The 56,190-nt window shown below is 56.1% G+C and carries 52 protein-coding genes and 1 pseudogene (2 of these 53 cut by a window edge); 42 read left to right on the forward strand and 11 right to left on the reverse strand.

The features are described 5' to 3' along the window. The 9 genes from OKX01_RS07600 to guaB all read left to right on the forward strand — a co-directional run. A protein-coding gene (locus tag OKX01_RS07600) for a lipoprotein-releasing ABC transporter permease subunit (protein WP_094196439.1) crosses the window boundary here: on the forward strand, positions 1-494 show its end. Its footprint begins 781 nt before the window's first position; the window shows 494 of its 1,275 coding nt (coding positions 782-1,275); its start codon lies beyond the left edge, outside the window; its stop codon occupies positions 492-494. Further along, positions 487-1,200, forward strand: a complete 714-nt coding sequence (locus tag OKX01_RS07605) for an ABC transporter ATP-binding protein (protein ID WP_108727337.1) — start codon at positions 487-489, stop codon at positions 1,198-1,200. Before OKX01_RS07600 ends, OKX01_RS07605 begins: the two co-directional genes overlap by 8 nt. Before the next feature lie 78 nt (positions 1,201-1,278). Continuing rightward, complete coding sequence (locus OKX01_RS07610) at positions 1,279-2,112, forward strand: TatD family hydrolase (protein WP_264672725.1); 834 nt, start codon at positions 1,279-1,281, stop codon at positions 2,110-2,112. A 406-nt stretch (positions 2,113-2,518) separates the two neighbouring features. Beyond that, a complete protein-coding gene (locus OKX01_RS07615; RefSeq protein WP_264672726.1) occupies positions 2,519-4,987 on the forward strand; it encodes a DNA internalization-related competence protein ComEC/Rec2 in 2,469 nt (822 codons plus the stop codon). Between the two features lie 121 nt (positions 4,988-5,108). Continuing rightward, a complete protein-coding gene (locus OKX01_RS07620) occupies positions 5,109-6,005 on the forward strand; it encodes an alpha/beta fold hydrolase (RefSeq protein ID WP_125278098.1) in 897 nt (298 codons plus the stop codon). 6 nt (positions 6,006-6,011) lie between these two features. After that, positions 6,012-6,860 carry a PHP domain-containing protein gene (locus OKX01_RS07625; protein ID WP_094196444.1) on the forward strand — a complete coding sequence of 283 codons (849 nt, stop codon included), beginning with the start codon at positions 6,012-6,014 and terminating at the stop codon, positions 6,858-6,860. Between the two features lie 17 nt (positions 6,861-6,877). Continuing rightward, entirely contained in the window at positions 6,878-7,471 is a 594-nt protein-coding gene (greB, locus tag OKX01_RS07630) for a transcription elongation factor GreB (protein WP_094196445.1), read from the forward strand. A gap of 232 nt (positions 7,472-7,703) precedes the next feature. Further along, entirely contained in the window at positions 7,704-11,765 is a 4,062-nt protein-coding gene (gene purL / locus OKX01_RS07635; protein WP_264672727.1) for a phosphoribosylformylglycinamidine synthase, read from the forward strand. Positions 11,766-11,808: 43 nt separating this feature from the next. Then, positions 11,809-13,269: an IMP dehydrogenase gene (gene guaB / locus OKX01_RS07640; protein ID WP_094196447.1), complete on the forward strand. Its 1,461-nt coding sequence runs from the start codon at positions 11,809-11,811 to the stop codon at positions 13,267-13,269. Positions 13,270-14,019: 750 nt separating this feature from the next. On the opposite strand, the gene OKX01_RS07645 is transcribed toward guaB, so the two are convergent. Then, positions 14,020-14,910: an alpha/beta fold hydrolase gene (locus OKX01_RS07645; protein ID WP_094196448.1), complete on the reverse strand. Its 891-nt coding sequence runs from the start codon at positions 14,908-14,910 to the stop codon at positions 14,020-14,022. A gap of 161 nt (positions 14,911-15,071) precedes the next feature. Here OKX01_RS07645 and guaA point away from each other — a divergent pair, with 161 nt between their 5' ends. The 11 genes from guaA (at position 15,072) to OKX01_RS07700 (ending at position 24,603) form a co-directional block, all read left to right on the forward strand. Next, positions 15,072-16,658 carry a glutamine-hydrolyzing GMP synthase gene (gene guaA, locus OKX01_RS07650; RefSeq protein WP_094198327.1) on the forward strand — a complete coding sequence of 529 codons (1,587 nt, stop codon included), beginning with the start codon at positions 15,072-15,074 and terminating at the stop codon, positions 16,656-16,658. A 304-nt stretch (positions 16,659-16,962) separates the two neighbouring features. Beyond that, on the forward strand, positions 16,963-18,165 hold the full coding sequence (locus OKX01_RS07655; protein ID WP_000954590.1) for a tyrosine-type recombinase/integrase: 1,203 nt from the start codon (positions 16,963-16,965) through the stop codon (positions 18,163-18,165). 147 nt (positions 18,166-18,312) lie between these two features. Next, the gene (locus OKX01_RS07660; protein ID WP_001179606.1) at positions 18,313-18,534 is read left to right on the forward strand and encodes a helix-turn-helix transcriptional regulator; all 222 of its coding nucleotides are present in this window, start codon (positions 18,313-18,315) and stop codon (positions 18,532-18,534) included. A 4-nt stretch (positions 18,535-18,538) separates the two neighbouring features. Continuing rightward, positions 18,539-19,366, forward strand: a complete 828-nt coding sequence (locus OKX01_RS07665) for a helicase RepA family protein (RefSeq protein WP_001162384.1) — start codon at positions 18,539-18,541, stop codon at positions 19,364-19,366. Then, positions 19,353-20,234 carry a replication protein C, IncQ-type gene (gene repC, locus OKX01_RS07670; protein WP_000743064.1) on the forward strand — a complete coding sequence of 294 codons (882 nt, stop codon included), beginning with the start codon at positions 19,353-19,355 and terminating at the stop codon, positions 20,232-20,234. The genes OKX01_RS07665 and repC overlap by 14 nt, the downstream gene beginning before the upstream one ends. 1,032 nt (positions 20,235-21,266) lie before the next feature. Then, a complete protein-coding gene (locus OKX01_RS07675; protein WP_000024442.1) occupies positions 21,267-21,455 on the forward strand; it encodes a FitA-like ribbon-helix-helix domain-containing protein in 189 nt (62 codons plus the stop codon). A gap of 140 nt (positions 21,456-21,595) precedes the next feature. Further along, entirely contained in the window at positions 21,596-22,375 is a 780-nt protein-coding gene (gene trbJ / locus OKX01_RS07680; RefSeq protein ID WP_000836966.1) for a P-type conjugative transfer protein TrbJ, read from the forward strand. Between the two features lie 12 nt (positions 22,376-22,387). Beyond that, positions 22,388-22,624 (forward strand): entry exclusion lipoprotein TrbK, encoded by a 237-nt coding sequence (gene trbK / locus OKX01_RS07685; protein ID WP_000718002.1) that lies wholly within the window; start codon positions 22,388-22,390, stop codon positions 22,622-22,624. 10 nt (positions 22,625-22,634) lie between these two features. After that, a complete protein-coding gene (gene trbL, locus OKX01_RS07690; protein WP_001405816.1) occupies positions 22,635-24,062 on the forward strand; it encodes a P-type conjugative transfer protein TrbL in 1,428 nt (475 codons plus the stop codon). Positions 24,063-24,066: 4 nt separating this feature from the next. Next, the gene (locus OKX01_RS07695; protein WP_000213809.1) at positions 24,067-24,315 is read left to right on the forward strand and encodes a hypothetical protein; all 249 of its coding nucleotides are present in this window, start codon (positions 24,067-24,069) and stop codon (positions 24,313-24,315) included. A gap of 63 nt (positions 24,316-24,378) precedes the next feature. Next, positions 24,379-24,603, forward strand: a complete 225-nt coding sequence (locus OKX01_RS07700; protein ID WP_000211355.1) for a type I toxin-antitoxin system ptaRNA1 family toxin — start codon at positions 24,379-24,381, stop codon at positions 24,601-24,603. A 36-nt stretch (positions 24,604-24,639) separates the two neighbouring features. On the opposite strand, the gene OKX01_RS18875 is transcribed toward OKX01_RS07700, so the two are convergent. The 5 genes from OKX01_RS18875 to OKX01_RS07720 form a co-directional block, all read right to left on the reverse strand. Then, positions 24,640-24,843: a hypothetical protein gene (locus OKX01_RS18875; RefSeq protein WP_000131871.1), complete on the reverse strand. Its 204-nt coding sequence runs from the start codon at positions 24,841-24,843 to the stop codon at positions 24,640-24,642. A 114-nt stretch (positions 24,844-24,957) separates the two neighbouring features. Then, complete coding sequence (gene arsB / locus OKX01_RS07705; protein WP_001272375.1) at positions 24,958-26,025, reverse strand: ACR3 family arsenite efflux transporter; 1,068 nt, start codon at positions 26,023-26,025, stop codon at positions 24,958-24,960. Then, positions 26,022-26,528, reverse strand: coding sequence for an arsenate reductase ArsC (locus OKX01_RS07710; protein WP_000140066.1), 507 nt, complete (start codon positions 26,526-26,528; stop codon positions 26,022-26,024). The genes arsB and OKX01_RS07710 overlap by 4 nt, the downstream gene beginning before the upstream one ends. Further along, positions 26,525-27,292: an arsenical resistance protein ArsH gene (gene arsH, locus OKX01_RS07715; protein WP_001239389.1), complete on the reverse strand. Its 768-nt coding sequence runs from the start codon at positions 27,290-27,292 to the stop codon at positions 26,525-26,527. Before arsH ends, OKX01_RS07710 begins: the two co-directional genes overlap by 4 nt. Beyond that, on the reverse strand, positions 27,289-27,621 hold the full coding sequence (locus OKX01_RS07720) for an ArsR/SmtB family transcription factor (protein ID WP_000447876.1): 333 nt from the start codon (positions 27,619-27,621) through the stop codon (positions 27,289-27,291). Before OKX01_RS07720 ends, arsH begins: the two co-directional genes overlap by 4 nt. A gap of 147 nt (positions 27,622-27,768) precedes the next feature. Here OKX01_RS07720 and OKX01_RS07725 point away from each other — a divergent pair, with 147 nt between their 5' ends. The 3 genes from OKX01_RS07725 to OKX01_RS07735 all read left to right on the forward strand — a co-directional run bounded on the left by OKX01_RS07725 (position 27,769) and on the right by OKX01_RS07735 (position 30,431). After that, entirely contained in the window at positions 27,769-28,506 is a 738-nt protein-coding gene (locus tag OKX01_RS07725; protein WP_001366550.1) for a recombinase family protein, read from the forward strand. Continuing rightward, positions 28,503-28,727, forward strand: a complete 225-nt coding sequence (locus OKX01_RS07730) for a hypothetical protein (protein ID WP_000743213.1) — start codon at positions 28,503-28,505, stop codon at positions 28,725-28,727. The genes OKX01_RS07725 and OKX01_RS07730 overlap by 4 nt, the downstream gene beginning before the upstream one ends. Before the next feature lie 210 nt (positions 28,728-28,937). Then, positions 28,938-30,431: an IS91-like element ISVsa3 family transposase gene (locus OKX01_RS07735; protein ID WP_001120888.1), complete on the forward strand. Its 1,494-nt coding sequence runs from the start codon at positions 28,938-28,940 to the stop codon at positions 30,429-30,431. Positions 30,432-30,666: 235 nt separating this feature from the next. On the opposite strand, the pseudogene glmM reads toward OKX01_RS07735, so the two are convergent. Further along, a pseudogene (glmM, locus tag OKX01_RS07740) lies at positions 30,667-30,909 on the reverse strand (phosphoglucosamine mutase); the annotation flags it as partial. Positions 30,910-30,995: 86 nt separating this feature from the next. Further along, positions 30,996-31,811 carry a sulfonamide-resistant dihydropteroate synthase Sul2 gene (sul2, locus tag OKX01_RS07745; protein ID WP_001043260.1) on the reverse strand — a complete coding sequence of 272 codons (816 nt, stop codon included), beginning with the start codon at positions 31,809-31,811 and terminating at the stop codon, positions 30,996-30,998. A 471-nt stretch (positions 31,812-32,282) separates the two neighbouring features. Here sul2 and OKX01_RS07750 point away from each other — a divergent pair, with 471 nt between their 5' ends. Next, positions 32,283-32,417, forward strand: coding sequence for a type I toxin-antitoxin system ptaRNA1 family toxin (locus OKX01_RS07750; protein WP_413544465.1), 135 nt, complete (start codon positions 32,283-32,285; stop codon positions 32,415-32,417). A gap of 52 nt (positions 32,418-32,469) precedes the next feature. Here the strand turns inward: OKX01_RS07750 and OKX01_RS07755 are convergent, their stop codons facing one another. Further along, a complete protein-coding gene (locus OKX01_RS07755) occupies positions 32,470-32,658 on the reverse strand; it encodes a hypothetical protein (RefSeq protein ID WP_264672728.1) in 189 nt (62 codons plus the stop codon). A gap of 184 nt (positions 32,659-32,842) precedes the next feature. Between OKX01_RS07755 and OKX01_RS07760 the strand changes: the two genes are divergently transcribed. The 6 genes from OKX01_RS07760 (at position 32,843) to OKX01_RS07785 (ending at position 41,341) form a co-directional block, all read left to right on the forward strand. Continuing rightward, positions 32,843-33,415, forward strand: coding sequence for a recombinase family protein (locus OKX01_RS07760; RefSeq protein ID WP_264672729.1), 573 nt, complete (start codon positions 32,843-32,845; stop codon positions 33,413-33,415). Further along, positions 33,354-35,564 (forward strand): site-specific DNA-methyltransferase, encoded by a 2,211-nt coding sequence (locus OKX01_RS07765; RefSeq protein WP_264672730.1) that lies wholly within the window; start codon positions 33,354-33,356, stop codon positions 35,562-35,564. The genes OKX01_RS07760 and OKX01_RS07765 overlap by 62 nt, the downstream gene beginning before the upstream one ends. Positions 35,565-35,567: 3 nt before the next feature. Next, positions 35,568-38,165, forward strand: a complete 2,598-nt coding sequence (locus OKX01_RS07770) for a DEAD/DEAH box helicase (RefSeq protein ID WP_264672731.1) — start codon at positions 35,568-35,570, stop codon at positions 38,163-38,165. Between the two features lie 51 nt (positions 38,166-38,216). Continuing rightward, positions 38,217-38,450, forward strand: a complete 234-nt coding sequence (locus OKX01_RS07775; RefSeq protein WP_264672732.1) for a hypothetical protein — start codon at positions 38,217-38,219, stop codon at positions 38,448-38,450. A 244-nt stretch (positions 38,451-38,694) separates the two neighbouring features. Next, positions 38,695-39,696 carry a DUF3644 domain-containing protein gene (locus OKX01_RS07780; protein ID WP_264672733.1) on the forward strand — a complete coding sequence of 334 codons (1,002 nt, stop codon included), beginning with the start codon at positions 38,695-38,697 and terminating at the stop codon, positions 39,694-39,696. 679 nt (positions 39,697-40,375) lie between these two features. Next, positions 40,376-41,341 (forward strand): alpha/beta hydrolase family protein, encoded by a 966-nt coding sequence (locus OKX01_RS07785; protein ID WP_264672734.1) that lies wholly within the window; start codon positions 40,376-40,378, stop codon positions 41,339-41,341. Between the two features lie 252 nt (positions 41,342-41,593). Here the strand turns inward: OKX01_RS07785 and OKX01_RS07790 are convergent, their stop codons facing one another. Further along, on the reverse strand, positions 41,594-42,508 hold the full coding sequence (locus tag OKX01_RS07790) for a LysR family transcriptional regulator (protein WP_108727343.1): 915 nt from the start codon (positions 42,506-42,508) through the stop codon (positions 41,594-41,596). A 111-nt stretch (positions 42,509-42,619) separates the two neighbouring features. On the opposite strand from OKX01_RS07790, the gene metE reads away from it, so the two are divergent. From metE to OKX01_RS07815, 5 genes are all read left to right on the forward strand, one after another. Beyond that, entirely contained in the window at positions 42,620-44,911 is a 2,292-nt protein-coding gene (metE, locus tag OKX01_RS07795) for a 5-methyltetrahydropteroyltriglutamate--homocysteine S-methyltransferase (protein WP_264672735.1), read from the forward strand. A 238-nt stretch (positions 44,912-45,149) separates the two neighbouring features. Continuing rightward, positions 45,150-46,127, forward strand: coding sequence for a DUF1852 domain-containing protein (locus OKX01_RS07800; RefSeq protein WP_264672736.1), 978 nt, complete (start codon positions 45,150-45,152; stop codon positions 46,125-46,127). Positions 46,128-46,156: 29 nt separating this feature from the next. Further along, on the forward strand, positions 46,157-47,185 hold the full coding sequence (locus OKX01_RS07805; protein WP_108728699.1) for a methionine synthase: 1,029 nt from the start codon (positions 46,157-46,159) through the stop codon (positions 47,183-47,185). Positions 47,186-47,630: 445 nt separating this feature from the next. Continuing rightward, the gene (locus OKX01_RS07810) at positions 47,631-48,278 is read left to right on the forward strand and encodes a TetR/AcrR family transcriptional regulator (protein ID WP_094196455.1); all 648 of its coding nucleotides are present in this window, start codon (positions 47,631-47,633) and stop codon (positions 48,276-48,278) included. A 21-nt stretch (positions 48,279-48,299) separates the two neighbouring features. Next, positions 48,300-50,012: an acyl-CoA dehydrogenase family protein gene (locus OKX01_RS07815; RefSeq protein ID WP_264672737.1), complete on the forward strand. Its 1,713-nt coding sequence runs from the start codon at positions 48,300-48,302 to the stop codon at positions 50,010-50,012. Positions 50,013-50,120: 108 nt separating this feature from the next. Here OKX01_RS07815 and OKX01_RS07820 read toward each other — a convergent pair whose 3' ends face one another. Then, positions 50,121-50,486, reverse strand: coding sequence for a VOC family protein (locus OKX01_RS07820; RefSeq protein ID WP_094196457.1), 366 nt, complete (start codon positions 50,484-50,486; stop codon positions 50,121-50,123). A 71-nt stretch (positions 50,487-50,557) separates the two neighbouring features. Between OKX01_RS07820 and OKX01_RS07825 the strand changes: the two genes are divergently transcribed. The 7 genes from OKX01_RS07825 to fur form a co-directional block, all read left to right on the forward strand. Next, positions 50,558-51,259 carry a helix-turn-helix transcriptional regulator gene (locus tag OKX01_RS07825; RefSeq protein WP_264672738.1) on the forward strand — a complete coding sequence of 234 codons (702 nt, stop codon included), beginning with the start codon at positions 50,558-50,560 and terminating at the stop codon, positions 51,257-51,259. 220 nt (positions 51,260-51,479) lie between these two features. After that, a complete protein-coding gene (zigA, locus tag OKX01_RS07830) occupies positions 51,480-52,697 on the forward strand; it encodes a zinc metallochaperone GTPase ZigA (RefSeq protein ID WP_264672739.1) in 1,218 nt (405 codons plus the stop codon). Between the two features lie 62 nt (positions 52,698-52,759). After that, positions 52,760-53,701: a GTP cyclohydrolase FolE2 gene (folE2, locus tag OKX01_RS07835; protein WP_230018508.1), complete on the forward strand. Its 942-nt coding sequence runs from the start codon at positions 52,760-52,762 to the stop codon at positions 53,699-53,701. A 130-nt stretch (positions 53,702-53,831) separates the two neighbouring features. Beyond that, positions 53,832-54,107 (forward strand): membrane protein insertion efficiency factor YidD, encoded by a 276-nt coding sequence (gene yidD, locus OKX01_RS07840; protein WP_108727350.1) that lies wholly within the window; start codon positions 53,832-53,834, stop codon positions 54,105-54,107. Beyond that, positions 54,094-54,561: a SufE family protein gene (locus tag OKX01_RS07845; protein ID WP_264672740.1), complete on the forward strand. Its 468-nt coding sequence runs from the start codon at positions 54,094-54,096 to the stop codon at positions 54,559-54,561. The genes yidD and OKX01_RS07845 overlap by 14 nt, the downstream gene beginning before the upstream one ends. Beyond that, a complete protein-coding gene (locus tag OKX01_RS07850) occupies positions 54,558-55,952 on the forward strand; it encodes a dihydroorotase (protein WP_264672741.1) in 1,395 nt (464 codons plus the stop codon). Before OKX01_RS07845 ends, OKX01_RS07850 begins: the two co-directional genes overlap by 4 nt. A 25-nt stretch (positions 55,953-55,977) precedes the next feature. Next, positions 55,978-56,190 carry the start of a ferric iron uptake transcriptional regulator gene (fur, locus tag OKX01_RS07855; protein WP_094196464.1) on the forward strand. 246 nt of this gene lie beyond the right edge of the window, so the window shows 213 of its 459 coding nt (coding positions 1-213); the start codon lies at positions 55,978-55,980; the stop codon falls past the right edge of the window.

The following is a 56,190-nucleotide window of genomic DNA, read 5'->3' on the forward strand; positions in this document are numbered from 1 at the left end:
TGTCCGACTGGACAGCCAATAATCGCACGTGGTTTGCCGCCGTTCAAACTGAAAAACGCATGATGTTTCTGATCCTGGCGCTGATTGTGGCCGTGGCCGCGTTCAACCTGCTGTCCTCGCTGGTGATGGCGGTAAAAGACAAACAGTCGGATATTGCGATTTTGCGCACGATTGGTGCTACCCCCAGTGAGATTGCCCGTATTTTCCTGGTGCAAGGGGCCTTGATTGGCGTGGTGGGCACCTTGCTGGGCGTCGGTTTGGGCACCTTGATTGCCTACAATATTGACGTCATCGTGCCCTTTATTGAAAACCTGATGGGCCGTAAATTCCTGCCTCAGCAGATCTACTTCATCAGCGAGCTGCCGTCCAATCCGCAGGTCTACGACATTGTGCTGATTGCCATCGTTTCTTTGGTTCTGTCCTTTCTGGCCACGCTGTACCCAAGCTGGCGTGCGTCCAAGCTTCAACCTGCACAGGTACTGCGCCATGACTGATCTTATCGCTCCAACCGTCTTGCGCGCCCGTGATGTCAGCGTCCAGTACGAGGAAGGCGGCAATACCATCCACGTGCTTTCCGGGGTAAATCTGGAAGTGTGCCGTGGCGAGATGGTGGCCATTATTGGTGCTTCCGGCTCGGGTAAAAGTACCTTGCTGCATGCGTTGGGTCTGCTGGACAAACCCAATACAGGCAGCATCGAGGTCAACGGCACCCAGACGGAAAGCTTGAATGAAAGCGAGCGCAGTCACTTGCGCAACAAAGTGTTGGGCTTTGTGTACCAGTTCCACCACCTGTTGCCTGAGTTTGATGCGCTCGATAATGTGGCCATGCCTTTGATCGTGCGCCGCATGAAGCGCGCAGACGCACGCGAACAGGCCCAGCAATTTTTGGAACAAGTGGGTTTGTCGCAGCGTGTGCATCACTATCCGGGCCAATTGTCTGGGGGCGAACGCCAGCGGGTTGCCTTGGCGCGTGCTTTGGTGACACGACCTGCCTGCGTGCTGGCCGATGAGCCTACCGGTAATCTGGATCGTTACACCGCTGAGGGCATGTTTGAGCTGTTAAGCCGGGTTAATGAAGAGTTCGGCACGGCGTTTGTCATCGTGACCCATGACCAGGCCTTGGCTTCTTTGGCCCATCGTCAATTGGTCATGGACAAGGGTTACCTGACTCAGGAAATCAAGGCCGATCGTCGGTCTTGATCGCTAGCAAGGACGTGGCCCGTCGCGCCGCGTCCCGTTCCTTGTCGGCTCGGCCTGGTTTTGGGGGAGAGTCTCGCTATGCTTATCGATACGCACTGCCATCTGGATGCTCCCGAGTTTGCTCAAGACCGAGAGCAGGTCATTGAGCGTGCCCGTGCGGCGGGCGTCTGTTCGATTGTGGTGCCTTCCGTAGGGGTATTCGATTTTCAGGCCGCCCGCGAGACAGCCATGGCGGCGCCCGGTGGTGTGTATGCCTTGGGTATTCATCCCCTGTTTACACCTAAAGCGGGGGCAGCGGATCTGGAAGCCCTGGAGCAGGAAATCCAGCGGCGTCTGGATGATCCGCGTTTTGTTGCTCTGGGTGAAATCGGTCTGGATTACTTTGTGCCAGAGCTGAAAACCGATCAGGCCAGCCGTCATCAGGAATGGTTGTATGAAGCCCAATTGGCCATGGCGCAACGCTATGGCCTGCCTGTACTTCTGCATGTACGCCGCTCCCAGGATAGGGTATTGAAATATCTGCGGCAGTTTCCGGGAGTAGGCGGAATCGCTCATGCGTTTAACGGGAGCGAGCAGCAGGCGCAGATGTTTGTACGTCAGGGCTGTGCCTTGGGTTTTGGCGGGGCCATGACCTTTGGCCGGGCCAAGCAGATTCGCCGTCTGGCGCAGGACATGAGCCTGGCTGATATGGTGCTGGAGACCGATGCGCCGGATCTGGCGCCGTCCTGGCTGGTGGAGCCGGGAACGCCGCTGGCTTCGGTTCGTAATGAGCCGGCTGAAGTGAAGGGCATCGCGGCAAGTCTGGCGCAACTGAGAGGGATGGACGTGGCCGACGTTATTGCCCAGACCGGGGCGACAGCACGACGAGTCTTGCCACGACTGGATGCGTTTTTAGCTAGCCAAGGGCTTTAAGTTGAATTCAGTTTTTTTAGCTTGTCGGGACTGTTTTTCTGCAGTCTGAGGTGTTTGAGGCTGACTTTGTGCTTGCTTGTCCAATCGCTTCATCTCAAGCCATCTAGCTTTCTCGCTTCTTATCTTTTCCTCAGCCCCATCATTCCCCCCGGCTCTATCGCTGCCTCTATTTAGGGCAGGCCGCTGCCATTAACTCTGCCCACTAAGGTTGCGGTGAAACTCCCTGCTCTTCTTCTTGCTACTTTTGCCTGTGTCTTTGCACATAGTCCATCTTTTAGCTAAGAGGGTCTTCTTGCCTATGGGTATAAGCCGATGTGAGCAAAGAGTCCTTTTTCCAGATGTCTGAAGCAGCCTTGAACTCTACGCTATAGATTTGCATGGAGTTCGCGATGACAAGGCAGTGCCCATGATAGGGCGTGCGTGTTTAGCCGCTTTTGTGCTTGCAGCAACATTCACCCATTTCCTGAAGCCTTCTTATCTTGCTTTTCCTGTTTGGCTGTGGCTAGGTGGCGCTGTTTTGAGCCTTTTTCTGGCCCAGCGTTTTTCTTTTTTCTACGTGTTGGTCTTCGCCTGTGTGGGGGCAGGCTATAGCGTTTGGCATATACAAGATCGACTTGCTCAATTTGTCCCGGCAGCGGATATCAATAAAGTCAGCCGGGTAGAGCTGGAAATTCAGTCCTTGATACAGGCCGGATCGAACTACCGACAGTTTCAGGCCAAGGTCTTGCGCTCTCAGCCCCCCGGTCTGCCCGAGCAGATTCTGGTTCGCTGGACTGCGGCTCAAGGTCATCGGTCCTTATACCGCGAACCGTCTGTGCAGCACTTTCCGGAGTTGATGCCCGGTCAACGCTGGCGTATGTCTTTATTAGTACGCCCGCCTCAAGGGGCGCGCAATCCCCATGGATTTGATGCGGAACGTCATGCCATGATTCAGGGCTGGCGGGCGGTGGGCAGTGTGCGAGGTCAGCCCGAACGCTTGGCCTTTGATCCGGCGCAGTCCTGGTCCACCTGGACGCAGCGCCTGCGTCACCATTTGCGCGGCACGTTGGGGCCCTATGTGCAAGAAAGGCGCTGGGGCGGGGTGATGCTGGCCTTGTCTTTGGGTGATCAGGCCAGTATTGCCCCGTCGGATTGGCTGATCTTCAATCGCACTGGGCTGACGCATTTGGTGTCCATCAGCGGCACGCACGTAACGTTCCTGGCCGTGTTGCTGGCTGCGGTCGTGTCCTGGTGCTGGCGACGGCTTCGTTGGGGGCGCTGGGTATTGGCCCAACAGATACCCGCTCCAGTTGCCGCCACTTACATAGGTATTGCTGCAGCGGGCGCGTATTGCGTGATAGCGGGCTGGGGCGTCCCCGCGCAGCGTACGTTTTTGATGTTGCTGGTGCTGGGCGTCTGCCGTATTCGGGGATTGCATTTGGGAGCCAGCCGTACCTTGCTGATTGCCGCCCTTTGTGTGGTTTTGCACGATCCGTGGTCGGGGTTGACCACGGGTTTTTATCTTTCTTTCGCCGCTGTTTCCGTGCTGTTTGCTTTTGGCTATTTGATGGGGCAAGTGCCGCAGCCGGGATCGTGGTGGCAGCGCTGGGGGCGGCGAATCTGGGTTGCGACGCAACTGCAAGTGCTGATCACTCTAGCTTTATTGCCAGCACTGGCGCCCTTGTTTCATGAGATTTCGTTAGCCTCCTTGCCTGCGAACGCCTACGCCATCACCTTGATTGGTTCGATTGTGACGCCTTTGGTGCTGCTCTTGTTGCTTCTGGCGGCGCTGCAGGCCCCGCCGACCTGGTGCGAATCTGTCGCCTATTTTGCTCATGCGGTGTTGGACTTCACCATGCAGCCTACGGTCTGGTTGGCCGAGCACAGTCTTGCCAGCGTGCCCGTGCCTGCCCAGCATTGGGCGTGGACGGTTCTGGCTTTGCTGGGGGTCTTGTTGATGCTCTTGCCTAAAGGTTTCGTGTCCCGTTTGAGCGGCTTGTCTTTGTTGTTGCCCGCACTGACCTTACGCCCCTCCTTGTTACAGGAAGGGGATTGGGACCTGTTCGCCTTGGATGTCGGCCAAGGCAGTGCCGTGGTGCTGCGTACTCGAAATCAGGTGTTGTTATTTGATGTTGGAAACCGCTATGGCCCCGATTCTGATGAGGGCAAGCGCAGCATTGCGCCTTGGTTGAAGGCCAAGGGAATAGGGCGGGTAGACACGCTGGTACTGTCTCATGCGGATATGGACCATGTGGGTGGAGCGCGCAGCGTATTAGCGGCGGTGTCGGTTGGTCGCTCCTATAGCAGCTTTGACCTGGACGCTCATTTGAGTCGGGAGGAGCGTTTACTGAGTGTGCCTGCTGGCTCCTCTATGCGCCCGCAGCAGGCCTTGCGTTGCGAGCAGGATGTGAGCTGGGAGGTAGACGGTGTACGTTTCCGGTTCTGGTGGCCGCCTGCTGACGAGGCCAGTTTCAAGGCTGCCTATGGGCGCGAGGAAGACAAAAACGCCATTAGCTGTGTGCTGGAGGTCCAGGGCCACAGACACAGTGCCTTGCTGTTGGGCGATGCGGGCGTGGCACAGGAACAGGCCATTGTGGCGGCGGGTTTGGGACCTATTGATGTCGTGGTGGTCGGGCATCATGGGTCCCGCACGTCCTCGGGGGCGCATTTCGTCAAACAGATGCAGGCCGGGTTGGCGATTGCTCAAGTGGGTTGGTGGAACCGCTTTAACCATCCGTATCCGTTGGTACAAGCGCGTTGGGAACGGTCCGGCGCTTTATTCTTGCGTACTGATCAATGGGGTGCCCTGACGGTGGAGTCGCGCCCCTCGGCGCTCTATTATTTTGGCGAGCGTGATCGCTATGCTCGCTACTGGCAATCTCCTGCGCCACCCTGACAGCAGGATAGAAACGGCACAGTAAAGCCTTCGGGCTGGGCTACAATGGTTCTTTATCCGTCAAATTCTGGTCTGAGCGTTCATGACAACTGATCTTCAGGAGCCGCGCCTTAATTGGCTTATGTGTGCCAGTGCCTCGGGTACGCACCGTATGGCGTACTGGGAGTGGGGCGATCCAAGTAACGACCACGTCTTGATGTGCGTGCATGGTTTGACGCGCACGGGCCGGGATTTTGATCAATTGGCCCAGCGACTGTCCAAACGCTACCGCGTAGTAGCCCCCGATATTGTCGGGCGTGGTCGCTCGGATTGGCTGATTGACCCGACCGCTTACGCTATCCCCCAATACGTCGCCGACATGTTGGTGCTGATTGCCCGTTTGCATCCGACGCGACTGGATTGGGTAGGCACGTCCATGGGCGGTTTGATTGCCCTGGGCTTACACGGAGCGCAAACGATGTCGGCCTTGTTGCGTCCGGCTCGCCCCGGTCCCGGTCTGGGTACCGAGCCACTGACATTGCCCTTGGGTCGAGTCGTTCTGAACGATGTAGGCCCGGTGCTGGATATGACAGGCTTGCAACGCATCAGTGAGTACGTCGGTCAGTCCGTGCTGTTTGATACGTTCGAGCAGGCGGTGGAGTATGTACGCTCTGTTTCGGCTTCCTTTGGCGAGCATTCGGCCCAAGAGTGGGCGGAAATGTCCCGCCATGTGTTTGTGGAGCATGAAGGCAAATGGCGTCGCCATTACGACTTGCGCCTGTCGCTTGCCTTTGCTCACCAGGCGGACGTGGATTTGGACGCGGCACAGGCTTTATTGTGGGGCGCTTATGAGAGTTTGCCTGACAAGGTGCTGATTGTACGCGGCCAACAGTCCGATCTTTTGAAACCGGAAGTGGTACAGGACATGTTGCAGCGCAATCCCAATTCGCAACTGGTGACCATTCCCAATGTGGGGCATGCGCCCATGCTGCGCAATGCCGAGCAAATCGACCCCATCGACTATTTTCTTGCTGGATAGCCCCTTATGAGTGTTCAGGCCCGCTTGCCCGTTGATTTGCATTGCCATTCCATTTATTCAGATGGTGTGCTCAGCCCGGCGGAGCTAGCCGCGCGTGCGCATGCTAACGGTGTGAAACTGTGGGCCCTGACGGATCATGACGAAATCGGTGGCTTGAAACTGGCCCGGCACTATGCCGAGGAGCTGGGCATGTGTTTTGTGGATGGGGTGGAAATCTCCGTCACTTGGGCAAATAAGACCATTCATATTGTGGGTTTGGGGGTGGACCCCGATCATTCTGCCTTACAGCAGGCGCTGCATGATGTGCGTGCTGGCCGTGGACAGCGTGCGCGTCAAATGGGTGAGCGCCTGGCAAATTTGGGTTTCCCTGATGCCTATGAAGGGGCCGTCCCATTTGCGGCCAACCCTGAATTGATCAGCCGTACGCACTTTGCCCGTTTCCTGGTGCAGAAAGGATATTGCGCTGATATGAATGAAGCCTTTCGCCGCTATCTGGCAGATGGCAAGCCCGCCGCAGTAGAAACGGTCTGGGCCAGGCTGGAAGAGGCGGTGGGCTGGATACGCGAGTCTGGCGGCAAGGCCATTATTGCTCACCCCGCACGGTATGAATTGGACGATACCCGCAGTCATGCCTTATATGCCCAGTTTCTAGAACTGGGCGGCGTGGGTATTGAGGTGCTGACGGGCAGCCACACACCGCAGGAATACAGCGTGTATACCCAGGTAGCACGTCGCTATGGTTTTGAAGTGTCCTGTGGGTCGGATTTTCATGGTCCCAACGAAGGGCGTGTGGATTTAGGCGGTCTACCACCTTTGCCCTCGGGGTTGAAACCCGTTTGGCAGGAGTGGCTCTAGCAGGAGCCTTGAAAGCGATGAATAAAGCCTTTGTGAAAGAGTCCGATCAGGACGATGACGACGATCTGGACTCCCCGGCCAGTGCGTTGCCCAGTGGCACCAAGAATTACATGACAGTCTTGGGCTACCGCCGCTTGCGTGGCGAACTGACGCATTTAATGAACAAAGAACGTCCCGAAGTGGTGCAGATTGTCTCGTGGGCTGCCTCCAACGGTGACCGTTCCGAAAACGGCGATTACCTGTACGGCAAAAAGCGCCTGCGGGAAATTGACCGCCGTATCCGTTTCTTGACCAAGCGTCTGGAAATTGCCGAGGTGGTCGATCCCGGCTTGCAGCCCAATCCTGATCAGGTGTTTTTTGGCGCAACGGTTGTTTATAGCGATAGTCAGGGCGAAGAGTTCACCATCACCATTGTGGGGGTGGACGAGGCCGAGCCGCTGCAAGGCCGGATCAGTTGGATTTCTCCGGTGGCCCGCGCTCTGATCAAAGCGCGTGAAGGCGACACCGTGGTGCTGCGCACCCCGGCTGGCAAGGAAGAGCTGGATATTCTGGAAGTGTCCTATCCCGAGCCTGCGCCAGCCCCTGATCTGGATGGAGACAGCCCGATTTGAACGCCGTACCGGGTCCGTATTGGAGATTACGGGGCGCCAATCGCTCCGGCCCCTCAAGACGTCTTGTCGAGCTTGTCGGGTGCGCTGTGTCTTCAGCCCGGGTCGCGTCACCTTTGTTTGAACTGAATCTTCCCTTTTTCTGCACGCCATTTGCCGATGTGACCTCTTGTGTCGCTTCCGGTTAAAATGGCGTGTTTTCTATTTCTCCCACCTTTTTTGCCCCTCCCGTATCGTGAGCCAAATCCTGTACTTCCCCGGTTCGTCCGTGCTCTCCGCATTTCGTCGTGAGCGTTTGCTAGAGCGTGTCGAGCAGCGCCAACTGCCTGTTGCCGACATTCTTGCCTTGCACGAATACTATGTCTGGACTGAAGAGTCCGGTCTGGATGCCAGTGCGCGCCAGCACCTGAGCGATCTGCTGGACGATGGTCTGCCTGCGCTGGACCCTGAGCCGCCTAAAGGCGCCCTGGTTCTGCGAGTCGTTCCTCGTTTGGGGACCGTCTCGCCCTGGGCCAGTAAAGCGACTGACATCGCCCATAACTGTGGCTTGCAAGCGGTACGCCGTATCGAGCGTGGCGTGCGCTACATCATCACCCCCAAGCGTGGCTTGTTAGGCGCTAAAGAGCTGGATCAGGCGCAGCTGGAGCAACTGGCTGCCTTGCTGCACGATCGCATGACCGAGACGGTAGTGGGCCTGGATTTTGACGGTCAGGACCTGTTCACGCAGTTGGAAGGCAAACCTATTCAGACCGTAGATGTGCTGGGCGGTGGCGTGGCAACCTTGAAGCAGGCCAACGAGGAAATGGGCCTGGCGCTGTCCGAGGACGAAATTGAATACCTGATGGATGCTTTCACACGTCTGGGTCGTAACCCGCACGATGTGGAGCTGATGATGTTCGCACAAGCCAATAGCGAACACTGCCGTCACAAGATTTTTAACGCGCAGTGGGTAATTGACGGTCAAAACCAGGGCAAGACCTTGTTTGGCATGATCCGCGAAACTCACGCCGCTCAGCCTGAAAACACCGTGGTGGCCTATGCGGATAACGCTGCCATCATGACGGGTGGCCCTGCCACCTTGTTCCACGCCGGTATCAACGATCAGGCCAACGAGCCCGTGTATCAGCGCCATGACGCGCTGGTGCATACCTTGATGAAGGTGGAAACCCACAATCACCCCACCGCAATTGCTCCATTCCCTGGTGCGTCTACCGGTGCCGGTGGCGAAATTCGGGACGAAGGCGCAACCGGTCGTGGTTCCAAGCCCAAAGCGGGTTTGACTGGCTTTACCGTGTCCAATCTGTGTTTCCCTGAGCAAATGGAACCTTGGGAAAAAGACTCCCATGGCATTCCTGACCGTATCGCCAGCCCGCTGGACATCATGATTGAAGGCCCGATAGGTGGTGCTGCCTTCAATAACGAATTTGGTCGTCCTAACCTCTTGGGCTACTTCCGTACCTTTGAACAAACGGCAGGCGATCAGCGCTGGGGCTACCACAAGCCCATCATGATTGCCGGTGGTCTGGGCTCGATTGACGATCGCCTGACTCACAAAGACCCGCTACCCGTGGGCGCCTTGCTGATTCAGCTTGGTGGCCCCGGTATGCGTATTGGTATGGGTGGCGGTGCTGCTTCCAGTATGGGTGTGGGGGCGAACCGTGCCGAACTGGATTTTGACTCCGTGCAGCGTGGCAACCCGGAAATGGAACGCCGTGCTCAGGAAGTGATCGACCGCTGCTGGCAGCAAGGCCAGAACAACCCCATTATTGCCATCCACGACGTGGGGGCGGGTGGTCTGTCCAACGCATTCCCTGAACTGGTGAACGATGCCGAGCGTGGCGCCATTTTTGAATTGACTCGCGTTCCGTTGGAAGAGTCGGGTCTGTCGCCTGCTGAAATCTGGTCCAACGAATCCCAGGAGCGTTACGTCCTGGCCATTCTGCCCCAGGACTTGTCGCGCTTCGAGCGTATCGCTCAGCGTGAGCGTTGCCCCTTTGCTGTAGTGGGCGTGGCAACCGAAGAGCGTCAATTGCGCGTGACTTTCGGCGAGGGCCTGCCGGGTGTGGACGACGTGCACACTCCCAAAAGCATCGAGGAGCGTCCTGTTGACGTGCCTATGGATGTGATTCTGGGTAAAGCCCCGCGCATGGAGCGTGACGTCAAGCGTCTGGACGGCGTGGCCGAACAGTTGGACCTGACCGTTATTCCGTTGACTGAAGCCATGCACCGGGTGCTGCGCCACCCCACCGTGGCCAACAAGACTTTCCTGATCAGCATTGGCGACCGCAGTGTGGGTGGCCTGTGCAGCCGCGATCAGATGGTTGGCCCTTGGCAAGTGCCTGTGGCCGATTGTGCTGTGACGCTGGCCGATTTTGAAGGCGTGCGTGGCGAAGCCATGTCCATGGGCGAGCGTAGCCCTAGCGCTATGATCGACGCTGCTGCCTCGGGCCGTATGGCTGTGGCTGAAGCCCTGACTAACTTGGTCGCCAGCGATGTGCGAGACCTGAAAGACGTCAAATTGTCCGCCAACTGGATGGCCGCTTGCGGCGTCGATGGCCAGGACGCTGCTTTGTTCGACACTGTTCAGGCTGTCAGCCAGTGGTGCCAGAGCCTGGGTCTGTCCATTCCGGTGGGCAAGGACTCCTTGTCCATGCGTACCAGTTGGGAACAAGACGGTGAATCCCGTCAGGTGATCTCGCCCGTTTCCCTGGTTGTGACCGCTTTTGCCCAAGTGGCCGATGTGCGTCGCACACTGACCCCTCAACTGCAGACCAATGTGGGCGACACCGCGCTGGTCTTGATCGACTTGGGGCAGGGCAAGCAGCGCATGGGCGCCTCCGTATTGGCTCATGCCTTCAATCAGGTTGGCCAGTCCGTACCGGATATGCAGGATGCCCAAGCCATGCTGGCGTTTGTAAAGGTGATTCGCCAATTGGCCGACCAGGATCTGATTCTGGCCTACCACGACCGTTCCGACGGGGGTTTGGCCGCGACTGTGGCCGAAATGGCCTTTGCCGGTCACACAGGCGTGTCCGTGAATCTGGATATGCTGACCATCGATCCGCATGCTGCCGATTGGGGTGACTACAAGATTCGCGCCGAACAGGTTTCCGTACAGCGTGATGAAATCACCTTGCGTGCTTTGTTCAATGAAGAAGCGGGTGCGGTTATTCAGGTGCCGTTGGCCCAGCGTGATCAGGTCATGCAAACCCTGCGTGAAGCGGGCTTGTCGGCCCACTCCCACGTGATTGGTGGCTTGAACAAGACCGATCAGGTCGAGTTCTACCGTGATGGCGCTTGCATTTACCAGGCCCCTCGTGTGGAACTGGCACAACAGTGGAGTGAAGTTAGCCGCCGCATCATGGAGCGCCGCGATAACCCCGCTTGCGCACAGGCTGAATTTGATCGCTGGGAAGACGTGCAGGACCCCGGTATTACGCCGCGCGTCCTGTTTAACCCGCAGGAAGATATTGCTGCTCCTTTCATCGCTACCGGCAAGCGCCCCCGCGTGGCAATCTTGCGCGAACAGGGGTGCAATAGCCAAGTCGAAATGGCCTGGGCATTTGACACCGCCGGTTTCGAGGCTGTGGACGTACACATGACCGACTTGCTGTCGGGTCGCGCATCGCTGGAAGGCATGCAGGGCATGGTGGCTGTGGGTGGTTTCAGCTACGGCGACGTTCTGGGCGCGGGTGAAGGCTGGGCCAAGACCATTCGTTTCAACAATCAATTGTCCGACCAGTTTGCAGCCTTCTTTGGTCGCAGCGACACCTTCGGTCTGGGTATTTGTAATGGTTGCCAGATGATGGCTGCCTTGGCTCCCATGATTCCAGGTGCGGAGTTCTGGCCACGCTTTACCCGTAACCAGTCGGAAAAGTATGAGGCTCGGTTCTCCAGTGTGGAAATCGCTGCTTCGCCATCCTTGTTCTTCAAGGGCATGGAAGGTACGCGCCTGCCCGTGGCTGTTGCTCACGGTGAAGGCTTTGCCAACTTCCAGCGTCAAGGCGATGTCTCCAAGGTCGCCGCTGCGGTTCACTTTGTGGATCACCGTGGTCAACACACCGAGCAGTACCCACTGAACCCCAACGGCAGCCCTTACGGTTTGACGGGTGTTACCACGGCAGATGGCCGCTTTACCATCATGATGCCTCACCCGGAACGCGTGACGCGTAACGTCATGATGTCCTGGACGCCAGAGCAGTGGGGCGCCGCCGATCAGGGGGCTGATCAGATGGCAAATGGTGGATTTACTCCCTGGATGCGGATGTTTCGCAACGCTCGGGTCTGGATTGCGTAATTGCTTACGCGTATAATCGATTTTTGGACGGAGTTATAAAAGCATGCGTCTCATCAAGAAAGCACTGACCTTCGACGATGTGTTGTTGGTTCCCGCTTACTCCGAGGTTCTGCCTCGTGATACATCCTTGCTCACCCGCTTTACGCGGGACATCACCCTGAATATTCCTCTGGTTTCGGCTGCCATGGATACGGTAACCGAAGCGCGCTTGGCTATTGCCATGGCACAGGAAGGCGGTATCGGGATCATCCATAAGAACCTGACGGCTGATGCCCAGGCACGTGAAGTTGCACGTGTGAAGCGTCACGAGTTCGGTATCGTGATTGACCCGGTTACTGTCACGCCCACCATGAAGGTGCGCGATGCCATCAATCTGCAACGTCAACACGGAATTTCCGGTCTGCCTGTGGTGGAAGCCGGCAAGTTGGTAGGTATTGTTACCAACCGCGATCTGCGCTTTGAAGACCGCCTGGATCTGCCTTTGCGTGATGTCATGACGCCTCAAGAGCGTTTGATCACCATGCACGAAGGCGCCACGCTGGACGAGGCGCAGGCCCTGATGCACCGCCACCGCCTGGAGCGCGTGCTGATCGTTAACGATCAGTTCCAGCTGCGTGGTCTGGCAACGGTGAAGGATATTGTCAAAAACACCGAGCACCCTCTGGCCAGCAAAGACAGCCACGGTCAGTTGCGCGTTGGCGCTGCGGTCGGTGTGGGTGACGGTACCGAAGAACGTGTCGAGAAACTGGCCGCAGCCGGTGTGGACGTGGTGGTGGTGGACACTGCCCACGGTCACTCCCGTGGTGTTATCGAACGCGTTCGCTGGGTCAAGAAGAATTTCCCTCGCATTCAGGTTATTGGCGGCAACATTGCTACCGCTGATGCCGCTCGTGCTCTGGTCGAGGCCGGTGCAGATTGCGTCAAGGTCGGTATCGGCCCTGGCTCTATTTGTACGACTCGTATCGTGGCCGGTGTGGGGGTCCCTCAAATTACAGCAATTGCTGACGTTGCCAAGGCACTGGAAGGTACTGGCGTACCTTTGATCGCTGACGGCGGTATCCGCTTCTCCGGCGATGTGTCCAAGGCTTTGGCCGCGGGTGCATCCGCTTGCATGATGGGCGGTATGTTTGCCGGTACCGAAGAGTCTCCCGGCGAAGTGGTGCTGTTCCAGGGCCGTTCGTACAAGTCCTATCGCGGTATGGGTAGCTTGGGCGCCATGGTCGATGGTTCGGCTGACCGCTACTTCCAGGATCCTTCGAACAACGCTGACAAGCTGGTTCCAGAAGGTATTGAAGGCCGTGTACCTTACAAGGGCAGTGTTATTGCCATTATTTACCAACTGATTGGCGGCATCCGTGCTTCCATGGGCTACTGCGGTTGCAAATCCATTGAGGAATTGCACACCAAGGCCGAGTTCGTGGAAATTACGGCTGCGGGCGTACGTGAGTCTCACGTGCATGATGTGCAGATCACCAAGGAAGCGCCTAACTACCGCGCGGACTGATCTTAGCCAGTCTCTTGCATGCCAGAAACCGCCAGCCTTTGGGTTGGCGGTTTTTTTATGTCAAATTTGGCTGATCGGATGATAGAGGGTGGCCTTGTTTTTGATCAGGGCGTGAAGGTGGCTAGCTAACTGTTTGGAGATGCTGGCAAAACAGTCAAATTCTATTACCATGGCTTATCGTGTGGAGCACCGTGCGGGTAATGTATCTAGCGGCCTGCACAATTAACGCGATTTTCATGACTGGCTTCGCTCCTTGTTTTCCTGTTTTTACTCATCATTCAGATATGTAAAGGAGAGTATGTATGGAACTTAAGCCTGGCCCTAAACCTGTTGCCAAATCAACGGGTAAGCTCGATCAGCGTCGTCGTGACAACAAACAAACCCCTGGAAATACGTCAGCCCTTAAACCTAGTAAGCCTAAGAAATAGCTTCTTTCGCTTTGATTGCTTTTCCATATCGCAGACGCTGCGTGGGAGAAGGATTGAATCGATTCAATAGCCGATTCTGGTCATGATGTGTTTTAACCTGAGTCCAGTGCAAGGACTCAGGTTTTTTAGTTTATTGAAGAAGCCGTTTTGGGGAATAGCGCTTATGGTAGGGTTTGAAAAGTTGGGCCGTAAGCTTGTTATTCAGAGGCTTGGCTCCAGGTCGATACCATTGAGTGCATGAGGGCCGCCGCTGTCCGGCGACATGAGAAAGTGCTCCACGCAAATTCTATTGTCCTGGCGGCCAGGTTTTCCCACAGGCTGACTAGTCTGCAATCTCTAACAGCAAGCGGCTCAGCAGATCTGGGTGGGTAATCGCCGCGCTATGTCCGCTTTCCAATTCACGGAACTCCCAATCCTTCTGCTGGCGGGCCCACTCGCGAGACGTGTCTACGCCGCGAAAAGTCGGCTGCGTGCAGGAAATATAGGAGCAGGGCCGGGAATTGCCGATAACCGGGTTTTGCAATAGCAAAGCCGATTTGTAAACGCTAAGCGGCTGCGGCGTCAGGCGGTTTCCAACGAAGTGCAAATCCTCTGTAGCATGCAAGCCCAACGCGCTAAGGGGAGGAGGGGGGACGGCGGGGATTGTGCTTTGGCCGGCCGAGGCGATCATGTTTTCCACCATTTTTTCAGGTAGGGTATCAAACGTGCTCGTACCATTGGGCAGGATAAAGGCATCCAGATAAATCAGATGGCGTATGCAACGGGGCATGACATCGGCCACACCACTAATCACCAGTCCACCAAAACTGTGGCCCACCAAAATGACATTGGACAGTTCCTCCCAACGTATCAAATTAGCGACATCGTCCACAAAGGTATTCAGGGTGATGTTTGGGTTGAGCAAGTGGCTGCGTTCGCCCAGGCCGGTCAGCGTAGGGGTATAGACTTTATGGCCTTTGGCCTGCAGCCGTGAGGCCAGTCGGGACCAACACCAACCACCATGCCAGGCGCCGTGAACCAGCACAAACGTCAGGCTGTCGGATACCTCGTCGGTATCTTCCTGGCATTCGTAGGCAAAGCTGTGCGAGCGATCGCTGGCGGGACCGGGAGCAGGGATATAGCTGCCGCCGCTTTGCTGTGGACCGGCCTGTGCAGGTCGGGATTCATGGTGTTCATTGAGCTCGCTCGGATGAGGGGTACGACTCGAAGACATGCTGAAACTCCCAAAATGGCTGCATGTACTGTAGCTGCCTTGCCGCATGAATACCAGTGATGCAGGACAATTTCAGCCTGGAGTATTTCTGCGGCTCCCTAAGCGGCGCTACACAGCGTAAAATAGATCCTTTACCGCTTTATTATTGGCTCGATACTTTCATGCACCAGCGAATTCTGATTCTTGATTACGGCTCCCAGGTCACCCAGCTTATTGCGCGTCGTGTACGCGAAGCCGGTGCTTACTGTGAAATTCACCCCGGTGATGTCAGCGATGAATTCATCCGTTCCCAAGAAGGCCTGAAAGGGATCATTCTGTCGGGCAGCCACGCTTCTGTTTACGCCGAAGACGCCCTTCAAGTGCCCGCTGCTGCTTTTAATGCCGGCGTACCCGTTCTGGGCATTTGCTATGGCATGCAAGCCATGGCCCGCCAACTGGGTGGCGTTACGGAAGGCTCGGACAAGCGTGAATTCGGTTACGCCGAAGTCCGCGCTCACGGCCACACCAAGCTGCTGGACGGTATCCAGGATTTCACCACGGCAGAAGGCCACGGCATGCTTAAAGTCTGGATGAGCCACGGTGACAAGGTCACCGCGCTGCCCCCTGGCTTCAAACTGATGGCTTCCACGCCCACCTGCCCCATCGCCGGTATGGCCGATGAAGATCGCGGCTTTTATGCTGTCCAGTTCCACCCCGAAGTCACCCATACCGTCCAAGGTGCTGCCTTGTTCCAACGCTTTGTGCGCGACATCTGCGGTTGCGTGGGCGACTGGAACATGCCGGACTACGTGCAAGAGGCTATTGCCAATATTCGTGAACAAGTTGGCGACGAAGAAGTTATCTTGGCCCTGTCCGGTGGTGTAGATTCCTCCGTTGCTGCCGCTTTGATCCACCAGGCTATCGGCGACAAGCTGACCTGCGTATTCGTGGATCACGGCCTGCTGCGTCTGAACGAAGCCCAGCAAGTCATGAGCACCTTCGCCGACAATATGGGTTTGAAAATCATCCATATCGACGCTTCCGACCGCTTCCTGGGTAAACTGGCCGGTGTTACCGATCCAGAAGCCAAGCGCAAGATCATTGGCCGCGAATTTGTGGAAATCTTCCAGGAAGAAGCCGCGAAACTCAGCAACGCCCGCTGGTTGGCCCAAGGCACAATCTACCCGGACGTCATCGAATCTGCCGCTGCCAAATCCGGTAAAGCCACTGGCATCAAATCCCACCACAACGTGGGTGGCCTGCCAGACACGCTGAACCTGAAGTTGCTGGAACCCCTGCGCGAACTGTTCAAAGACGAAGTGCGCAAACTGGGCGTAGCCCTGGGCCTGCCACCCGCAATGGTCTACCGTCACCCCTTCCCAGGCCCAGGCTTGGGCGTCCGTATCCTGGGTGAAATCAAGCGCGAATATGCAGACCTGCTGCGCCAAGCTGATGCCATCTTCATCGAAGAGTTGCGCAACACCGTCGACCAAGAAACCGGCAAGAACTGGTACGACCTGACTTCTCAGGCCTTCACTGTTTTCCTGCCCGTGAAAAGCGTAGGCGTGATGGGCGACGCCCGTACCTACGAATACGTTGTTGCCATGCGCGCAGTACAGACAACCGACTTCATGACGGCTGACTGGGCTGAACTGCCATACTCGCTGCTCAAGCGTACCTCTGGCCGCATCATCAACGAAGTACGCGGCATTAACCGTGTGACGTACGACGTCAGCAGCAAGCCGCCAGCAACGATTGAGTGGGAATGATTCCGCGTCTGGCACAGCCAGGCACCTGATGGCATGAAATGCCGCTAAGCCCGCGTAATTGCGGGCTTTTTTTTGTTTGTGTTTGGCACGATCTGGCAACGGGAGGAAGCGCCAAGCACCGTTTGAGCATGGCATTAAAGCTGGTATTATGGTTTGGCGATGCCATGATTGATGCCGATACCATGCTGCGTTCTTTTGTGTGTTCATGGTATTAATATTCTATAAGTTACTGTTTCGTAAGAAAAAATACGATAAATTCGAGATTTTTTCAGCATGGTATCGGAGACGAAGAAGGACAAGGTACATGCTGACCGATACCAAGCTGCGCAATCTCAAGCCCAGGGACAAACTCTACAAAGTGAATGACCGGGAAGGTCTCTATGTGGCAGTGACTCCAGCCGGCTCCATCTCGTTCCGTTACAACTACTCAATCAACGGTCGGCAGGAGACCATCACCTTTGGGCGTTATGGTGTCGGTGGCATCACCCTGGCCGAAGCCCGCGAGCTGTTGGGTGACGCCAAGAAGATGGTTGCGGCGGGCAAGTCGCCGGCCAAGGAGAAAGCCCGAGACAAGGCGCGGGTGAAAGATGCAGAGACGTTCGGTGCCTGGGCGGAGAAGTGGCTGCGTGGCTACCAGATGGCCGACTCCACCCGCGATATGCGCCGCTCGGTTTATGAGCGTGAGCTGAAGCCGAAATTCAGCAATCAGAAGCTGGTGGAGATCACCCACGAAGACTTGCGGGCGCTGGCTGATGCCATTGTTGAGCGAGGCGCACCGGCCACCGCCGTTCATGTGCGTGAAATCGTGTTGCAGGTATTTCGCTGGGCCATCGAGCGTGGGCAGAAGGTCGAAAACCCGGCAGAACTGGTGCGCCCAACAAGCATCGCTCGATTCGAGCCACGTGACCGAGCGTTGACGCCAGAAGAAATTGGGCTGATGTACCAGTACATGGAGCGAGTGGGCACAAGCCCAACAAACCGTGCGGCGGCCAAGCTGTTATTGCTGACGATGGTGCGCAAGAGCGAGCTGACCAATGCGACCTGGAGCGAGATCAATTTCAGCGAAGCGTTGTGGACGATTCCAAAGGAGCGGATGAAACGCCGTAACCCGCACCTGGTATTTCTGTCCCAGCAGGCTCTGGATATTTTCATTGCCATGAAAACCTTTGCCGGTGGTTCCGACTTCGTTTTGCCATCACGGTACGACTCGGATGCGCCGATGAGCGCTGCCACACTTAACCAGGTGCTGACGCTGACTTACAAGGCGGCGCAGAAAGATGGGAAGTCACTTACCAAGTTCGGACCGCATGATTTGCGGCGCACAGCCAGCACGCTGTTGCATGAGGCCGGCTACAACACCGACTGGATCGAGAAGTGCCTGGCGCACGAGCAGAAGGGCGTGAGGGCTGTCTACAACAAGGCTGAGTACCGCGAGCAGCGGGCGGCGATGTTGCAGGATTGGGCCGATATGATTGATGAGTGGACTTCGGGAGGCAGTAAGGGTTGATGTTTTTGCTATCTTTGATAGCATTGAAGTTGATGCCGTGAATTTATAAATAAGGCCGCCATTGGCATCGGGCAGGTCAATTACCGATTAGCTGCTTCGCGCAGCTACTCGATGAATAGCAACTATTCATTTGAGAGGTATTGACCCATGCAAAATATAAAGACCCTCATCAACAGGAAGAAGCTCCTGGAGATGATCCCGCTTTCGACACGAACAATTTATAACCTGGAGCAGCGAGGGGATTTTCCACGCCGTATCGCGTTAACCAGTAGAAATGTCGCCTGGGATTTGTCAGAGGTCGAAGAGTGGATTGAGGCACGTAAATCATCGGGTGATCAAGCTGCGCGACCTGGCCCTATAGAGGGCTAGTTATATGGCTCTTGATCTTATGGCGGCTTTCACGGAATTGCCGCCACCCATTGATTATGTTCTGCCTAATATGGTTGCTGGCACTGTTGGTGCTCTTGTGTCGCCTGGTGGGGCTGGTAAATCCATGTTGGCCCTTCAATTGGCTGCACAGATTGCAGGCGGGCCTGATTTACTTGAAATAGGCGAGTTTCCCACCGGGCAAGTGGTCTATCTGCCTGCTGAAGATCCACCGGCCGCTATTCACCATCGTCTGCACGCCCTTGGGGCACACCTCAGCGCAGCGGAACGGCAAGCCGTGGCTGATGGTTTGCTCATTGAACCCTTGATCGGTAAATGCCCAAACATCATGGCTGCTAGCTGGTTCGATGCTCTCAAACGAGCCGCTGAAGGTCGTCGCTTGATGATCTTGGACACTTTGCGGCGCTTCCACATTGAGGAGGAGAACGCTAGCGGGCCGATGGCGCAGGTTGTTGGGCACATGGAGGCCATAGCCGCTGATACAGGCTGCTCCATTGTGTTTCTGCACCACGCGAGTAAAAGCGCAGCCATGATGGGGTCGGGCGATCAACAGCAGGCCAGTCGTGGATCGTCCGTACTGGTTGATAACATCCGTTGGCAATCGTACCTATCCGGCATGACGCAAGGCGAGGCCGAGATACTGGGGGTCGATGATTGTCAGCGTGGGTATTTTGTCCGCTTTGGCGTCAGCAAGGCCAACTATGGCGCACCTTTTCAAGAACTCTGGTTTAGACGGCACGACGGCGGCGTGTTGAAGCCTGCTGTACTGGAGCGGCAGTGCAAGGTGAAAAGGAGACAGCGTGAAGAAGCCTAAGCATGACCTGACCCACGTCCGACATGATCCCGCGCACTGTTTGGCACCTGGCCTGTTCCGCAGCCTCAAGCGTGGCGATCGCAAACGCTGCAAGCTGGACGTGACCTACACCTTTGGCGAGGACGAATCCATGCGTTTCGTCGGATTCGAACCTCTCGGGGCCGATGATATGCGTCTTTTGCAAGGCATCGTGGCCCTTGGCGGCCCGAACGGCATCTTGCTAACCCCGGAACCGACCAGTGAGACGGGGCGACAGCTACGGCTATTCCTTGAACCCCGTTTCGAAGCCATTGAGCAAGACGGCTTGGTGGTTCGTGAGAGCCTGACCAAACTGCTCTCAGAAACGGGCATGACGGATAGCGGCGACAACATCAAGGCGCTCAAAGCCAGCCTGCTGCGCATGTCGAACGTCACCATCCTTGTGACGAAGGGACGGCGGCAAGCCGCGTTCCACCTGATGAGTCATGCTTTTGACGAGACGGACGGCAGGCTATGGGTTGCCCTGAATCCGCGTATTGCCGAAGCGATCCTGGGGCATCGTCCATATGCCCGTATCGACATGGCGGAAGTGCGGGTGCTACAGACTGATCCGGCACGGCTGATGCACCAACGGCTATGCGGCTGGATCGACCCCGGCAAATCCGGGCGCGTGGAACTGGACACGCTTTGCGGCTATGTCTGGCCAGATGAAGCCAATGCCGAAGCTATGAAAAAACGCCGTCAGACTGCCCGGAAGGCACTGGCCGAACTTGCCGCCGTGGGTTGGGTAGTGAACGAATACGCCAAGGGAAAATGGGAGATCAAGAGGCCTGGCCCCACGGCAACTGCACCCGTTTACCGTCGTAACGTTCCCTTGTTACCGTCGTAACGCTCCCCTTCTGCCGTCGTAACGTTCCCCGTCCCAATTTGGAAAACCCAGACGGTGCGCTGCTTTGCGGGCAGTTTGGGAAATCCATCCAAGATTATCTAAAGATAATCCATCATGCGCGGTGCAGCTCGCGCCTTGAGGGCGCGTTCTGACCTTGCCAATAAAGCCCTGGCGGGCTTTATCAATCGGCCATAGGCCGATGGTTTAACGCCAAGAAGAGAAGGCGGCTTCAGTGGCCGCTGAAACGCCTTGTGAGAGGGGAAAACAACCCGGAGTCCCTTATTCCATGAGCTGAAGCAGAATCTGCGTCTAACGGTGCTGGAGGGCCGCTGTGTGCACTTGTAGTTATCTGTACTGAAACCTTGGCTCGAAACGTGAAATGGCTAAGCAGTGCCCATTCGTTCGGTAAGAATAATAAGAAGATTATTATTCTTATTATTACCAAGCAGGAATGAGCCGTGTGTGTTGGACGCCCATAACCAGTAACCTGCGTGAAGGTGTCAACATCAGGAAAGGTTGCCCCTCAAGTATCAATACGTCGCCTTAGTGGTATGACGGGAGGGGAGGCAAATTTCTTGTGTTCATTGACACTTGAGGGGCGGGTTATGCCCTTCTTTTTTGGCGTCCAACTCGCCCCATCGGGGCGAATGGTTTGTGTCGATTGTTGGCATTTTAGGTTCCGATTTAAAGCCGATTGAGCAGCGATTTTGAAGCGACTATGTCGATTGCAGGCCGATTTGGTGACGATTACGGTTATGTTGCCAAGAATCGGTGTTTGTTTGACGATAAAACGCTTTACGTTCGATATGCGCTAGATTTTCAATAGTGGGTGAAATGCGGGCAGGATGGGTGAAGTTAGCTAACCGGCAAGCCGGTTATCTATCTTCACTGTCCCTTATTCGCGCCGGGGGCACTCAACGGGAATCCTGCCCTGCGGGGCTGATCGGCTACCGCCGGTTGCAAGAGTATAGGTCTTGCTATTTTTAATATCTTTGATAGCATGGTTGTCGGGTACACCAAAAGGGTATTGATATGGCAAATGTGCTTATCAGGAATTTACCCGCCGAGGTGCACCGTGCGTTGAAAGTTCGAGCAGCGCTCAACGATAGGAGCACCGACGCGGAAATACGCGAAATACTGACGGCGGCAGTACAGCCGCTAGAGCTTGAAGAGATTGGCCGGGAAGTTGGCTTGTCCGAAAGCGATAAAAAAACAGAGTAGTTTTACGTTTGTAAGTCCGGGCCTCAGCGCCAAGGGCAATACCGATCAGCTAGTGGCGTAGCTCTTCGATGAAACGTTGCCGAGAACAAGCACAACGCTTGGTCAAGGCAATGCCTTCTTTTCATCGACGGAGTACGACCATGAAGTCCAAAATTTTAGCGGCTAAAAAAACCGCTCTAGCCGTTGCACTCGCAACCGGCTTTATCACCACTACCACCGCCCCTGTGCAAGCTGGTATCCCCGTCATCGACGGCGGCAACCTGGCCCAGAACATCATGACGGCCATCGAGTCGGTGGCGCAGACGCTCAAGCAGATTGAGCAGTACCAGACCCAGTTGCAGCAGTACGAAAATCAGCTCCAGAACACGATGGCCCCAGCCGCGTATATCTGGGATCAGGCGCAGACTACGATCAACCGGCTGATTGCCGCGCAAAACACGCTGGCCTATTACGAGAACCAGCTAGGCAGCCTGGATCGTTACCTGGCCAAGTTTCAGGACGTGGCCTATTACCGCAGCTCGCCATGCTTCAACGGCAGCGGCGGATGCACGCCGGCCGAAAAGGCAGCGATGGAAGAGAACCGCCGCCTGGCGTCAGAGTCGCAAAAGAAGGCCAACGATGCCCTGTTCCAGACCGTTGCCGACCAGCAAAAGGCTTTGAAGGATGACGCCCGTACCCTGGAGCGGCTGCAAGGCGCGGCCCAGGGTGCAACTGGCCAGCTACAGGCCATCGGCTACGCCAACCAGCTCGCCAGCCAGCAGGCCAATCAGCTCTTGCAGATTCGCACCATGTTGACCGCCCAACACAACGCGGAGGCAGCCCGGATTGCAGCAGAACTCGATGCCGAGGCGCGAGGTGATGCCAGGGCCGAGCAAATGCGTACCTGGACGTTTCGCCCGAGTCCGGCAGACAACTACTAGGGAGGCGGTGAGATGAAAAAAATCTTTTTTACTACCGCGGCTACGTTGCTGTTGTTGGCTGGATGTGAACAGGAAAGGATGCCCGAACCAAATGCGGCGACGTGTGCCCCCGATGCGTTCCAGGCAGCACTGAATGAAATGCGCAGCGAAGCGAACCGAGAGGCCTTTACCGAGGAATGCAGAGCATTCCAGAAGGCCAAGCAGATGCGTCAGTGGGAGTTCAAGCCCAGCCCTAAAGATGATTATTGAGGTGGTCGCCATGAGAAAGAAAATTGCTCTAGGTGGCTTGATGATGGTCGCCACAATGGTGCTGGCTGAACCTGCAATGGCGCAGGAGCTAAGTAGCAGCGGTGTTATGAATGATGTGCTCAAGCGTTTTCATGATGCTGCCGCAACATGGGGGCCAGCTATTGAGTCCGCTGCATCGCGTTTGTTCTGGACGCTGGTTGTGATTTCGATGGTCTGGACATTCGGCATGATGGCTTTGCGCAAGGCCGACATTGGCGAGTTCTTCGCGGAGTTCGTTCGCTTCACGATCTTCACCGGCTTTTTCTGGTGGTTGCTGACGAATGCGAACCAGGGCATGAATATCGCCGGTACGATTGTTCAGTCATTGCAAACTCTGGGCGCGCAGGCGGGGGGACTTTCCAATAGCAATCTTGGGCCCTCCAGCATCCTTGATCTTGGTTTCGAGTTATACAACCGCACAGTACAGGCCACCTCGGAGCTGGGATGGCGGCAGATGGCAACTGCTCTGGTCATGGAGCTAATGGCCCTGGCTGTTTTGTTTGTCCTGGCGTTGATTGCGGTCAACCTGTTGCTGTTGCTCGCATCAGCCTGGATTCTGTTGTATGCCGGTGTGTTCTTCCTTGGCTTTGGTGGAAGTCGTTGGACTTCCGACATGGCGATCAATTACTACAAGACCGTGCTGGGCCTGGCCGCACAGCTTATGGCAATGGTGCTTCTGGTTGCGATTGGCAAAGAGTTCATCAATCACTACTACACGCAAATCAGCGAGAACATGGCATCCCAGGAACTGGCCGTGATGTTGGTTATATCGGTCATCTTGCTTTTCTTGGTCAACAAAGTTCCGCCGATGATTTCTGGTCTTGTGTCTGGTGGTGGTATTGGCGCAGCCGGTGGAATTGGAAACTTCGGTGCGGGTGCGGCAGTTGGGGCGGCGGTGACGGCGGCCAGTATGGCAACTGGCGGCGCTGCCCTGGCAGGTAAAGCGGTTATGGGTGCCGCAGCCGGTGCAGCCGGAGGTGCAAGTGCACTCCAAGCGGCTTTTCAGAAAGCATCAGCGAGTATGGAAACCGGCGGTGACATGTCCAGCATGGGGTCAGTTGTCAGCAGTGGCGGAAACGGTGGTGGTGAAGCGGGTACTGCTGGCAGTAGCCCATTCGCCCAAGCGGCTGGCTTTGGTGACAGCGGCAGTAGCTCAAGCGGTGGCGGCTTTGCCAAGGCCGCGAAGCTGGCCACAGGCACGGCCTCCGAGTTAGCCAAGGGTGTCGGCTCTCAAGTGAAGCAGGGATTCCAGGAGCGAGTGAGCGAAACCACAGGCGGAAAACTGGCTGCTTCGATACGCGAAAGCATGGAGCCGAAAGAAGCAAGCCAATCTGGCCAGTTCGAGGGCAATAGCTTGGGCGCCGATTCTGGCCCAGATAGTAACGAAGTCAGGAGTTAGCACGATGACGACATCAACATACATGGCCGCATTGGCGGCCCTGGATGAAGCGCCAAGGGAAGAAGTCAGCCAGGTATTTATTTCGCCGCTGGGTGATCAATCGACCGAGGTCGATGCAGAGACAGAAACAGCCGCTTTTGTATCACGGCCAGACCCTATGAGAGAGAGCGAAACTAAGCCGATAAGTATTGAGGTTAATGGCGGCAGGAATGAGCGGTCAGCATTCGCGGAGGCGGCGGGGCTGTACCTGTAGGCGCACCGGGCTGGCCACAACCAGCCCGGCACTTTCAATCAACACCTACTGGAGAGGTGAATTATGACAACACAACATATTATCGAACCAGGGCAAGCAGTGCATCAAGCAGCGGCTATTCTTTCTTCTTTGGAGTACATCAACCAAGCGGAAGCGCGGAGCCTTGGGCCATTGGCCGAAGCCGTCGCTAATGCTTTTATGGTGGTGTACTACCAAGCTGAAACGGGCCGGGCGACACAGGCTGATTTTCAAGAAGCAATGAACGCCTTGCGCCAAGCGTGCAGCTAATGACGAAAGGGCGGCCACTCGAACTGGCCGCCTTTTTCAATCTTCACTGTTTGGCCATTCCCGACCCACAGACGGCGCATCCATCCATTCGCGTTCCTCCGGCGGCAGCGGGTAAGCCCCGGATGCTTCCGCGTCGGCCAGTAGTTCGGCCAGTGTGTAGCGCACCCGACCAGTGGAAACGGCGCGGGCCGGGTCGGCCTTCTCATGCAGCCTGTTCTCTAGGTTCTTTGGGTCTGTCATCGGGCGACCTCAGCAAGCATGGATACTAGGTGTTCCAGGTCAGTGATCGAATGCGCCAGGAAGCGGCCGGCGCGGCAATCTGCAATCATTTCCTCAGTTTTTTCCTACTCATGTTCAACCTCGTTCGTACCAGCTCTTCGAGCGATTCACCACGCGCACGACCAGCAGCATCACCGGCACTTCGACCAGGACGCCGACCACGGTTGCCAATGCAGCGCCGGAGTGCAGACCGAACAAGCTGATGGCGGCCGCCACGGCCAGCTCGAAGAAGTTGCTGGCACCGATCAGGGCCGAAGGACAGGCGACAGAGTGCTTTTCCCCCGCCCGCTTGTTCAGCCAGTAGGCTAACCCGGAATTGAAGAACACTTGAATCAAGATCGGCACGGCTAGCATGGCGATCACTAACGGCTGCCGGATGATGGCCTCGCCCTGGAAGGCGAACAGTAGAACCAACGTCAGCAGCAGCGCGGCCATCGACCACGGCCCGATCTTCTGCATGGCCCGTTCAAAGGCGGCCTGTCCTTGCTTGAGCAGATGCCGCCGCAAGAGCTGCGCCAGGATCACCGGCACGATGATGTAGAGCACGACCGAAATCAGCAGCGTGTCCCAAGGCACCGAGATCGAGGACATGCCCAGCAGCAGGCCGACGATGGGCGCGAAGGCCACGATCATGATGGCGTCGTTCAGAGCCACTTGCGAGAGCGTGAAAAGCGGGTCGCCGTTGGTAAGGCGGCTCCACACGAACACCATTGCCGTGCAGGGCGCGGCGGCCAGCAAGATCAAGCCCGCGATGTAGCTGTCCAGTTGATCGGCCGGCAGGAACGGAGCGAACACTTGTCGGATGAACAGCCACCCCAGCAGGGCCATCGAGAATGGCTTGACGGCCCAATTCACGAACAGCGTGACGCCGATGCCGCGCCAATGCTCTTTGACCTGGTGCAGCGCCCCGAAGTCGATCTTGACCAGCATCGGGACGATCATTACCCAAATCAGCAGGCCCACCGGCAAATTGACCTGGGCCACTTCCATGCGGCCTATGGCCTGGAACACGTCAGGAAGGCCCTGGCCGAGCGCAACACCGGCGACGATGCACAGGGCCACCCACAGCGTCAGGTAACGCTCGAAGCCGCTCATCGGGGCCTGGCGCGGCTTCGCGGCGATGGCCTGTGCGCCGGCGCTCATGCTTCCTGCTCGGTCTTGCCGATGTTCGCCAGCTCGCGCTTGATGGCCGTCTGGTCAAGCATTTTGAGAGGCAGATTCACGAACAGGCGGACGCGGTTCATCATGTGCCGGAAGGTTTGTTCGAAGGCCCGGCGCTTCTCGGCGTCAGTGCCTTCGACGGCGGCCGGGTCTTCAAATCCCCAATGCGCCGAGATCGGCTGACCAGGCCACACCGGACACATTTCGCCGGCGGCGTTGTCGCAGACGGTGATGATGAAGTCCATCTTCGGTGCGTCGGGCGTGGCGTACTCGTCCCAGCTCTTGCTGCGCAGATTCTCGGTCGGGTAATTCACCGACTCCACCTTTTCGACGGCGAAGGGATTGACCTTGCCGGTTGGGTGACTGCCGGCGCTGTAGGCGCGGAAGCGCCCTTGCCCCATCGTGTTGATGAGAGCTTCGGCCATGATGCTGCGCGCCGAATTGCCGGTGCAGAGGATGAGGACGTTATAGATTCTTTCGGTCATGATGTTTCGCTTTCTGGTAGTGGCTGGGGAGCAATGGCGATGGATGAAAGATCGGTGGCCTCGTCGATGACGTGGCCGGCCGCTTTCCGTTCGGAATAGCGGTCTGTCAGTGCTTCACGGTGCGGCCGTACCAGCGCCGTGAAGCGCACCAGTTCTTCCATCACATCGGCTATTCGGTCGTAGTACGGCGAGGGCTTCATGCGGCCCGCCGCGTCGAACTCTTGGAACGCTTTGGCGATACTCGACTGGTTCGGAATGGTGAACATTCGCATCCAGCGGCCGAGCAGACGCAAGGTGTTCACGGCGTTGAAGCTCTGCGAGCCGCCGGATACCTGCATCACGGCCAGGGTGCGGCCTTGGGTCGGCCGGATGCCGGCCATTTCAAGCGGCAGATGGTCAATCTGCGCCTTCATGACACTGGTAATCTGACCGTGGCGTTCCGGGCTGCACCAGACTTGTCCCTCTGACCACTCGGACAGGGCGCGCAGCTCCTTGACGGCCGGGTGATCGTCGCTTTGCACTTGATCGGGCAACGGCAAATCGGACGGGTCGAAGATGCGTGTTTCTGCGCCAAAGAATTGCAGCAGCCGGGCCGCTTCCTCGACGGCCAGCCGTGAGAACGAGCGGGCGCGCAGCGAGCCATACAGCAGCAGGATACGCACCGGCGGGGCGTCGGGTGCCAGCCCGAGCGCCGGGCGCTCGATGGCAAAGGATTTGTCCAAAGCGGGCAAAGAATCGGGGTCGGAAAGATGGCGAAGTCTCATGCCAACACCTTCCCGGCTTCCGTGGTGCAAGACAGGTTGCACACCTGGCCGCCGCAGCAGTTTTCCGTGAGAAAGGCCACCAGGTTAGTGGCCGTCGAAAAGTTCGCCTCGTAGATCACAAATCGGCCTTCTTGCCGCGACGTGACCATGCCGGCGTGTGCCAGCTCTTTCAGGTGGAAGGATAGCGAAGACGGCGGGATGCCGGCCGCTTCGCTGATTTTTCCGGCGGCCATGCCGGCGGGGCCGGCCTGGACGAGAAGCCGGAACACCGCGAGGCGCGATTCTTGAGCGATGGCCGCCAGGGCGGCTACAGCATTTATCGTTTCCATGTTTCAATAATAGTCGAAATATGGAGTGTGCTCAATAGCTCATTTAAGCTGTAAAAATGAGCTAGGCGCATTTAGATCGATATGTGATAAATTGGCCTGCCAGTTTAAGATGGGTGCATTTGAGTATGCCCAAAGGAGCCCGCAAGTATGCGCAGGACGAAGCCAGTAGCCGCGCCGATGGTGGCGCGGGTCTATCTGCGCGTCAGCACCGACGCGCAGGACTTGGAACGCCAAGAGGCGATCACTACGGCCGCGAAGGCCGCCGGCTACTACGTCGCCGGCATCTACCGTGAGAAGGCATCCGGCGCACGCGCCGACCGGCCTGAGCTGCTGCGCATGATCGGCGACCTACAGCCCGGCGAGGTGGTCATTGCCGAGAAGATCGACCGCATCAGCCGCCTACCTTTGCCCGAGGCCGAGCGCCTGGTGGCCTCGATACAGGCCAAAGGCGCACGCCTGGCCGTCCCTGGCGTGGTCGATCTATCCGACCTGGCGGCCGAGGCCCAGGGCGTCGCCAAGATCGTGCTGGAAGCCGTGCAGATCATGCTTTTTCGCCTGGCCTTGCAGATGGCCCGCGACGACTACGAGGACAGGCGCGAACGCCAGCGCCAAGGCATTGAGTTGGCCCGCCAGGCCGGGCGGTACAAGGGCCGCCGTGCTGATCCGAAGCGCCGCGCCCAAGTTGTCGCGCTGCGCAAGTCCGGCTACAGCATCAACAAGACCGCCGAGCTGGCCGGGTACAGTGCGGCCCAGGTGAAACGGATATGGGCCGAGGTCAGCCAGGCCGAAGCGAAGCAGCACGGCGCGTTCGTGGAGGACGCATTGACGGAAGCCGATGCCCTGGCCGCTGTCGGCCAGGATGAGCGCCAGGAGGAAAGGGCATGAAGAAGCCGAACCAAGACGACGAGCCGTTTTTCATCACCGAGGAGATTGCGGCCGAAATGATCGCCGGCGGCTATGAGTTCGAGCTGCCGCCCATTCCTTGCACCATCCGCCTACGCGACGTGCTGGAGCGCATGACCGATGCTGAGCTAGCATTGCAGCCGGGCGAGATCGCCGACCAGGAGCGTGAACGCTGCCGGCGCAAGCCGTGTTCAACCTCATGATCTGGTCATGGTATTTTTCATGGCACTGAGCCTGATAGTTCTTGCAAATTGTTGTCACTAAAGGGTTTTGTGTGCTTGTTTACAATCGAGTGGGAGTGACGGGCACTGGCTGGCAATGTCTAGCAACGGCAGGCATTTCGGCTGAGGGTAAAAGAACTTTCCGCTAAGCGATAGACTGTATGTAAACACAGTATTGCAAGGACGCGGAACATGCCTCATGTGGCGGCCAGGACGGCCAGCCGGGATCGGGATACTGGTCGTTACCAGAGCCACCGACCCGAGCAAACCCTTCTCTATCAGATCGTTGACGAGTATTACCCGGCATTCGCTGCGCTTATGGCAGAGCAGGGAAAGGAATTGCCGGGCTATGTGCAACGGGAATTTGAAGAATTTCTCCAATGCGGGCGGCTGGAGCATGGCTTTCTACGGGTTCGCTGCGAGTCTTGCCACGCCGAGCACCTGGTCGCTTTCAGCTGTAAGCGTCGCGGTTTCTGCCCGAGCTGTGGGGCGCGGCGGATGGCCGAAAGTGCCGCCTTGCTGGTTGATGAAGTACTGCCTGAACAACCCATGCGTCAGTGGGTGTTGAGCTTCCCGTTTCAGCTGCGTTTCCTGTTTGCCAGCCGGCCCGAGATCATGGGGTGGGTGCTGGGCATCGTTTACCGCGTCATTGCCACGCACCTGGTCAAGAAAGCGGGCCATACCCACCAAGTGGCCAAGACGGGCGCGGTCACCCTGATCCAGCGTTTTGGATCGGCGCTCAATCTGAATGTTCACTTCCACATGCTGTTTCTCGACGGTGTGTATGTCGAGCAATCCCACGGCTCAGCGCGTTTCCGCTGGGTCAAGGCGCCGACCAGCCCAGAGCTCACCCAGCTGACGCACACCATCGCCCACCGGGTGGGTCGCTATCTGGAACGGCAAGGCCTGCTGGAACGGGATGTCGAAAACAGCTATCTGGCCTCGGATGCGGTGGATGACGACCCGATGACACCCCTGCTGGGGCACTCGATCACTTACCGTATCGCTGTCGGTTCACAGGCGGGGCGAAAGGTGTTCACTTTGCAAACTCTGCCGACCAGTGGTGATCCGTTCGGTGACGGGATTGGCAAGGTAGCCGGGTCCAGCCTGCACGCCGGCGTGGCGGCCAGGGCCGATGAACGCAAGAAGCTCGAACGGCTGTGCCGGTACATCAGCCGCCCGGCGGTATCCGAGAAGCGGCTGTCGTTAACACGAGGCGGCAACGTGCGCTACCAGCTCAAGACGCCGTACCGGGACGGCACCACGCACGTCATTTTCGAACCATTGGATTTCATTGCAAGGCTGGCCGCCCTGGTACCGAAGCCCAGAGTCAACCTAACCCGCTTCCACGGGGTGTTCGCACCCAACAGTCGGCACCGGGCGTTGGTCACGCCGGCAAAACGGGGCAGGGGCAACAAGGTCAGGGTGGCTGATGAACCGGCAACACCAGCACAACGGCGAGCGTCGATGACATGGGCGCAACGGCTCAAGCGTGTTTTCAATATCGACATCGAGACCTGCAGCGGCTGCGGCGGCGCCATGAAAGTCATCGCCTGCATTGAAGACCCTATAGTGATCAAGCAGATCCTTGATCACCTGAAGCACAAAGCCGAAACCAGCGGGACCAGGGCGTTACCCGAAAGCCGGGCGCCACCGGCTGAGCTGCTCCTGGGTCTGTTTGACTGACGAGCCTGAAGGCCAACGATACCAATCAAAATGCTGCGTTCACAGCGCCGCGGCAGGGATCCGCCGTGCTGGTTGTCGGAAAAGGAGCCGCTAGTGGGAAAGAGGAGGGTAAATTTTCAGCGTTGCTGGCTCCCCGTCAGCCGGATTGGGTTGCATCGCAGGGGTGTCGAAAGAGTCAACTGCGGTCCAAAGCTGTTGGACTTGGGTGAAAAGGGCGTTTATTCTTCCTATACGTTGTCGGCAGCGGGCCAAAAAGGAATACGTCCATGCCCATCGAGGTGAAACCGGCTGTGAGCGCGGGTTCAAGCATATAGCCCGACAGGCGCGTATCCTTGCCGATCACGACACGATGGCGGTGGTCACCGCGACGAAAGACACGGCCAGCCGCCATGCCGACGCGCAAGGCGGTTTCCGCCGTCATCGCGCCTTCGTTGGCTTTGCCACGAATACCGTCTGTGCCGAAATATTTGCGCACCATAAGGTCGATTATCCTGTCGTCGGGTCGCCCTCAAAGGGGACATGCCTGCTGAACCGCGAATATAGAGAAATATCCCGAATGTGCAGTTAACGAATTCTTGCGGTTTCTTTCAGCGCCGCCAATACCGCCAGCCCGTCGCGCAAGGGGCGCGGCTCGTGTGTGCGGATGAAGTCAGCTCCACCTGCGGCGGCGGCAAGCTCTGCAGCGAGTGTCGCGGCCCCGACATCCCCCGGACCACGGCCTGTGAGCGCGCGCAGAAAGGATTTGCGCGAAACAGACAGAAGCACCGGCAAATCGAAGCGCAGCCGCAATTCATCGAACCGCGCCAGCACCGAGAGCGAGGTTTCGGGAGCAGCCCCCAGAAAAAACCCCATGCCGGGATCAAGGACAAGGCGGTTGCGTTTGATACCGGCACCCGTCAGCGCCGCGATGCGCGCGTCAAAGAACGCCGCAATGTGATCCATGATGTCGCCAGCGGGTGCCTCGCGCCGATCTGCCTGCCCGTCTTGCACCGAATGCATAACGACGAGTTTGGCAGATGATTTCGCCAATTGCGGATAGAACGCAGCGTCTGGAAAACCGCGAATATCATTGAGATAGGCCACACCACGCGACAAGGCATAGGCTTGCGTCGCGGGTTGATAACTGTCGAGCGAGACGGGAATGCCATCTGCCTTGAGCGCGTCCAGCACCGGCGCGATACGCGCGATTTCTGTGTCGGACGAAACAGGCGCGGCGTCGGGATTGCTGGATGCCGGACCGAGGTCGATCACATCTGCCCCCTCGGCCATCAGCTTACGCGCCTGCGCAATGGCTGCGTCTGGCGCCAGATACCGGCCTCCATCGGAGAAACTGTCCGAGGTTATGTTGACGATGCCGAAAATGATGAGCGATTTATTCATGGGGGCTTCTATAATAATAATAATCGAGCATGAGTCTCATACGGATGCTCGGGTCGAAAGGGAATCCCCAGGCGAGTAACCTGTTTGCGGTGATCCATTAGCTGCAGGAGCAGAAGAGCATACATCTGGAAGCAAAGCCAGGAAAGCGGCCTATGGAGCTGTGCGGCAGCGCTCAGTAGGCAATTTTTCAAAATATTGTTAAGCCTTTTCTGAGCATGGTATTTTTCATGGTATTACCAATTAGCAGGAAAATAAGCCATTGAATATAAAAGATAAAAATGTCTTGTTTACAATAGAGTGGGAATGATCCCACGTCTGGCACGATTAGGCATCTAAAGGCATAAAAAGCCGCTAAGCCCGCGTAACTGCGGGCTTTTTTGTTTTTTTGCGTCGTACCGACTGTCTGGCATTTTCAGGCAGGATTAAGTATTCGCTATTCTTGCCCCCTCGGAGTACACCAACTAAGCGGAAGTGCGGAGCCTTGGGCCATTGGTCGGAGCCGTCGCTAACACTTTTATGATGGTTTACTATCAAGCCGAAACAGGGCTGGCGACCAGGGCAGATTTTCAGGAATCTATGAGGGTCGTACGTCAAGCATGTGACTAATGATGTTTTGAGTAAATGCGCAAATGGAGAACGGCGGCCAGTGGTCGCCTTTTTACTTCTCATCATTGGGCCATTTTCGGCCTACAGGTGGGGCATCGACCCATTCCCGTTCCTCTGGAGGCAGCGGGTAAGCCCCAGAGGCTCCCGCGTCGGCCAGCAACTTGGCCATGGTGTAGCGTACCGGGCCAGCTGTGACGACATGACTATCTGCAATCGTATTCTCGGTTTCTTTCTTGTTCATGCTTGTACCTCTTTTGTAGCCACTGGTGGCCACTCTAAACCTTGAGTTCATATTTTCGCACGTGGCCTCAGTGTTCGGAAAACGGTGGTTTTTTGTACAGATCAAAGTGGCGCACTTTGTGTTCGTGAAAGTCGCATATGAGTGTTAATATCGGCGTCAAGTTTTCAATGTCCTGGATGCGTCCATGAATCAACGCATAGGGTACGCCCGCGTATCGACTGATGATCAGCACCTAGACCTGCAGCGCGACGCGCTCCAGCAGGCTGGGTGTGGCGTGATCTACGAAGAAGCGGCCAGTGGCAAGAATACGGCTCGCCCCGAGCTTGAGCAGTGCCGCAAGGCGCTGCGGGCAGGGGACACCCTGGTGGTGTGGCGGCTGGATCGGCTCGGGCGCAGCCTGCCAGACCTTGTGCAGATCGTGACCGACCTTGAGCAGCGCAGCATCGGCTTTGAAAGTTTGACAGAAAAGATCGACACAGGCAGCGCGGCGGGCAAGCTGATATTTCATGTGTTCGCAGCGCTGGCCGAATTTGAGCGCGGTTTGATCCGAGAGCGGACGCAAGCCGGGTTGGCGGCCGCTCGTGCCCGTGGCCGCGCCGGTGGCCGCAAGCCGAAGCTGGATGAACAGCAGGTTAGAGAGATCAAAGCCCTGCTGCGTGACCCCGATATTCAGGTGGCCGACGTGGCCCGTCGCTATGGCGTATCTCGAACCACAATTTACAAGCATTGCGGCGTCGTACAACCACGCCATCAATAGCGAAGAAAAAAAGAGGGAAAGCATTTCCGTGTCCAGACTGACTGATTTAATTGCCAAGGCAAAAGCCAAAGATTCGGCCTTGGGGGCTGAGTTGGATCGAGAGTTCAAGATTCTTTCTTCGCGCCTTCCTTTCGGCTTGAACTTCGAGCGGCATAGCCCCGAAGCGGTAGAACTGCCGCTGCGCCCGAAGCGCAAGGGTGACAAGGTGCGCGTACTACCAGAGCGTGGCGCGACCCGAAAAGGAGATCTGCGGTTGTGGCAGGTAAAGGCGATCCACAAGGTGAAGAAAACGGCTGACCTGGAGTTGCTGGGTGCGGCAGAGATCGAAACGCAGACCGTGGCGCTGGATGATCTGGTGGTGGTGGCCGAGTTCCGCGACACCATCTATCCGGGCCTGGTCAGTACCGGCAAGGTTCAGCGTGGTGGTAATAAGCCCTGCCACACAGTAATCAATGGTGAGAACTACCACGTCCTCAAGGCATTGACCTATACCCATCGAGGCAAGGTAGATGCCATCTACATCGACCCACCGTACAACAGTGGGGCGAAGGACTGGAAATACAACAACGATTACGTTGAGGGTGATGATCTCTACAGACACAGTAAGTGGCTGGCGATGATGGAGCGGCGCTTGCTGGTAGCTAAGGAGCTCCTGAACCCAGCAGACTCCGTTTTGATCGTTACCATTGATGAAAAGGAATATCTGCGCTTGGGGTTATTGTTGGAACAGTTGTTCCCAGAGGCCCAGGTTCAGATGGTAGCATCCGTCATCAATCCGAAAGGCACAGCACGGGCCAATGAGTTTTCCCGTATTGATGAATATATCTTCTTTGTCTCGTTCGGTAAGGCTAAGCTAACGCGCTGGAGTCGGGATATGCTAACCGAACGCGATTATTCGCAAGATGCTGATGTTCGGTGGCGTGGCCTTGCACGCACGGGACGAAAGGGCTTGCGGCCGCATAATCCCGGCTCTTGGTATCCGATTTACGTTAAGAGCGATGGAAGCGGCATTCACTCCGTTGGCAATACCGTTCCGCTTGGCACCGATGATCCCATGGATGCTCCGCCTGGAACTATTGCGGTGTGGCCACCATCTAGTGACGGGCAGCAATACAGTTGGTCTGTGGTTCCAGACACATTGCGCGCACTAATGTCTCGAGGAGCAGTGCGGATCGGTCGGATCGATTTATCCCGTAATTCGGTTCCAATCTATTACTTGTCGTTCAATCAGCTAGAGCAGATTGAAGCCGGCGATATCATCGTCACTGGCCGCAGGGACGATGGAACGCTGGAAATTGCTTACGCGGAGGGGAGTCGTTCCACAGCACCCAAAACCATATGGAACATGACTTCTCACGATGCTGGAAGTCATGGAACGAACATAATCCGTGCTTTGCTTCCGGGGCGGCGCTTTCCTTTTCCCAAGGCGCTCTACGCCGTCGAGGATGCTCTTCGTTTCTTCGTGAAGGACAAGCCAGAGGCCGTTATTTTGGACTTCTTTTCGGGCTCTGGGACGACCGCTCACGCTGTGATGCGTCTCAATAAGCAGGACGGTGGCCATCGCCAATGCATTTCGGTCACCAACAACGAAGTCGCTGCCGACGAGCAAAGAAAGTTGCGCGAAGCAGGCTTGCGCCCCGGCGATGCCGAATGGGAAAAGTGGGGTATTTGTGACTACATTACGAAACCTCGTGTTGCCGCTGCCATTACCGGCTTAACGCCAGACGGCGAGCCGATCAAGGGTGACTACAAATTCACCGATGAGTTTCCGATGGCCGATGGCTTCGAGGAAAACGCCGAGTTCTTTACGCTGACCTATGAGACGCCGGTATCGGTCAATTACAACCTGGCGTTCAACAGGATTGTTCCGTTGCTGTGGCTGCGAGCCGGAGCGCGAGGCAGCCGCATAGACAAGCTGCCCGACGATGGCTGGGCGGTAGCAGACGCCTATGGCTTGCTAAGCAATGTGGATGCGGCCACACCTTTTATCAAGGCGCTGGCTAGGGCCGCTGAAATCCGCATTGCCTATATCGTCACCGATGACGACCGCCGCTTTCAGGCCATTGCCAAGCGCTTGCCTGATGGTGTCGAGCCGGTGCGCTTGTACGAATCGTATCTGACCAATTTCAGCTTCACCAACGGAGAGTAATGGATGAAGTTCACGCTCAAAGACTATCAGCGCGACGCCGTCCGCGATTCCTTGAATAACCTGGGTAAGGCTCGCCGCCTATGGCATAGGGAGAATGACCGGACGGCCTTCTCCCTCACTGCGGTAACTGGCGCGGGTAAGACCGTTATGGCTGCAGCTACTTTCGAGGCGCTGTTTCACGGTGACGATGAGTTCAGCTTCGATGCCGACCCAGGCGCAGTGGTGATCTGGTTCAGCGACGATCCTTCGTTGAACGAGCAGACTCGATTTCGCTTTATCGAGGCCAGTGACCGCATCAATTACACCGACTTAGTGGTAGTGGAAAACACCTTTAACAGGCCGAAATTTCAGGCGGGAAAAATCTATTTCCTCAACACCCAAAAACTCAGCAAGAACAGCTTGCTGGTGCGTGGCCATGATCCTGAGGAGATGGCAGCCAAATTGGACGGCACCTTCCCGGACATGCGGCCTGACCTGCGGGCATACACGATTTGGGACACCATCCAGAACACCATTGAAGACCCGGATTTGACACTTTATCTGGTACTGGATGAGGCACATCGTGGCATGGGCGCACAGACGGCGGCCAGTCAGAATGCTAAGAGCACCATTGTCCAGAGGCTGATCAATGGCGTGGGCAGCGTGCCTGGTATCCCGGCGGTTTGGGGTATTTCAGCTACTGTGGAGCGGTTCAATAAGGCGATTGAGTCGGCAGGAAAGCACATCAAGCTGCCCAACGTCGAAGTTGACGCTTCAAAAGTGCAGGAGTCTGGCCTTATCAAGGACACCATCCTGCTGGATATTCCAGATAATGTTGGCGATTTCGATACCGTGCTGGTGCGAAGGGCGACCGATAAATTGAAGGAATCCAGTCTTGCCTGGAGCGCTTACTCCAAGCAGCAACAGGAAGCCCAGGTTGTCGTGCCGTTGATGGTTTTGCAGGTGCCCAACACGCCTGACTCCGATGAAATAGGGCGGGCGCTGGATACCATTTTCAAACAGTATCCGGAGCTGCCTTCAGCCTGCGTGGCGCACGTTTTCGGGGATCACACCACACAGCGCTTCGGTAACCGCGATGTGCCCTACATTGAGCCGCAACGGGTTCAAGAGTCGACCTGGGTGCGGGTGCTAATTGCTAAGGATGCTATTAGTACCGGCTGGGATTGCCCGCGAGCCGAAGTCATGGTGTCGTTCCGTGCGGCCAGCGATAAGACGCATATCACGCAGTTGCTGGGCCGTTTGGTGCGTTCGCCGTTGGCCCGCCGTATCCCCGGCAATGACCGCCTGAACTCGGTGGATTGCTTATTGCCGAAATTCAATCGTAAGGCTGTGGAGCAGGTAGTCGATGAGCTAACCACTGGCAACGAGGCAGCAACGCCAGGACGCGTGTTGATCGACTACATCGAGGTGCGGCCGAACCCTGCTGTTGCGCCTGCCGTGTGGGAAACGTTCGAGGCGTTGCCGTCACAAACGCGGCCGCAACGAGGTGCCAAGCCAGCAGTCAGGCTAACCGCGTTGGCGCACGAATTGGCGTCCGACGATATTCTGTCCGGCGCAGGCCGGTTGGCTCACGCCAAGATGCATGCCGCTTTGGATGCGTTTCAGGCTGAAAACGAAGCCAAGATCAAAGCTAAGCGCCAGTCCGTGCTGGTGGTTGACGGCAGGACAGTGAAGGCTGACCTGTTGGGTCAAGGCCGGAGCCTGGAGCAGTTCTGGGAAGATGCCGATGTAGCGGTGATCGACGATGCCTACCGCCGTGCGGCGCGCATCTTCAGTCCGGCGATTGCTCATTCCTATGTTGATCATCTGGCCGACCAGCAGGCCGACCGCGACGAAGACCCGGAGGGCTTTCTTGAGGCCATCATGGAGGCCCGCGTAACCGTTGCGGGCTTGGGACTGGTGATGGAGGCACAGGCTTATTTTGATGCAGAGGCGGATAAGCTGGCGAAGAACTGGCTGGTCAAGTATAGGATGCAGATCAAGGCGCTCAGCGATGATCGACGGGAGTCCTATCGGCAGATCATCGAAATGAGCACGGAGCCGCAGGACGTGGGCTTGCTCAAGCCCGAGGCCCGTTATGAGGCGACCAAGGCGAACGAAAACGGCAAGGTGAGAGTGCTCCCGGTTTGGGATGGCCACTTGCTGTGCAACGATGACGGCAAGTATCCCGCTGAACTGAATGACTGGGAGCGAACGGTAGTCGAAACTGAGTCCGCAAGGTCGGGGTTCTCGTTCTGGTATCGCAATCCGCAGCAGCCTGGACAGGCTTCGCTGGGGATTGCCTATGAAAAGGCCGAGCAGTATGGAATCGTCCGCCCGGACTTCCTGTTCTTCGTCGAGCAGGATGGAATGCTTGTCGTTGACCTGGTTGACCCGCACGGCCTGCACTTGAGTGACGCGCTTGCCAAGCTACAAGGCTTGGCGCTGTACGCGGCCAGCCATGCTGATGCCTATCGCCGGATTGAGTCCATTGCCCAGGTGAAGGGCAGCGACAAACTGCGCGTGCTCGACCTGAAACGGCGGGAAGTGCAGGATGCGGTGGCGGCTGCTCAGGGGGCGGAGGTCTTGTTCAGCAGCGGGTTGGCATATGACTATCAGTGATCGTGCAAGCACAATGACGAATCAGATCAGTGACTATCGGAGCCGCAGCGTATGAAGAGGGACAGCACAAGCGAGCCGTTTTTCATCACCGACGAAATTGGGGCCGAGATGGTCGCCGCTGGCTATGAGTTCGAGCCGCCGCCCATTGCCTGCACGGGGCGTCTGCGTGGTGTGCTGGAGCGTATGAGCGATGCCGAGCTGGCGTTGCAGCCGGGCGAGATCGCTGACCAAGAGCGCGAGCGCCGTAGGTTAGAGAATCAATTTCATCCTGGCCTAGCAGGGTAAAAGATTTCAGTGCTGCATCGATCAATCCTGCCAAATTGCATTGCGTGATCCAAATGGGCGAGCGTGTGCGCGTGATTGTTAGCGCCTCTCGACTAGAATCTGTAGGCTAGCGTCTGGTAGTGGCTGGCATCTGGAATACATACTCGTAAAGTATTTCCATGGTCGGCGAGCTGTTCATCTAGGGGCGCTGGGTCGCGGGAACCATGCGAGAGTCAGTACATTTAGGGCGATGGAGGCACGTAGAATGGCTATGGCGCTACACCAGAAGTTTCTTGAGAAATCCCATTCGGCAATGCTTGCCGCTATTGAGGTCTACAACAAGCCCACCTTTTCATACCGTGAAGAGACGTTTTGCATCCTTGCGGTCAATGCTTGGGAACTGCTTTTGAAGGCCAAGCTATTGAAGGATTCCAAGAACGATCCGAAAGTTATCCAAGTGCGCGAGCCGCGCAAGTTGAAGGGTGGGGGCAAGAGCACGAAGCACATGACGGTGAAGAAAAACCGTACTGGCAATCCGATGACCTTGCAGTTAACTGCGTGCATTACTGCCTTGGAAAAGTCTCAAAGTCGTGCCGACCGGGTGCCCCAAGGGGTGTCATTGAATCTTGAGTCTCTAATCGATGTCCGTGACAATGCAACGCACTTCATTGTTGCGAGCTCTCTATTGCAGCGGAACGTGTTGGAATTGGCTTGCGCGAGCGTCCGTAATTACGTTTCATTGAGCAAGACGTGGTTTGACCGCGATTTCTCTAGCTCCCTGTCATTGATGCTACCCGTAGCGTTTTTCCACGGCGCAGATGATGTGGGGGCCGTGGTGGTCACGAAGGACGAAAAGCGCCTTATCGATCGCCTACAGGCGACCGCAACTCAGGCAGTAGCCGACGGTGAGTACCAAGTCGCAGTGCGCGTGGATGTGAGGCTGCATCGGTCTAATTTGGACACGGCGGCTAATGTTCAGGTCACCCGTGATCCCGAAGCCTTGGCAATTCGTCTGGACGAAAATCAACTTATGGCCGCGTATCCATGGTCATATGCAGAGTTGCAGGCTCAGTTGAGACGACGCAAGCCAGACATCAAGTTTAACAACGAGTTTCACCTCATCAAGAAGTCTTTGATGTTGGAAAAGGGGTTGGTGCACTCGAGGCTTCTTGATCCCAACAATCCAAAGGGTAGCAAGAAGGATTTTTACAGTCCAAACATGCGTGATCGAATTTTAGATGTATACGCAGATCAAGCCGGTCACTAAGCAATGGTATTTTTCATGGCATTGATGATGATATTTTTAATCAATTGATATATAAATAAAAATTATCGCTATTAATGTTCGAGTGGGAATGATCCCCCGTCTGGCACGGCCAGGCATCTGAAGGCATAAAAAGCCGCTAAGCCCGCGTAATTGCGGGATTTTTTGTGTTTGGAGTGGTGCTGCTCGGCAGAGTGAGTCAGTTTCAAACATAAGTGTTGCTGTTTCTCTGTTTTCAAGCAGCTCCCCGTCTTGCCTGTCTTTTCTTTTGGCTGCTTATCAATTTCATTGCTACGCGAAGGCGCCCAGGCGGTGGGCAGCTCGGTGTGAGCACTTGTCTGCATTTCTGACTCGGCGTGTTCTTACCCTTCAGGAACTGTTGTGCGTCGTCTTCGCCAAAGAAAGGCCTCCTTTGGGTTTCTGTCACCCAATGCCAATAGCGGGCTGTTTGGCGTCGGAAATGGTAATAGGGTAGTGCGACATCGAGGTCTGCGATCCATGCCAAGAGCTTTGCGTAGCGAGGTGGGCCAGGTATAGGCACCTATCGTCGCGGGGTGAGCTGCGTTCAGACAGAGTGAAATTATTTAGCTCCCTGTGAACAGCCTACATCATGAGCAAATAGGTAAAAATCGAAGTCCAGCTTTGCGCTAAGGATGATTCATATTCAGAATAAAATACATAAATGCATCCTCTAAAACTTGTTCTTGCTGCTGCTTTGAGCTTTACGACGATCTTTGCCCATGCGGCTGGCTTTCATCGTCTTGAAATTCCGGCCGAATCGGATAGTCCTGCACTAAAAGGTGCTGTCTGGTATCCATGTTCGCAGCCTTTGGAGGAGGTAAAGATTGGTCCTTACGTCATGTCCGTTGCCAAGGATTGCCCAGTCGTCGGTCGCCATCTTCCGCTCGTGGTGATCTCGCACGGTTGGGGTGGCACGTTCCTTGGTCATCGGGGCATTGCCGAGACCTTGGCGAATGCGGGTTTTGTCGTTGCCGCCATTAATCATGGTGACAACGCACTGAATCCAAGGCGTTACGGAGACCTGTCTGTGTTGGTCGAAAGGCCAACTGATATCAGGCGTTTGATTGACTTCATGCTTGACTCATGGCCCGATGCGCCCAAGCTTGATGCCCAGCGTGTCGGTTTTTTTGGGTTTTCACGTGGCGGCTACACCGGGTTGGTTAGCATCGGTGCCAATCCACTTGGTGAGTTGTTATGCAAACACAAAGACAACCCGGCCTGCGAGCAGGCGAAACAGGGGGAATTGCTGACACTTACCCATGATCCGCGCATCAAGGCTGCCGTGGTCGCTGATCCGCTCAGCGATTTTTTCACGGTTGAGAGTTTCAAAAATGTGAAGGTGCCGGTGCAACTCTGGCGCTCTGAGCAGGGTGGTGATGGCGTAACGCCCGAAAGCGTTGCTGCCATCGCTCACGCATTGTCAGAGAGAGTCGAGTTTCATACCGTGGCTGCTGCCGAACATTTTGCTTTCTTAGCGCCGTGCCCTCCCGAAATGGCGAAGCGGGCCCCCGAAATTTGTTTAGATCCCCCTGGGTTTGACCGTCAGGTCTTCCATACGGAACTCAACAGCACAGTGCTTGCTTTCTTTCGCAAGAATCTCGCTAACGATGAAAAGCCAGTTCCCTGATTGTGTTGGCGCATACGATCGTTGAAAACGGCAGTGATGGTTTCATGTTAATGGGTGTGCAGGATACGGAATGCCTCATCCTAGCAAGCTGACAGATCGCTATTGTTCTTTGGCAACGTCAGGCCCTCAATCTTGCCAAACGAAACCTAATATCCTGGACGCTGACAATCGGATTATCCCGCCGAGGGCTTGTAACGAGGCCACCCCGCTCATTGGCAGCCCATCTTATGCCTTAGCGTTGACTGCCTGAGCTTAGGCGTTAGGACTGCTTGGCACGCCGTCCGGCCCAGCCCCCCGAGCCAGATCCATAAACGCCTGCAGATAATCAATCACTGCTTCCGTTTCCCTCATTCCCAGGAAAATTTGCTTGGCGATGCCGTGCTTGCCCAGCTTTACCGGCACCACATCCAGTTTCTCTGCATACTCCTGCACCAACCATCGGGGTAGGGCTGCGACCCCTCGTCCACTGGCTACCATCTGCATCATGATGTCTGTTGTCTCAATCGCTTTGTGGCGTCGTGGGGCGATGCCTGCAGGTAGCAGAAACTGGTTGTAGATATCCAGCCGATCTATGTCCACCGGATAGGAGATCAGCACCTCCCGGTCCAGGTCCTTGGGCTTGGCATAGTCCACGTTCGCCAGGGCATGGTCTTTATTGACCACCAGTACCTGCTCGTAGTCGAACACGGGCTCAAATTTCAAACCGGGTTTATAGAGCGGGTCTGGGGTGACCAGCAGATCAATTTCATAGCCAAACAGCGCGCCGATGCCGCCAAACTGGAATTTCTGCTTCACATCCACATCCACGTCTGGCCAGGCGCTGAGATACGGCGAGACGATCTTTAGCAGCCATTGATAGCAGGGGTGGCACTCCATGCCGATACGCAGTGATCCTCGCTCGCCTTGGGCAAACTGGCCCAGGCGTTCTTCGGCCAGATCCAACTGGGGCAGGACGCGGTTGGCAACGGCCAGCAGATACTGCCCAGCTTGCGTCAATTGCAGGTTGCGGCCTTCGCGGCGCCAGATTTCGGTGCCCAGTTGCTGCTCCAGTTTTCGCATGGTGTGGCTAAGGGCGGATTGGGTAACGTGCAGCACGCCGGCGGCGGCGGTCAGGGAGCCTTGCTTGTCAACTTGCTGGACGACGGCCAGATGGATGCGCTCTAACATGATACGTGAATGATATTCATGGATTGGTGAGATAAGACCATTTTACTTCATTGATTGGGCTTTCTACAATGCAAGTCATTCTTTAATCCACTGGCCTATTGAGAGCAGCACATGACGACGATTCATAATCTTGGCTTTCCGCGCATTGGCGCCAAACGGGAACTGAAGTTCGCCTTGGAGTCCTACTGGAAGGGCGAGTCTTCGCGTGACGAACTCAAGGCTCTGGGTGCCCAACTGCGCCAGCGTCATTGGGAGAATCAGGCCGGACTGGATCTGGTGCCCGTGGGCGATTTCTCTTTTTACGATCAGGTGCTCGATGCCAGCTTCTTGCTGGGCAACTTGCCTGAGCGTGTTCAGGGCTTTCAGGGTGACGAGCTGGATAACTACTTCCGCGTAGCACGGGGTCGTTCGGCCAAAGGTCTGGAAGATCACGGCGCCTGCTGCGGTGGTGTGGCTGCTGGTGAAATGACCAAATGGTTCGACACCAACTATCACTACATCGTCCCTGAATTTACGGCTGATACCCAGTTCAAGTTGGATGCCTCGCATCTGCTGGAGCAACTGGCGCAAGCCAAGGCGCAAGGCGTGAACGCCAAGCCTGTGATCATTGGCCCCGTGACCTATCTGGCACTGGGCAAGGCCAAGGATGAATCCAACAAGCTGGCCCTGCTGGATCGCTTGTTGCCTGTGTATGTTCAATTGCTGGATACGCTGGCCAAAGCAGGCGTGGAGTGGGTGCAGATTGATGAGCCTATTCTGGTTACCGAGCTGGATGCCGATTGGCAGCAAGCGTTCAAGACCGCTTATCAGCAGTTGAAGTCTGCTGACGTGAAGTTGCTGGTCGCGACGTACTTTGGTCAGCTGCTGGAAAATGCCGCTTTGGCAGCCAATTTGCCTGTTGCCGGTCTGCATGTGGATGCCATCAACGATCGTGATGGCGTGGAGGCATTGCTTAAGCTTTTGGGTGACGAGAAAGTCTTGTCTCTGGGCGTGATCAATGGTCGCAATATCTGGAAAACAGATTTGACCGCCGTGCTGGACTGGGTTGAGCCTATCGCCAAGCAATTGGGCGATCGTCTGTGGATTGCTCCTTCCTGCTCGCTGCTGCATGTGCCAGTTGATCTGGACAGCGAACAACAGTTGGATGCCGATGTGAAGTCCTGGTTGGCCTTTGCCTTGCAAAAGCTGGACGAACTGCGCGTATTGGGCAAAGCCTTGAGCCAAGGCCGTGAGGCTGTCAAGGAGGAGCTGGCCGAGAACCTGGCCGCGTTGACGGCCCGTCGCAACTCGCCTCGAGTGAACAATCCTGCAGTGAAGGCGGCGGTGGCTCGCATTTCGGCCGAGCTGGGCAAGCGCAAGAGTGCTTACGCACAGCGCGCTTCCAAGCAAGCTGAGTTCTTGAAGTTGCCTGCATTCCCCACCACCACGATTGGTTCTTTCCCGCAGACGGTAGAAATCCGTCGTGCTCGTAGCGAGTTCAAGGCCGGTCGTCTGGACGAGAACAGCTACCAGGCCGCCATGCGTGCCGAGATTGAGCGCAGCGTGCGTGAGCAGGAAAAACTGGGTCTGGACGTGTTGGTGCACGGCGAAGCCGAGCGCAACGATATGGTCGAATACTTTGGTGAGCAACTGGACGGTTACGCATTCACTCAGTTTGCTTGGGTACAGTCCTACGGTTCGCGCTGCGTGAAACCACCCATCCTGTTTGGTGACATCAGCCGCCCTCAGGCTATGACGGTGGAATGGATTACCTACGCCCAGTCGCTGACTCAAAAACCCATGAAGGGCATGTTGACCGGCCCCGTGACGATTTTGAATTGGTCCTTTGTGCGTGATGATCAGCCTCGTTCGGCTTCTTGCCTGCAACTGGCGCTGGCCATTCGCGAAGAAGTGCTGGATCTGGAAAAGGCCGGTGTGCATGTGATCCAGATCGACGAAGCTGCCTTGCGTGAAGGCTTGCCGCTGCGTAAATCGCAATGGCAAAGCTACTTGGACTGGGCGGTGGAGAGCTTTCGCATCGCCGCCAACGGCGTGGGTGACGAGACGCAAATCCATACACACATGTGCTACTCGGAATTCAACGACATCATTTCCTCCATCGCGGATATGGATGCGGACGTGATCACCATTGAAACCAGCCGTTCGGACATGGAGTTGCTGGAAGCCTTCGAGAATTTCCAGTACCCCAACGAGATTGGCCCCGGCGTGTACGACATTCACTCGCCCAATATTCCGACCGAGCAGCACATTGTGAATTTGATGAAGAAAGCCGCCGAGCGCGTGCCAGCAGAGCGTCTGTGGGTGAACCCCGACTGCGGCCTTAAGACGCGTCAATGGGCTGAGGTGATTCCGGCTTTGACCAATATGGTGGCGGCAGCCAAAGTCTTGCGGGCAAGTGCCTGATTGAGTCGGGAACCGTTTTGGCGGTGAGTCCCGGCCAAAGCCGGGACTTTTTTTGGAGGCGATTCAGCACTGTTTTCTGGTTTTACCAGGAAGAAGAGGGCAAACAGTGTGGCCCCAGCAGTCGGCCAGACAATCAGCGCAAGGCATACATAAATAAGATGAATTTATTTTTATACATCAACGTATTAACTAAAAATAAATTCGAGATTGAAATCAGAAATCAGGGCATACATAAAAAATGAATAAAGAATTCGCGTTTAGCATCAAAAGCATTCGTTTTGATGAAAACTACCGTCCATCCAATAACACACGCATCACCACCAACTTTGCCAACTTGGCCCGGGGTGAAAGCCGTCAGCAAAACTTGCGCAATACCCTGGCAATGATTAATAATCGCTTCAACAATCTGGCACATTGGGACAATCCTAATGGCGATCGTTATTCGGTCGAACTAGATATTGTCTCTGTTGATATTGATGTTGAAGGTAATGGTTCCACTTTCCCTACCATTGAAATCCTGAAAACCAATATCGTCGATCACAAAGAAAACAAGCGTATCGACGGGATTGTCGGCAATAACTTCTCTTCGTATGTGCGTGACTACGACTTCAGCGTGGTTCTGCAGGAGCACAACAAGAACAAAAATGGCTTCAGCGCCCCGGAAGGCTTTGGTGATTTGCACGGCAAACTGTTTAAGTCTTTCGTGAATTCTGCGCTGTACCAAGAAAACTTCAACAAGTCCCCCGTGATTTGCCTGAGCGTGTCCAGCAGCAAGGTCTACCACCGTACGGGGAACCAGCATCCGGTATTGGGCATTGAGTATCAGCAAAATGAGTTTTCGCCTACGGATGAGTACTTCGCAAAAATGGGACTGCGGGTTCGCTATTTCATGCCCCCAAATAGCGTTGCGCCCTTTGCTTTTTACTTCCGTGGTGATTTGCTCAGTGACTACACGAATCTGGAATTGATCAGTACCATCAGCACGATGGAAACATTTCAGAAAATCTATCGCCCCGAGATTTACAATGCCAACTCGGCCGCAGGAATGCGCTATCAGCCCAGCCTGAAAAATTCCGATCACTCGATCACGCAAATTGTCTACGATCGCGAAGAACGTAGCCGTCTGGCGGTTGAACAGGGCCGGTTTACCGAAGAAAGTTTTATCAAGCCATACAAAGTGATTCTTGATCAATGGGCAGCCAGTTACGCGCTTTGATTCATCAAAAACAACAAGGTTATTTAATTATGAAAAAATTGCTACCCACCTCCACCGCTGGCAGTTTGCCCAAACCCTCCTGGCTTGCTGAACCCGAGAAGCTGTGGTCGCCCTGGAGACTGGACGGTGAGGACCTGGTCGAAGGCAAGAAAGATGCACTGCGTCTGTCCCTGCAAGAACAATTGCACGCCGGTATCGACCTGATTAGCGACGGCGAACAAACCCGCCAGCACTTCGTCACCACCTTCATCGAGCATCTGGAAGGTGTGGACTTCGAAAAGCGTGAGACTGTGCGTATTCGTGACCGTTACGACGCCAGTGTTCCTACCGTTGTGGGTGCCGTGACTCGTCCCAAATCCGTGTTTGTGGATGATGCCAAATTCTTGCGTCAGCAAACCTCGCAGCCGATCAAATGGGCGCTGCCTGGCCCCATGACCATGATCGATACGCTGTACGACAACCACTACAAGAGCCGTGAAAAATTGGCTTGGGAATTTGCCAAGATCCTGAACCAGGAAGCCAAAGAGCTGGAGGCTGCAGGCGTGGATATCATCCAGTTTGACGAGCCCGCTTTCAACGTGTTTTTTGACGAAGTGAACGACTGGGGTATTGCGACTCTGGAACGAGCCATTGAAGGTCTGAAGTGCGAAACCGCTGTGCACATCTGCTACGGCTATGGCATCAAGGCCAACACGGACTGGAAAAAGACGCTGGGTTCGGAATGGCGTCAGTACGAAGAGTCCTTCCCGAAGCTGCAGCAATCCAAGATCGACATCATTTCCCTGGAATGCCAGAACTCCCATGTTCCTATGGATTTGATCGAACTGATCCGTGGCAAGAAAGTGATGGTTGGCGCCATTGACGTAGCCACCAACGTGATCGAAACCGCTGACGAAGTGGCCAATACACTGCGCAAGGCGCTGAAGTTTGTAGACGCGGACAAGCTGTACCCCTGCACCAACTGCGGTATGGCACCTTTGCCACGTGCCGTGGCTCGCGGCAAGTTGCACGCCCTGAGCGCCGGTGCTGAAATCGTTCGTAAGGAACTGTCGGCCTGATAGGCTTGATGCCTGCACGCTAGCTCGTTCAGACTGCCCTCAGCAAACAGTATTGATGGCTTTGCCATCGCTGTGACTGGGGGCAGTTTTATTGGGGCGACTGATTGTGTTGATCCTTCCATGTGCGCCGGCCTTGGCAACATAATGCAGCGTGTTTCGGAGGTCTGCTGGGGGCCTTGGGTTTGTTTCTTCAGTGCTCCTGGTGTTAAGGCGGGTCGGGCATAAAAGGAGGACAGACGGGGGAAAGGGCAGAGCAATGCGTAACTCCACTGCCCAAACGCCAAACCCTACGCCCTAGGGACTGGGTTTCAAATAACAGATGGTCCCGAGCAGCCTGCAATGTCAGTAGGCGAGTCTATTTACACCCCTGATTAAAGAAATTCTTGTCCATGGCAAAGAAATGAACTAGGATTCACTCATGTAATGAATTTTGGTTCACTTCTTTATGGCCTACCGTCAAACCCCCGCCGTTCAAGCCCGTCTGCAAGACAATCGCAGCCGTATCCTGGAAGCCGCTCGCGCTTTGGTCAGTGAAGGAGGCTGGCAGGAAGCGCAGGTGGCCAGTGTGGCAGCCGCTGCCGGTATTGCCACGGGGACGGTCTATCGTTACTTCCCCTCCAAAGCCGAGCTGTTCGCGCAAGTCCTGTCGCTGGTGTCCCAGCGGGAGGTCGATGTACTCACGGACATTGCACAGGCCGATGGTTCTTCCATGTTGCGCCTGCATGCCGCTGTCTCCACTTTTGTGAAGCGCGCCATGCGTAATCCTCGTTTGGCCTATGCCTTGATTGCCGAGCCTTGCGACAAGGAAATCGACGCGGCTCGTCTGGTGTACCGCGCCGCGATCAGCCAGGTCATCCACTCCATTGTTTCCACAGGCCAGGACGCGCAGGAAATGCGCCAGGATGTGCAGCCCGATATTGCGGCGACCGTCATTGTGGGCGGTTTCATGGAAGGGTTGATTGGCCCGCTTTCTCCTTTAAGCCGTCAGCAGCACGATGGCACGGACAGTTACCAGCGCCAAGTGGCCGCGCTGGCTGACCAGATTGCCCAGATGGCGTGTGCCAGTGTGGCAGTCCTTTCTGCCACGTCTTAGAAAAACAGTTTGGAGACAACCATGAACCAGCCGCTTTCCCCCAGCATGTTGAATACGCCCGAGGATCGTTACAGCACACATCAGGTTTTGAATCAGGCCTTGCCCGCCAGTGGTTTCAATGCTTTTACAGGCGATCAGGTTTTACGTGATGCCATCAGCCGTGAAGCCCCTTGGGCCGCATCGCGCTGTCAGGCTTTGGGGGCGGTAGCTGGTGATGAGAATGTGCAGGAACTGGCTCGTTTGGCGAACCGCCATATTCCTGAGCTTAAAACGCATGATCGCTTCGGCAACCGGATTGATTGGTTGGAATTTCACCCTAGCTGGCATGAGTTGATGGGCCTGGCCTGGCAGCACGAGGTGCCCAATTTAAGCTGGCGTACCCAAGAGGCAAACGGTCACTTCGCCCGCGCCGTCTTGTCCTATCTGTGGAATCAGGTGGAGCACGGTACGGGCTGCCCGACTGGCATGGCTTATGCGGCTTATGCCGGTTTCGAGGCCGAGCCTGCTTTGGCGATCTGGGCGGACAAGCTCAAAGGGACACGCTATGAATACAGTCGCCGCGAAGTGGGGGACAAGCCCTCGGTGGTGATTGGTTATGCGATGACAGAAAAGCAGGGCGGCTCAGATCTGCGCGAGACACAGACGACCGCGCGCTTCTCCCATAGTGTGGATTATCACGGTGCCACGGCGCATTGGTATGAGCTGACGGGGCATAAATGGTTTTGTTCGGTGCCGCAGTCCGATGGTTTTTTTACGCTGGCCAAGGTCAATGGGGATGTCACGTGTTTCTTCTTGCCCCGTACCTTGCCGGACGGCAGCTATAACCGTTTTCTTGTGCAGCGTCTGAAGGACAAGGCGGGTAATCGCTCCAACGCATCCAGTGAGGTGGAATATGCGGGCACGCTGGCAATTCGGGTAGGGGAAGAGGGGCGCGGTATTCGGGAAATTCTGTCGCACTCGCATTTGACACGTCTGGATTTTGCGATTGGCTCGGCGGGGTTAATGCGGCAGGCGCTGACCTTGGCCCTGCGTCACACCACATCACGCATGGCTTTTGGGACCTCTATTGCCGACCGCCCCATGATGAGCAATGTGCTGGCGGATATGGCGGTAGAAGTGGAAGCGGCAACCTTGATGTCCTTGCGAGTCGCCAAGGCCACTGACCTGATGCAAGGCAGTGAACACGAAAGGCTGCTGGCGCGGGTGGTCACGCCTGCGGCTAAATACTTCAATTGCTCGCGCGCGCCCTCTATTGCGAACGAGGCATTGCAGTGTCACGGCGGCAATGGCTTTATTGAAGAAAACCCCATGGCTCGTGTGTATCGAGAGTCCCCCTTGAACAGCGTTTGGGAAGGGACGGCCAATATGATGTGTATGGATGTGCGGCGCGCCATGATCAGAGATCCGCTCACGGTGGAGGCGGTTTTCAATGAAATCAGACCCTTGGCCGGGCAAGACAAGCGCTTCGATGCCCTGGTACAGCACACTGAACGTCTGGTGAGAGCCGCGATTGAGGATGAGTTCCTGGCCCGCCCTATGACCGAAGCCGTCGCCCGTGTTTTGCAGGCCGCTGAGCTGTTGCGCTATAGCCCGCAGGAAGTGGCGGATGTGTTTTTAAGTACGCGTAGTTCCGGGGAGCTTGGAACTTGGGGGGCGCATTACGGCACTTTGGGAATGACAACGTCCTTGTCAGTCGCGCAGAAAATCATGCGTAGAGCGATGGTGGCAGATTGATTGGTGCGGCTTACTAAGTATGGAGTGAGCAAAGGGCTATCAGGACTAAGTCTTGGATAGCCCTTGTTGCTTGATCTTGGCGGCTTTGCAGGCAAGGCAGCTTCCGTTTTACGCTGCCGTGCAGACCCTTAGTCGGTGCCCATCGGGATCCAGAGCGACAAATGTGCGCCCAAAAACGGCTGTCTTGGGTTCCTGCTCTATGGGGATACCCGCTGTTACCCAGGTTTGATGCCGTTGATCAACAGCCGCATCATCGTCTACTAAAAAAGAGAGCTCGGAGCGATGGCCGGTTCCGGATGATACAAAGCTGGCTGCCTGGGTAGACCACAAGCCCAGCGTCAAGCCCTTGTTCAGCTCAAAGGCGACATAGGTGGGGAAGGATTCAGCAGGCGCTTTTTGTAGCAGTTTTTCGTAAAAAAGGCGGCTGGCAGCGGGGTCTTGGACGTAGAGCAGCAAAAGATTTGGGTGATTCATGATCGCTCCAACATGGTTATTAAGCAGATCATTATGGGTGACCATACTGCCAAAAAATGGCAGTATCTAGCATGGCCCGAGCGGAACGACTTCTTTCCCTTTTACAAGTGCTACGCCGACATAAGCGTCCGGTGAGCGGTGCGCGGCTGGCTCAAGAGCTGGGCATCAGCATTCGGACGCTGTATAGAGATATTGCTTCCTTGCAGGCACAAGGTGCTGATATAGAAGGGGAACCCGGTGTGGGTTACGTGCTGCGACCTAGTTTTATGTTGCCCCCTTTGATGTTTTCTCAAGCGGAGCTGGAGGCCTTGATACTGGGCTTTCGCTGGGTAGAAAAGTTCGCGGATGAACCGCTGACCAAAGCGGCTGGCGATGCCATGGCCAAGATTTCGACGGTCTTGCCGGATAGCTTGAGAGACAGTCTGGACAGTACCGCTTTACGGGTTGGGCCCAGGGTGATTCAGGATGCTGAGCGTGTTGATCTTGGCATTGCGCGTACAGCGATTCGTTTGCAGCGCAAGCTGCGCATCACCTATATAGATGGGGCAGGGCAAGAATCGGAGAGAGTGATCTGGCCTTTTTCCTTGGGCTACTTTCAGCACTTTCGGATTCTGGTGGGCTGGTGTGAATTGAAAGGGGATTTCCGGCACTTCCGCACGGACAGGATACGAGGATTGGTCAGTCTGGAAGAGTCTTATCCTCGGCATCGGGCTGATTTGTTCAAGCAGTGGCGCGAAATACAAACAGAGCTAAGCTATGTGCCTGACACCTGACACCTGACACCTGACACCTGACACCTGACACCTGCTTCTTGTTTCCTGATCCCTGCTACGCCGCTTTGTGAGAACCAGTTTCTCCGTCCTGCGCTTCAAGCCCTCCTTACAAGAGGGTTTTTTTCTGGTTTATTATTGTTATGTTATAACATCTCATAATTGGTGAGAATCCTTTGCAAGGAACCGCCCATTGATGGCTCAAGGACGAAGAGAAATGACGATGAACCCCGATAACACGCCGGTCGATCCCTCGGCACGCATTCCCGTAACGGTTTTGTCCGGTTTTCTGGGAGCGGGCAAGACGACTTTGCTGAACCACATCCTGAACAATCGCGAAGGCCGCCGTGTCGCCGTCATCGTGAACGATATGAGTGAGGTCAATATTGATGCCGCTCTGGTCCGTGATGGTGGGGCGGAGCTATCGCGCACGGATGAAAAGCTGGTGGAGATGAGTAACGGCTGTATTTGCTGCACCTTGCGTGAGGACTTGTTGCTGGAGGTGGGCCGTCTGGCCAAGGAAGGGCGTTTTGATCAACTGGTCATTGAGTCCACCGGTATTTCAGAGCCGCTGCCCGTGGCTGAAACCTTCACCTTTGAAGGCGAGGATGGTCGTTGCCTGGGTGAGGTCGCTCGTTTGGATACGATGGTCACGGTGGTAGACGCTTTTAACTTTCTGCGCGATTACAGTTCGCAAGACAGTATTCAGTCCCGTGGCGAATCCCTGGGAGAAGACGACGCGCGCACCGTTGTGGACCTGTTGATTGAGCAGATCGAGTTCTGTGATGTGCTGGTTCTGAACAAGATTGATTTGATCAGCGAACCAGAGCGTGAACGCCTGATGGCAATTCTGAATAGCCTTAATCCCCGTGCTCGTATTGAAACAGCCGAGTTCGGCAAGGTGCCCTTGGATCGCGTACTTAACACCGGTTTGTTCGATTTTGAAGAGGCATCCAAAGCCCCCGGTTGGTTGCAGGAATTGCGTGGCACTCACACCCCGGAAACGGAGGAGTACGGCATAGGCAATTTTGTGTACCGCGCCCGCCGCCCGTTCCATCCGCAGCGTTTTCTGGAGCTCGTTGAAAGCGAATGGCCCGGCGTGGTGCGTTCCAAAGGCTTTTTCTGGTTGGCGAACTTCCCGACCTTGGCCGGTTCCTGGTCACAGGCGGGTGCGGTGGCTCGCTATCACGTGGCGGGTTACTGGTGGGCTTCCATGCCGCCCGAACGTTGGCCGGAAGACCCCGAAGCGGTAGCCCTGATCAAGGAAAAATGGGATGAGCGCGTCGGGGACGCGCGTCAGGAGCTGGTTCTGATTGGCATGGATATGGACGAGGCCGCATTGCGTGCCCGTTTCGATGCCTGCCTGTTAAGTGATGAAGAAATGGCCAGCGGTCCCAGCACCTGGACAACATGGACGAATCCGTTCTCAGACTGGCCTTGATGGAATGAGGTCTTGCCTAGTCCCTGTCGGCTTGGGCAAGACCTTTTGATTGGATGTTGAGTATGACTGTTGTCCTTCCCGACCCGGCTTTGAACGATTCCACTTATGGCCTGACTCCGCTGTCCTGGGTGGGCATGGAGGGAATCGATTTACCTATTACCGTGGTCGAACCGGGCTATACGCGCCAACTTCATGCGCGTGTCGATGCCCAGGTTGATTTGCCGCTGGCACATGTGAAAGGGATACACATGTCCAGGCTGTATCGCTTGCTCAATGACGTGCCACCAGAACAGGCCTTGTCGCTGTTGGGGCTGCGGCGTCTTTTGCAAAGCATGGTGGATAGCCAGGAGGACTGCGGCACGCGCAGTGCGCGACTGGGTTTCAGCTTTGATTTATTGCTGCGACGGCCTGCCCTGGTGACGCAGGACTTGGCAGGATGGAAGTCCTATCCCGTTGTGCTGGAAGCCCGTCTCGTGGACGGCAGTTTTGTGTGCAAAATGCAGGTTCAGATTGGCTATTCGTCGACCTGTCCTTGTTCCGCTGCGCTGGCTCGGCAATTGATTGAACAGGGCTTTATGCAGGCCTTTGGACGGCAGCCTGACTTGCGTGCTGAGGAGGTAGCGGCCTGGCTGCACAAGCACGCCAGCCTGGCTACTGCGCACAGCCAGCGCAGTCAGGCTCTGGTTCAGGTTCAGGTATCGGAAGATAGCGAGGATTTCGGATTTTTAGCCTTGATTGATCGCGTCGAGAAGGCACTGGCAACACCTTTGCAAACGGCCGTCAAACGGGCCGATGAGCAAGCCTTTGCGGCCTTGAATGGCCAGAATCTGATGTTTGTGGAGGACGCGGCGCGTCGTATAGAAGCGGCCTTGGTGGACTATCAGAACGCTGGCATTCAGGTCCGCCATCTGGAGAGTTTGCACCCCCATGATGCGGTGGCGTTTAAAACGCCTTTGATGACAGAGACGCCTTTTGCGCGATTGAACGGGGGCGTGGCGTCATGAGTGTTTTAGTATTTATCAATCCTTGCCAAACACTACTGCACCCTCACGCGTCCTTGCCGCTGGAGAGGACAAACCAGATCACGATTAATCCGTCTGAGCGAGTGGTTCGCTTCCGTGTATCGGAGCGGCGATGAAAACCTTTCTTGCCTCTGCCCTGATCTTGCTGGTTCGCGGCTATCAGCTTTTTATCAGCCCATTGCTGGGGCCACGTTGCCGCTTTTATCCGACTTGTTCGCAATATGCGATCCAAGCCTTGCAGACGCACGGCCCACTCAAAGGAAGCTGGCTGGCCGCACGGCGTATTGTCCGTTGTCACCCCTGGCATCCGGGCGGGCATGACCCTGTTCCGGCTCGTGGCGATCAGGGTAGCCAAACGCCCAAGCATTCAGGAGATGGCCGTGGATAAGGGGGCAGTACCAGAAGAGTCCATACTCCAGGCGCAGCAATCCATTGTGGACAGTTTCCAGTGCCTGGGTAGCTGGATGGCGCGCTACGAATATCTGATTGATCTGGGACGCTCCTTGCCGGACTTCCCAGAAAAATGGCGTACGCAGGCGAACCGCTTGCATGGCTGTCAGGCACAGGTCTGGATGATCTCTGAATTGCGTGATCACAAGCTGTTTTTTCAAGCTCGTAGTGATTCCGCCATCGTCACCGGCTTGTTGGCGTTATTGATGAAGGTGTATTCGGGGCGTTTGCCTGAAGAAATCCTGTCCCATCCCCCTGACTTTTTACAGGCAATTGAACTGGAGCAGCACTTGTCACCGAATCGTGCCAATGGTCTGTTTCACATGATGGAGCGGATTCGTTTGGAGGCGCAAGCCGCTTTGGATGCAGAAGCCGCAAAGGCAAAACAATGACACCAGCAATCCCGAAGGCCCCTCTCTCCCGGACCGCAGAAACGACCAAGCGGCATAATCTGCGCCATGCTGATTTGCTGCTCTGTGGCGGTACGGTAATGACCCCTAACGGGGCCGAGCCTATCGATATCGCCTGTGTGCAAGGTCGGATTATGGCTCTGGGCGATTTGCAGCCCGGCTGGAGTGCGGACTGCGTGCTGGACCTTACGGGGCTGCACGTATTGCCAGGGGTAATCGACAGCCAGGTGCATTTCCGAGAGCCGGGGCTGGAGCACAAAGAGAATCTGGAAGCGGGGACACGGGGCGCGGTCCTGGGCGGGGTGACGGCGGTTTTCGAGATGCCCAACACCCATCCCTTGACCTTGGGAGCCACTGACTTGCAAGCCAAGCTGGACGCCGCCCAAGGCCGTAGCTGGTGTGATCACGCCTTTTATATCGGTGGCTCTGCCTTGAATGCCGAGTCTTTGCAGGAATTGGAGCAGCTTCCAGGCTGCGCAGGCATCAAGGTCTTTATGGGCAGTTCCTTTGGAGACCTGTTGGCGGATGAGGACGACGTCTTGCGTCGCATCTTGCGTCATGGCCGTAGACGGCTGGCGGTGCATGCGGAGGATGAGGCCAGGCTGCATGAACGCAAACAGATCGCTCTGGATAGCGGCGACGTGCGCCAACATCCGGTTTGGCGTGATGTGGAAAGTGCCTTGAAGGCGACCCAACGCATTGTTCGTCTGGCGGCAGAGGTGAATCGCCGCTTGCATGTGCTGCATGTGTCCACCGCAGAAGAAATGCAGTTTCTGGCCGCCCACAAACACCGCGTGACCGTAGAGGTGACCCCGCATCATCTCAGTTTGCAAGCCCCTGAATGCTATGAGCGTCTGGGCAGTTTGGCGCAAATGAATCCGCCGGTGCGCGAGCAAGCTCATCAAGATGCGCTGTGGCAGGCGATCCGCTCGGGTGTGGTGGATGTCATTGGTAGCGATCACGCGCCGCATACCTTGCTGGAGAAATCCCAAGCCTATCCCGCTTCACCCAGCGGCATGACCGGCGTGCAGACCTTGCTACCCGTGATGTTGAACCATGTCCATGCAGGTCGCTTGAGTCTGCAACGGCTGGTGGATTTGAGCAGTACCGGGCCTGCCCGGATTTTTGGTCTGGAAGGCAAGGGACGCATCGCTGTGGGCTTTGATGCGGATTTCAGCATTGTGGATTTGAAGGCACGCCGCCGTATCCGCAATGACTGGATTGCCAGTGTCAGCGGCTGGTCTCCCTACGACGGTATGCCCGTTGTAGGCTGGCCAATTCACACCATTGTGCGCGGCCATTGTGTGGTTCGTGATGAAGCCTTGGAACGGCAGGCGCAAGGCAGGCCGCTGCGTTTTCTGGACGTCCCTTAGCCGCCCATTCAATCAGGAGTGCGCCATGACGGATTCAAAAGAGCTTAAAGAGCGTGGCTTGAAGGTGACCACAGCCCGTATCCAGATTCTTGAGATATTCCAGGCCCCCGGCATTCGTCATTTGACGGCAGACGATGTGTATCGCCAATTGATACGACAAGGCAGCGAGATCGGCCTGGCGACGGTCTACCGTGTGTTGACCCAGTTGCAACAGGCAGGCTTGCTAAAGCAGGTTTAT

The sequence above is a fragment of the Alcaligenes sp. SMD-FA genome (genome assembly GCF_025960365.1).
In the GTDB taxonomy this organism is placed as follows: Bacteria; Pseudomonadota; Gammaproteobacteria; order Burkholderiales; family Burkholderiaceae_B; genus Alcaligenes; species Alcaligenes aquatilis.

What these genes read in the sequence shown, in the direction of transcription:
- OKX01_RS07605 (WP_108727337.1), top strand. Translation starts at nt 487, where the DNA reads ATGACTGATCTTATCGCTCCAACCGTCTTGCGCGCCCGTGATGTCAGC.
- OKX01_RS07610 (WP_264672725.1), top strand. Translation starts at nt 1,279, where the DNA reads ATGCTTATCGATACGCACTGCCATCTGGATGCTCCCGAGTTTGCTCAA.
- OKX01_RS07615 (WP_264672726.1), top strand. Translation starts at nt 2,519, where the DNA reads ATGATAGGGCGTGCGTGTTTAGCCGCTTTTGTGCTTGCAGCAACATTC.
- OKX01_RS07620 (WP_125278098.1), top strand. Translation starts at nt 5,109, where the DNA reads ATGTGTGCCAGTGCCTCGGGTACGCACCGTATGGCGTACTGGGAGTGG.
- OKX01_RS07625 (WP_094196444.1), top strand. Translation starts at nt 6,012, where the DNA reads ATGAGTGTTCAGGCCCGCTTGCCCGTTGATTTGCATTGCCATTCCATT.
- greB (WP_094196445.1), top strand. Translation starts at nt 6,878, where the DNA reads ATGAATAAAGCCTTTGTGAAAGAGTCCGATCAGGACGATGACGACGAT.
- guaB (WP_094196447.1), top strand. Translation starts at nt 11,809, where the DNA reads ATGCGTCTCATCAAGAAAGCACTGACCTTCGACGATGTGTTGTTGGTT.
- OKX01_RS07645 (WP_094196448.1), bottom strand. Translation starts at nt 14,910, where the DNA reads ATGTCTTCGAGTCGTACCCCTCATCCGAGCGAGCTCAATGAACACCAT.
- guaA (WP_094198327.1), top strand. Translation starts at nt 15,072, where the DNA reads ATGCACCAGCGAATTCTGATTCTTGATTACGGCTCCCAGGTCACCCAG.
- OKX01_RS07655 (WP_000954590.1), top strand. Translation starts at nt 16,963, where the DNA reads ATGCTGACCGATACCAAGCTGCGCAATCTCAAGCCCAGGGACAAACTC.
- OKX01_RS07660 (WP_001179606.1), top strand. Translation starts at nt 18,313, where the DNA reads ATGCAAAATATAAAGACCCTCATCAACAGGAAGAAGCTCCTGGAGATG.
- OKX01_RS07665 (WP_001162384.1), top strand. Translation starts at nt 18,539, where the DNA reads ATGGCTCTTGATCTTATGGCGGCTTTCACGGAATTGCCGCCACCCATT.
- OKX01_RS07675 (WP_000024442.1), top strand. Translation starts at nt 21,267, where the DNA reads ATGGCAAATGTGCTTATCAGGAATTTACCCGCCGAGGTGCACCGTGCG.
- trbJ (WP_000836966.1), top strand. Translation starts at nt 21,596, where the DNA reads ATGAAGTCCAAAATTTTAGCGGCTAAAAAAACCGCTCTAGCCGTTGCA.
- trbK (WP_000718002.1), top strand. Translation starts at nt 22,388, where the DNA reads ATGAAAAAAATCTTTTTTACTACCGCGGCTACGTTGCTGTTGTTGGCT.
- trbL (WP_001405816.1), top strand. Translation starts at nt 22,635, where the DNA reads ATGAGAAAGAAAATTGCTCTAGGTGGCTTGATGATGGTCGCCACAATG.
- OKX01_RS07695 (WP_000213809.1), top strand. Translation starts at nt 24,067, where the DNA reads ATGACGACATCAACATACATGGCCGCATTGGCGGCCCTGGATGAAGCG.
- OKX01_RS07700 (WP_000211355.1), top strand. Translation starts at nt 24,379, where the DNA reads ATGACAACACAACATATTATCGAACCAGGGCAAGCAGTGCATCAAGCA.
- OKX01_RS18875 (WP_000131871.1), bottom strand. Translation starts at nt 24,843, where the DNA reads ATGACAGACCCAAAGAACCTAGAGAACAGGCTGCATGAGAAGGCCGAC.
- arsB (WP_001272375.1), bottom strand. Translation starts at nt 26,025, where the DNA reads ATGAGCGCCGGCGCACAGGCCATCGCCGCGAAGCCGCGCCAGGCCCCG.
- OKX01_RS07710 (WP_000140066.1), bottom strand. Translation starts at nt 26,528, where the DNA reads ATGACCGAAAGAATCTATAACGTCCTCATCCTCTGCACCGGCAATTCG.
- arsH (WP_001239389.1), bottom strand. Translation starts at nt 27,292, where the DNA reads ATGAGACTTCGCCATCTTTCCGACCCCGATTCTTTGCCCGCTTTGGAC.
- OKX01_RS07720 (WP_000447876.1), bottom strand. Translation starts at nt 27,621, where the DNA reads ATGGAAACGATAAATGCTGTAGCCGCCCTGGCGGCCATCGCTCAAGAA.
- OKX01_RS07725 (WP_001366550.1), top strand. Translation starts at nt 27,769, where the DNA reads ATGCGCAGGACGAAGCCAGTAGCCGCGCCGATGGTGGCGCGGGTCTAT.
- OKX01_RS07730 (WP_000743213.1), top strand. Translation starts at nt 28,503, where the DNA reads ATGAAGAAGCCGAACCAAGACGACGAGCCGTTTTTCATCACCGAGGAG.
- OKX01_RS07735 (WP_001120888.1), top strand. Translation starts at nt 28,938, where the DNA reads ATGCCTCATGTGGCGGCCAGGACGGCCAGCCGGGATCGGGATACTGGT.
- sul2 (WP_001043260.1), bottom strand. Translation starts at nt 31,811, where the DNA reads ATGAATAAATCGCTCATCATTTTCGGCATCGTCAACATAACCTCGGAC.
- OKX01_RS07755 (WP_264672728.1), bottom strand. Translation starts at nt 32,658, where the DNA reads ATGAACAAGAAAGAAACCGAGAATACGATTGCAGATAGTCATGTCGTC.
- OKX01_RS07760 (WP_264672729.1), top strand. Translation starts at nt 32,843, where the DNA reads ATGAATCAACGCATAGGGTACGCCCGCGTATCGACTGATGATCAGCAC.
- OKX01_RS07765 (WP_264672730.1), top strand. Translation starts at nt 33,354, where the DNA reads ATGGCGTATCTCGAACCACAATTTACAAGCATTGCGGCGTCGTACAAC.
- OKX01_RS07770 (WP_264672731.1), top strand. Translation starts at nt 35,568, where the DNA reads ATGAAGTTCACGCTCAAAGACTATCAGCGCGACGCCGTCCGCGATTCC.
- OKX01_RS07775 (WP_264672732.1), top strand. Translation starts at nt 38,217, where the DNA reads ATGAAGAGGGACAGCACAAGCGAGCCGTTTTTCATCACCGACGAAATT.
- OKX01_RS07780 (WP_264672733.1), top strand. Translation starts at nt 38,695, where the DNA reads ATGGCTATGGCGCTACACCAGAAGTTTCTTGAGAAATCCCATTCGGCA.
- OKX01_RS07785 (WP_264672734.1), top strand. Translation starts at nt 40,376, where the DNA reads ATGCATCCTCTAAAACTTGTTCTTGCTGCTGCTTTGAGCTTTACGACG.
- OKX01_RS07790 (WP_108727343.1), bottom strand. Translation starts at nt 42,508, where the DNA reads ATGTTAGAGCGCATCCATCTGGCCGTCGTCCAGCAAGTTGACAAGCAA.
- metE (WP_264672735.1), top strand. Translation starts at nt 42,620, where the DNA reads ATGACGACGATTCATAATCTTGGCTTTCCGCGCATTGGCGCCAAACGG.
- OKX01_RS07800 (WP_264672736.1), top strand. Translation starts at nt 45,150, where the DNA reads ATGAATAAAGAATTCGCGTTTAGCATCAAAAGCATTCGTTTTGATGAA.
- OKX01_RS07805 (WP_108728699.1), top strand. Translation starts at nt 46,157, where the DNA reads ATGAAAAAATTGCTACCCACCTCCACCGCTGGCAGTTTGCCCAAACCC.
- OKX01_RS07810 (WP_094196455.1), top strand. Translation starts at nt 47,631, where the DNA reads ATGGCCTACCGTCAAACCCCCGCCGTTCAAGCCCGTCTGCAAGACAAT.
- OKX01_RS07815 (WP_264672737.1), top strand. Translation starts at nt 48,300, where the DNA reads ATGAACCAGCCGCTTTCCCCCAGCATGTTGAATACGCCCGAGGATCGT.
- OKX01_RS07820 (WP_094196457.1), bottom strand. Translation starts at nt 50,486, where the DNA reads ATGAATCACCCAAATCTTTTGCTGCTCTACGTCCAAGACCCCGCTGCC.
- OKX01_RS07825 (WP_264672738.1), top strand. Translation starts at nt 50,558, where the DNA reads ATGGCCCGAGCGGAACGACTTCTTTCCCTTTTACAAGTGCTACGCCGA.
- zigA (WP_264672739.1), top strand. Translation starts at nt 51,480, where the DNA reads ATGAACCCCGATAACACGCCGGTCGATCCCTCGGCACGCATTCCCGTA.
- folE2 (WP_230018508.1), top strand. Translation starts at nt 52,760, where the DNA reads ATGACTGTTGTCCTTCCCGACCCGGCTTTGAACGATTCCACTTATGGC.
- yidD (WP_108727350.1), top strand. Translation starts at nt 53,832, where the DNA reads ATGAAAACCTTTCTTGCCTCTGCCCTGATCTTGCTGGTTCGCGGCTAT.
- OKX01_RS07845 (WP_264672740.1), top strand. Translation starts at nt 54,094, where the DNA reads ATGGCCGTGGATAAGGGGGCAGTACCAGAAGAGTCCATACTCCAGGCG.
- OKX01_RS07850 (WP_264672741.1), top strand. Translation starts at nt 54,558, where the DNA reads ATGACACCAGCAATCCCGAAGGCCCCTCTCTCCCGGACCGCAGAAACG.